Below are 56,044 nucleotides of genomic sequence, written 5' to 3' on the forward strand. Positions count from 1 at the left end.
AGTGGGGGAAGACCGAGGGCGAGGCGCTCGACGTCGAATTCGCCAGCATCTCCCGGGCCGGTGCGGAAGCCATGCACGGGGCGAGCCGATTTGCGGCCGGTGCGGGCCGTCACGGCGCGCCGGATCCACCCGGGATCAGCCCCTGTTGATGGTGTTGCCCGAGCCGAGGTTGTCGATCTTCGGCGCGCCGGCCTTGTAGGTGACGGTGTTGTTGATCCCGGTGACCGTCAGCTGCTTGTCGATTTTGTCAAGGGTGATCTTGTTGTCCATCCCGGCGATGGTCACCGACGAGCAGGTGCCCTTGACCGTGAGGGTGTTATTACCGCCGCCCACATTCAGCGATTTGCCGTCGGCGCAATCCAGCTCGGCGGTCGTGCCCACCGAGCCGTAATTGAGCATGTTGCCCACCTCGAACTGGGCGACCGTGCTGGCCGTGGTGGTGCTCGAGGGAGCGGGGTGTTTGGTCTTGCCGCCGCAACCGGTCGGCCCGACGATGACCGCTACCACAGCAAGCGTCAAGATCAGCGCCCCGCTCACCCAACTCGGGGAGTCGCCGGCGGTGGGTGCCCGCATCCTTACCTCCATTCGTGGGGGTTCAACGGGGTTAGCGACCTGTTCGAGAGCCCTGTTCGAGCCTATGTGCAGTGGCGGGCCCACGGGCCGACTTCGGCCGTTCACCGCGCCGCCACGCGCCGGTCATCGACCCGGCACCGCGGCCCTGCGGCGGGCGGATACCGCCGTGATGTCCCCCTCGGTCGCTTTGACCTGCCCGACCAGTGGCGGGTATTGTGGTTGCTCGTGCCTGGCGGCCTAGGCGCTCGGTCAAGGCAGACGCGCCCGCCGGGTCAATTCGCATGTTCCTGCCGCATCGGGTGATTGCGGGCAAGCGCATGCGAGACGCCTGGCCGCGGGGCAGCGCAACTGGGTATAACTGCAGCACGAACACCGAAACCGTACGGACGCCACAAAGCAACAAAGCAACACAGCAACAAAGCAACACAGGAAGCCGGTAGATGCCAACCATTCAGCAGCTGGTCCGCAAGGGGCGCCGCGACAAGATCGGCAAGGTCAAGACCGCGGCCCTCAAGGGCAGCCCGCAGCGCCGTGGGGTATGCACCCGGGTGTACACCACCACGCCGAAGAAGCCGAACTCGGCGCTTCGCAAAGTCGCGCGCGTGAAGCTGACCAGCCAGGTTGAGGTCACCGCCTACATCCCCGGTGAGGGTCACAACCTGCAGGAGCATTCGATGGTGCTGGTGCGTGGCGGACGGGTGAAGGACTTGCCCGGCGTGCGGTACAAGATCATCCGCGGCTCGCTGGACACCCAGGGTGTCAAGAATCGCAAGCAGGCGCGTAGCCGCTACGGCGCCAAGAAGGAGAAGGGCTGATGCCGCGCAAGGGGCCGGCCCCCAAGCGGCCACTGGTCAACGATCCGGTTTACGGTTCCCAGCTGGTGACCCAGCTGGTGAACAAAGTTCTGCTCAGAGGGAAGAAATCGCTCGCCGAGCGCATTGTTTATGGTGCGCTCGAGCAGGCCCGCGATAAGACCGGCACCGATCCGGTCGTCACGCTAAAACGTGCGCTGGACAATGTCAGGCCCGCACTGGAGGTGCGCAGCCGGCGTGTCGGCGGCGCGACTTATCAGGTGCCCGTCGAGGTGCGCCCGGACCGCTCCACCACCCTGGCGTTGCGTTGGCTGGTCAACTATGCGCGCCAACGTCGGGAAAAGACCATGGTGGAGCGTCTGGCAAACGAAATCCTCGATGCCAGCAACGGCCTCGGGGCCTCCGTCAAGCGGCGTGAGGACACCCACAAGATGGCCGAGGCGAACCGCGCCTTTGCGCATTATCGCTGGTGAGAACCGCCAGCATCGAGCCGCTTGACGGCGATTGTTCGGCAGCGTGGCCGAAGTCGGAAGAAGAGCGAACGACAGTTAACCGGGTAAGCGAAAGAGTGGGAAGGCTTCTGTGGCACAGAAAGACGTGCTGACCGACCTGAGCAAGGTCCGCAACTTCGGCATCATGGCACACATCGATGCCGGTAAGACGACGACGACCGAACGGATCCTGTACTACACCGGCATCACCTACAAGATCGGCGAGGTGCACGACGGCGCCGCCACCATGGACTGGATGGAGCAGGAGCAGGAGCGCGGCATCACGATCACGTCCGCCGCGACCACCAGCTTCTGGAAAGACCACCAGATCAACCTGATCGACACCCCGGGTCACGTCGACTTCACCGTCGAGGTGGAGCGCAACCTGCGGGTGCTCGACGGCGCGGTCGCGGTCTTCGACGGCAAGGAAGGCGTCGAGCCACAGTCCGAGCAGGTCTGGCGGCAGGCCGACCGTTATCACGTGCCGCGGATCTGCTTCGTCAACAAGATGGACAAGATCGGGGCCGACTTCTACTTCTCGGTCAAGACGATGGAGGAGCGCCTCGGCGCCCGCGCCGTGCCGATTCAGCTGCCGATCGGTTCCGAGAGCGAGTTCGAAGGCGTCGTGGACCTGGTCGAGATGAACGCCAAGGTCTGGCGCGGTGAAACCAAACTCGGCGAGCGCTACGACGTCATCGACATTCCGGCCGAACTGGCCGAGACCGCCGAGGAATACCGCAACAAGCTGCTGGAAATCGTCGCCGAGTCCGATGAGCACCTGCTGGAGAAATACGTCGGTGGGGAAGAGATCACGGTCGAAGAGATCAAGGCCGCGATCCGCAGGCTCACGATCGCCATCGAGATCACCCCGGTGCTGTGCGGCAGCGCGTTCAAGAACAAAGGGGTGCAGCCGATGCTGGACGCCGTGGTCGACTACCTGCCCTCCCCGCTGGACCTGCCGCCCGCGATCGGGCATGCGCCCGGCCACGAAGACATCGAGGTGGTGCGCCACGCGACAGTCGAAGAGCCGTTCGCGGCGCTGGCGTTCAAGATCGCAACACACCCGTTTTTCGGGAAGCTGACCTATATCCGCGTCTACTCCGGCCGGGTGGACTCCGGCAGCCAGGTGATCAACGCGACCAAGGGCAAAAAGGAGCGGCTGGGCAAGCTGTTTCAGATGCACTCCAACAAGGAGAACCCGGTGGAGTACGCATCGGCGGGCCACATCTACGCGGTGATCGGTCTCAAGGACACCACCACCGGGGACACCCTCTGCGATCCGAACAATCAGATCGTGCTCGAGTCGATGACGTTCCCCGCCCCGGTGATCGAGGTGGCCATCGAGCCGAAGACCAAGAGCGACCAGGAGAAGCTCTCCGGCGCGATCCAGAAACTCGCCGAGGAAGACCCGACCTTCAAGGTGCACCAAGACCCCGAGACCGGCCAAACCGTGATCGGCGGCATGGGCGAACTGCACCTGGACATCCTGGTGGACCGCATGCGCCGCGAGTTCAAGGTCGAGGCCAACGTCGGCAAGCCACAGGTGGCGTACAAGGAGACCATCCGCCGCAAGGTCGAGCACGTGGAGTATGTCCACAAGAAGCAGACCGGCGGCTCGGGCCAGTATGCGAAGGTCATCATCACCGTCGAACCGTTCACCGGCGAAGACGGCGCGACCTACGAGTTTGAGAACAAGGTCACCGGTGGGCATATCCCACGCGAGTTCATCCCGGCGGTGGACGCCGGCGCGCAGGACGCGATGCAGTACGGTGTGCTGGCCGGCTACCCGCTGGTGAATCTGAAAGTCACCCTGGAAGACGGTGCGTACCACGAGGTCGACTCCTCCGAGATGGCTTTCAAGATCGCAGGCTCGCAGGCCCTGAAAAAGGCTGTGGCGCAAGCTCAGCCGGTTATCCTCGAGCCGATCATGGCCGTCGAGGTGATCACACCGGAGGAGTACATGGGCGATGTGATCGGCGACCTGAACTCCCGCCGTGGTCAGATCCAGGCCATGGAGGAGCGCGGGGGTGCGCGCGTGGTGAGGGCGCACGTGCCGCTGTCGGAGATGTTCGGCTACGTCGGCGACTTGCGGTCCAAGACCCAGGGCCGGGCGAACTACTCCATGTTGTTCGACTCCTACGCGGAAGTCCCGGCGCAGATTTCCAGGGAAATCATCGCGAAGGCGACGGGTGAGTGAGAGCCGGACAACGTCCCCGTGGCGCTGGAGAGTAGCCTTTCCCGGTTACTGTAGTGGCGCGGGCGCCGCCCAACGGAAAACATCAACACTGCTTTAACCAAGCACCAACAAGTCCAGGAGGACACCACAGTGGCGAAGGCGAAGTTTCAGCGCACGAAGCCGCACGTCAACATCGGGACCATCGGTCACATCGACCACGGCAAGACCACGCTGACCGCGGCCATCACCAAGGTTCTGCACGATAAGTTCCCCGATGTGAACGAGGTCAAGGCGTTCGAGCAGATCGACAATGCGCCCGAAGAGCGTCAGCGTGGCATCACCATCAACATCGCGCACGTGGAGTACCAGACCGAAAAGCGGCACTACGCGCACGTCGACGCCCCGGGCCACGCCGACTACATCAAAAACATGATCACCGGCGCCGCCCAGATGGACGGGGCGATCCTGGTGGTCGCGGCCAACGACGGCCCGATGCCGCAGACCCGCGAGCATGTGCTGCTGGCCCGTCAGGTCGGTGTCCCCTACATTCTGGTCGCGCTCAACAAGGCCGACATGGTCGAGGACGAGGAGCTGCTCGAGCTGGTCGAGATGGAGGTCCGGGAGCTGCTCGCCGCCCAGGAGTTCGACGAGGACGCTCCGGTGGTGCGGGTCTCAGCCCTCAAGGCGCTCGAGGGTGACCCGAAGTGGGTGGCCAGCATCGAGGAGCTGATGCAAGCGGTCGACGAGTCGATTCCCGACCCGGTCCGCGAGACCGACAAGCCCTTCCTGATGCCCGTCGAAGACGTATTTACCATCACCGGCCGGGGCACGGTGGTCACCGGCCGCATCGAGCGCGGCGTGATCAACGTCAACGAGGAGGTCGAGATCGTGGGCATCCGCCCGTCCACGATGAAGACCACCGTCACCGGGGTGGAGATGTTTCGCAAGCTGCTCGACCAGGGACAGGCCGGCGACAACGTCGGGCTGCTGCTGCGCGGCGTGAAGCGCGAGGAGGTCGAGCGCGGCCAGGTGGTCACCAAGCCCGGCACCACCACACCGCACACCGAGTTCGAGGGCCAGGTCTACATTCTCTCCAAGGACGAGGGTGGCCGGCATACACCGTTTTTCACCAACTACCGCCCGCAGTTTTACTTCCGCACCACCGACGTGACCGGTGTGGTGACGCTGCCGGAGGGCACCGAGATGGTGATGCCCGGCGACAACACCACCATCAAGGTCAAGCTGATCCAGCCCGTCGCGATGGAGGAGGGATTGCGCTTCGCGATCCGCGAGGGTGGCCGCACCGTGGGTGCGGGCCGGGTCACCAAGATCATCAAGTAGCCCGGCCGAAACGGCGCTCACCGGGTGGCTGGGCGCCGTTTCGCGTCCCGCCCGATTGGCCGGGCCCGACAGAGCCGCCGACGGGGTGCGGATCGCGTTGGCGTTCAGCGGCCCAGGTTGTCGATGCCGTCGCGAATGACGTCGAACGCGTCGCCGAGGGCGGTGAGCAGCGAGACCGACTCGTCCGCCAACCAATGCTCGTAGGCCGAGAGCGCGATGCCCAGCATCGTCCACGCGACGGTCTGCGGTATCAGCTCGGTGGCCCGCACACCCAGGCGGCGGGCGACGTATTCCGCGATCACCTCGCGCCATCCGGCGTACATCGTCATCGAATACGCCTGTAGTTCGGGGGTCTGCAGGATGATCCGCATGCGCTGTCGGTGCCGAAGGGTCTCCGAGTCGTCAAAAGTGTTGAACGCCAACAACGCTGTGCGCAGCGCCTCGCTCAGTGACATCTGCGGGTCGACGGGCTCGAATAGCTCCCGCAGGCGCTGCAGGTGAGCGTCGAAATCCCCCCACGGGATGGCGTATTTGGACGGGTAATAGCGAAATAGCGTGCGCCGCGCGATCTCGGCGGCCCGGGCGATATCGTCGACGCTGACCCGATCGAACCCGTGCGCGGCGAACAGCCCGATGGCGACATCGGCGATGTGATGCGGTGTCGTCGAGCGGCGCCGGCCCACCCGGGACTCAGGCGGCGTGACCCGCCCTTTCATTTCTGCACTCGATGCCATATCCTGACGACGATTCTGACCACGTCGACGCCACCTTGTCGACCTTTGAGGAGGGTATCCGCATGCAGCACCAGACCGACCCCGAAAACCAGACCGACGCCGACGCTCAGCTCGTCACCGAGACCCTAGTCGAAGAGGTGTCCATCGACGGGATGTGCGGGGTGTACTGACCGTGCACCAGCCCGCATCACCGCCGGGCGGGTTTAACCCCGATCGGGGATGGCGCTTGCATCCGCAGGTGGCGTTGCGCCCGGAGCCGTTCGGGGCCCTGCTTTATCACTTCGGTACTCGCAGGCTGTCGTTTCTGAAAGATCGCACCATCGTCGCTGTGGTGCAATCGCTGGCCGAGCACCCCGACGCCAGGTCCGCGTGCCGCGCCGCCGGCGTCGACGACCGCCGCCAGGGGCCGTACCTGCACGCGCTGGGCGTGCTGGCCGACTCGACGATGGTGATCCCAAGAGACCCCGGGGACCAGCCGTGACATCAGCCGTGCCGCGCCTTGTCGAGCAGTTCGAGCGGGGGTTGGACGCGCCGATTTGCCTGACCTGGGAGCTGACCTACGCATGCAACCTGGCGTGCGTGCACTGCCTGTCGTCGTCGGGCAAACGCGATCCGCGTGAGCTGTCCACCGCACAATGCCGGGACGTCATCGATGAGCTGGAACGCATGCAGGTGTTTTACGTGAATATCGGTGGCGGGGAGCCCACTGTGCGACCGGACTTTTGGGAGCTGGTGGATTACGCGACCGAGCATCGCGTCGGGGTGAAGTTCTCCACCAACGGGGTGCGGATCACCCCCGGGGTGGCGGCGCGGTTGGCCGCCAGCGACTACGTGGACGTTCAGATCTCCCTCGACGGCGCGACCGCCGAGGTCAACGACGCGATCCGCGGGCCGGGATCGTTCGCCATGGCGACGCGCGCCCTGGAGAACCTCGCGGCCGCGGGTTTTGCCGACGCCAAGATCTCCGTCGTCGCGACCCGCCGCAACATCGATCAGCTCGACGACTTCGCGGCACTGGCGCGCCGTTACGGCGCGACGCTGCGCATCACCCGGCTGCGGCCGTCCGGACGCGGGGCAGACGTCTGGGACGAGTTGCACCCGACCGCCGAGCAGCAGGTTCGGCTCTACGATTGGCTGGTGGCCAACGGTGAGCGGGTGCTCACCGGCGATTCGTTCTTCCACCTCTCGGGGCTCGGTGCGCCGGGGGCGCTGGCCGGGCTGAACATGTGCGGAGCCGGGCGGGTGGTGTGCCTGATCGACCCGGTGGGCGACGTGTACGCCTGCCCGTTCGCCATCCACGAGCGGTTTCTCGCCGGAAACGTGCTGACCGACGGTGGCTTTGCCGACGTGTGGAAGAACGCTCCGCTGTTTCGTGAACTGCGTGAGCCGCAGTCTGCGGGCGCGTGCGCCAGCTGCGGGCATTACGACAGCTGCCGTGGCGGTTGTATGGCCGCGAAATTCTTCACCGGTTTGCCGCTCGACGGGCCGGATCCCGAATGCGTGCAGGGCCACGCCGCGGCGGCGCTGGCCCGTACACGCGTCACACCGCGCCCCGGCAGCGATCACTCCCGCACCGGGCGGGTCGGCGGGCCGGTGCCGCTGACGTTGTCGGCCCGCCCGCCCGCACGTCTTTGCAGCGAAAGCCCGGTATAGCCGAATCTCGGCGCCGCGACCCGCGACCCCACCCGCCGGTGACACGACCCGGTGAACCTGATACGCAGGTGGCGGATGTTGCGGTTGCGCCGCGGCGCTCGTCGAGGCGGAAAAAATCAGCCCGAAGATTCAACAACCGGTACACGCCAGCCCAATTCGGCTTACCATCGGCGGGTGACTGTCTCCGCGGACCTGGGGCGCGTGACGTGGAGTCAGCTGCGCGGCGGGTCTGCGGCGGTGGTGATCCCGGTGGGGGCGACCGAACAGCACGGTCCGCATCTGCCGCTGGACACCGACACCCGGATAGCCACGGCGGTCGCCCGCGCCGTGGCCGAGCGGCTTGCCGGCGTGCGGTTTCCCGGGGAGTCATCCCCCCGCTGGCTGGTGGCCCCGGCCATCGCCTACGGCGACAGCGGCGAGCACCAAAGCTTCGCCGGCACGATCTCGATCGGCACCGAGGCGCTGAGCATGCTGCTGATCGAGTTCGCCCGGTCGGCGAGCAGCTGGGCGCGGCGGCTGGTGTTCATCAACGGCCACGGGGGTAACGTCACGGCATTGGGCCGCGCGGTGAGACGGCTGCGATCAGAAGGCCGCGACGCCGGGTGGTGCCCGTGCACCGCGGAGGGTGGCGACGCCCACGCCGGGCACACCGAGACGTCGGTGCTGCTGCATATCTCGCCCGCCGATGTGCTCACCGACCGGTGGTGCGCGGGCAACGGGGCACCGCTGTCCGACTTGTTGCCCTCGATGCGCCGCGGCGGAGTCGCCGCGGTGACCGAGGTGGGCGTCCTGGGGGATCCCACCACGGCGACGGCGCTTGCGGGGGAACGGATTTTTGCTGAGATGGTCGAGGGTGGGGTGCGCCGGATTTGCCGATGGCAGCCCGGGCCGGATGGGATGCTGACATGACCCGGAACCGACTGCCTAACGGGTTTGCCGTGCAAATCGACCGGCGCGTTCGGGTGTTCGGCTCCGGTTCCACGCTGCTCGGGGGTTCTCCCACCCGGGTGTTGCGGTTGGCCCCGCTTGCCCAAGGCATGCTCACCAATGGCCGGCTGAATGTGCGGGACGCGGTCAGCGCCGAGTTGGCCCGGACCTTGCTGGACGCGACGGTGGCCCATCCGCGGCCGGCAGGGGGGCCATCTTATCGTGACGTCACTGTCGTGATTCCGGTGCGCGACAATGCGTTTGGATTGTGGCGATTGGTAGCGGCGCTGCGGGGACTGCGGATCATCGTGGTAGACGACGGTTCCTCGAGGCCGGTCACACCCGCCGACTTCGCCGGCGCGAACTGCGAGATCCAGGTGCTGCATCATTCCCGCAGCAAAGGACGTGCCGCGGCACGTAATAGCGGATTAGCAGCGTGCACCACCGGTTTCGTCGCTTTTCTGGATTCCGACGTGGTGCCGCGCCGCGGATGGCTAGAAGCGTTGCTCGGACATTTTTGTGATCCCGCCGTCGCACTGGTGGCACCGCGCATCGTCAGCCTGAACCACAGTGATCATCTGGTTGCACGGTACGAGGCGGTGGGCTCGTCGCTGGATCTCGGCCGCCACGAAGCCCCGGTCATTCCCTACGGCTCGGTGTCGCATGTCCCCGGCGTGGCGATCATCGGGCGTACCTCGGCGCTGCGCGGCATCGGGGGTTTCGACGAGACTTTACGATCCGGCGAGGACATCGACCTGTGCTGGCGGCTTATCGACGCGGGTGCCCGGCTGCGCTATGAACCAATCGCGCTGGTAGCGCACGATCATCGCGCACGATTATCGGACTGGCTGACGCGCAAGGCGCGTTGTGGCGGTGCCGCGGCATCGTTATCGGCGCGCCATCCGGGCAAGTCGGCTCCGCTGGTGGTCTCCGGTTGGGCACTGACCGTCAGCTGGGTCGTGGTGGCCTTCGGCTCGAGTGTGGGCTATCTGGCTTCGCTGGCCGTTGCCGCCCTGACGGGTCGCCGAGTCGCGGCGGCCATGAGGGGTGTCGACACCAAGCTCTGTGATGTGGCTGCGGTCGCCGCCACCGGCTTATCGTCGGCGACACTGCACCTGGCGTCGGCGATGTGCCGGCACTACTGGCCGGTTGCGTTGCTCGCGGCGATAATGTCCCGTCGTTGCCGGCGAGCCGTCGTCATCGCGGCCATCGTTGACGGCGTGGCGGACTGGGCTAACCGCAGGGCGGCCGTCGCCGCAGAAACCCCATCGATCGGGTTGTTGTCCTATCTCTTGCTTAAACGCCTCGATGACCTGGCCTACGGTGCCGGTGAGTGGTGGGGTATCGCGCGGAATCGCAACCTCGGCCCACTGATACCACGGCTTCGGTCCTGATTGCTGCCTTGAGCACGCCCGTGCCCCACAGCGATGTGTTGATCATCGGTGCCGGCAGCGCTGGATCTGTTGTCGCCGAGCGTCTTTCTGCCGACTCCAGCTGCAGGGTCACGGTGCTAGAAACGGGGCCCGGTCTCACCGATCCGGAATTGCTGGCGAAGACTGTCAACGGGTTGCAACTGCCGATCGGCGCGGCCAGCCCGCTGGTCCGGCGCTATCTCACCCAACTCACCGTCCAGCCGCCCCATTACCTGCCGATCGTTCGCGGCGCAACGGTGGGCGGCTCCGGAGCGGTCAACGGTGGCTATTTCTGCCGCAGTCTGCCGGGTGACTTCGGCTGGGCTCCCGGGTGGGCGTGGCCGGATGTGCTGAACCACTTTCGGGCCATCGAAACAGACCTCGACTTCGACAGCGCCGCCCACGGCCGCGACGGTCCGATACCCGTTCAGCGCACCAACGAAATCGTAGGTAGCACAGCCGCTTTCATATCTGCTGCCGAAAAGGCCGGGTTCAACTGGATCGCCGACCTGAACGATGTGGGGCCGACGATGCCCGCCGGCGTGGGCGCCGTCCCGCTGAACATCGTCAACGGTGTACGAACCGGCGCAGGGGCAGCCTATCTGATGCCCGCGCTGACACGCCCGAATCTGACGCTGCTCACACAGACTCGGGCGGTGCGATTGCGTTTCTCGGGCAGCCGCGCCGTCGGTGTCGACGCTCTCAGCGATGACGGTCCGATAACTCTCACTGCGGATCGAATCGTGTTGTCCGCAGGCGCTATTGAGTCAGCACATCTGCTGATGCTTTCGGGCATCGGCGACGAGTCGATACTGCGTGCCGCCGGTGTGTCGGTGTTCGTGCCGCTGCCGGTGGGAATGGCCTGCAGCGACCACCCGGAATGGGTGTCGCCGACGAATTGGGCGGTTGCGGAGGGGAGACCGGTCCTGGAAGTCGTGTTGACCACCGCCGATGGTCTCGAGATCAGGCCGTACACCGGCGGTTTCGTCGTGATGACGGGCAATGGTACGGCGGGGCATCGAGATTGGCCGCATATCGGGGTGGCGCTCATGCAACCGCGGGCGCGGGGGCGCATCACGCTGGTCTCCCCTGACCCGGTGGTGCCGCCACGCATCGAGCATCGCTATGACAGCGAGCCCGAGGATGTGGCAGCGCTTCGCCGCGGAACCGAATTGGCCCGGGAATTAGCCGGTGCGGCAACGGTGATAGGGCCGCCGGTGTGGTCGACATCGCAGCATTTGTGCGGCAGCGCGCCTATCGGGACCGGACCCGAGCAGGGTGCCGTGGTCGACCAGCGCTGCCGGGTGCACGGTGTCGACGGCCTCTGGGTGATTGACGGCTCGATTCTGCCGAGGATCACCAGCCGCGGACCGCATGCCACGATCGTGATGCTCGGACATCGCGCGGCGGAGTTCGTCCGCTGAGTCAAAATCAGCGCACCGTGTCACCGCGGCCGGCATCGAGCGGACCCGCGGTCAAGGGATAGCCGTCGATCTTCCGAGTAAGCTGCGGGTGCGTGACCGGGGCGGCGAGCCCGCCGGCGCTCAGCGCAAGATTGTGCGTGACCGGGAACACCACGGCACCAGACACCGCCCTGCACGCGGCGCTGAGCAGGTCAGGCCGATGTCGGCGCGCCCGCATGGCGACCGCTGGTCTTTGAGGAAGACCGAGAGTTTTAGAGAGGTGGACAGATGACCACTCCACGACGTGCCGACCCGCGGCCGGCCATCTCGCGTGCCCGCTTAGTCGATGCCGCGGCGTCGTTGCTGCGATCGGGTGGCCCGGGCGCGGTGACCGTCGACGCGGTCACTCGCGCCGCCAACGTCGCCCGGGCCACGCTGTATCGCCATTTCCCCAGCGCCAAAGAGTTGCTGGCCGCGGCGTTCGGCAGCCTGCTGCCGCCGGCGCCGATGCCGCCGACGCACGGCTCGCTGCGCGACCGGCTCATCACACTGGTGCAGGCCCAAGCCGACTTGATCGCCGAGGCCCCCGGCATGCTGACCGCGATGTCGTGGCTGGCGCTGGGACCCAACCTGGAACAGATGCCGCCGGGTCGGCACGGTGCGGACGCGGACAGCACCGCCATCACCACGCTGCGGGAACGCATCGCCCAGCAGTATGCGGCGCCGTTCGATGCGATTTTCGACAGCCCGGAGGCGGCGGAGTTGGGTGAAATCGACCGTGCCCGCGCGATCGCTCTGCTGATCGGTCCGGTGGTGGTGGGCCGGCTTTCCACCCTGCCCGATTTCGACTATCGGGAGTGCGCACGCGCGGCGGTCGACGGGTTTTTATACGTGCAGCGCCTGCAGGGCAGGACGGTCGGCGCGACCGGCACCGAAGCGGCGGGTGCCTGAGCTCAGGAGCAACCGCGATTCGGACAGTTTGAGCTTTCCTTCGGGTCCGAGCGACGCGGGTGGGGCGCTGGCCCGCCGCCACAGCGGTGACTCGGTGTTGGCGCTCCGCTTCGGCGCGGTTGCCCCTAGGCTCAGGTCTCATGCAGGTCGGATCGGCTGCGCGTCGGGGTCGCCGGGGGCGGTGCGCCGCCGCGCTGATGGCGGCGGCGGTGTTGGCCGTGGGTTGCGGGGGCGGTGTCGGTGCGCTACCGCACACTCCCCGGCCGGCGGATGCCACCCCGGCGGATGCCGGGGTGGTGCGCGTCTCCTCGGGCGTGCTGCGCGGTCTGGTCGCCGCCGACTACCGGCTATTTCAGGGCATTCCCTATGCGGCGCCGCCGGTGGGGGCGCTGCGCTGGCAGCCGCCGCGGCCGGCGGCGCCGTGGTCAGGGATGCGCGACGCCAGCAAACCGGGCCCCCAGTGCATCCAGGGAAACACCCGCGAGCCCAGCTCCCGGCCGACTAGTGAGGACTGCCTTACCCTCAACGTGTGGACACCGGCGAGCGGGGCCGGCAAGCACCCGGTGATGGTGTGGATTCACGGCGGGGGCTTCGTCAACGGCAGCGGGGACCTCTATAACGCGCGGTGGTTGGCGGCCCGCGGCCACATCGTCGTGGTGACCATCAACTACCGGCTGGGCGCCCTGGGGTTTCTGGCGCACCCCGCGCTCGGACCGGCGGGCGAATTGGGCAACTACGGACTGGCCGACCAGCAGGCCGCACTGCGCTGGGTCCGCGACAACATCGCCAGTTTTGGGGGTGATCCGGCGCAGGTCACCATCGCCGGGGAATCCGCCGGGGCGATGTCGGTGTGTGACCATTTGGTGGCACCCGGGTCGGCGGGGCTGTTTCGCGCCGCGATCATCCAGAGCGGCCCGTGTCAGACCCAGGCAGACCTGGCCACCGCGCAGCGCCTCAGCATCGACTACGCCGCCGCGGTGGGCTGCCCGGACGTCGCCCTGGCGGCTCGGTGTTTGCGGGCACTGCCGGCCGGGGCGCTGACCCGACCGCCGTGGTACACCCACATCGGGGACTCCGACGCCCTGGTGACACCGGTGACCGGCACGCCCGCGTTGCCGGTCGACCCGGTCGGGGAGCTCGCCGCAGGCCGCGGGGCCCGGGTCCCGGTGTTGATCGGCATCAACCACGACGAATTCACCATGTTCGCGGCGCTGCGGTATCTGCGGCTGGACCGGCCGGTGACCGCCGCTGAGTATCCCCGGGTGCTGACGGACATCTTCGGCGCCGGCGCCCCGGCCGTGCTCGCACACTATCCGCCGGAGCGCTACGGCGGCGATGCCTCCCTGGCATACTCTGCGGCGGTTACCGACGGCATCTTCGCCTGCGTGGCCGATCGAATGGCGGAGGGGCTGCGCCGTGGCGCGCCGGTCTACGGCTACGAGTTCGACGATCGCAACGCTCCCGCTCCCAAGCCCCTGCGCCAGGTGCCGTTTCCGGTCGGCGCCAGCCACTCACTGGAGCTGCGCTACCTGTTCAATGTCGGCGGCGCCCCGCCGCTGGATGCCGCACAGCGCACATTGTCCGACCAGATGATCGGCTATTGGAGCCGGTTCGTGACCACCGGCGCTCCGAACATGCCCGGCGAACCGGTGTGGCTCCCGGTCGGCGGCGATCCGAACCACCGTGCGTGGATGTTGTTGCGTCCCGACGGCAGCCATGTCGTCACCGACTTCGGGCAATCACACCAGTGCTCGTTTTGGGCCACCCTGAAACGGAACCGGTGATGCCGGCCACGCGCCCGCGGGAAGTCGGCCACCAAAGGTCCACCAAAGGTATCGTGCCGACGCATCTGGGGTGAGGCCGGCCCCATGAGGCCCCATGGGGAGGTCGCGATGTCGGCGACGCTGCTGGGCTCAACGGGCCAGGATTTGGCCGCTACCATGTTCTAGGGCATACTATTCAGGTTGCCGTGCGCCGGGTTCGCGCCTGGCCAGGCATCCGAGTCGCGTCCGTGCGGGCGCGTGCGGTCCCCTCCTCGGAGTGCGACACTTTCAGCCGCTCATCAGGCTGCCTGCGGGTGACGCGACCGACCACGGGACCGGTGCACCAGGACAGGTAAACAGCGGCATAACGTCTAACGCGCTGGATCGATCGGATCGACCGGCGCCGAGTGGAACACCGGAGCCGAAACCGATAAGCGGCCCCGAGCGGGAGTGAGGTAATACAGCGTGGCGGGACAGAAGATCCGCATCAGGCTTAAGGCCTACGACCACGAGGCGATCGACGCTTCAGCGCGCAAGATCGTGGAGACCGTCATTCGCACGGGCGCCAGCGTGGTGGGCCCGGTGCCGTTGCCGACCGAGAAGAACGTGTACTGCGTCATCCGTTCGCCGCATAAGTACAAGGACTCGCGGGAGCACTTCGAGATGCGCACCCACAAGCGGCTGATCGACATCCTCGATCCGACGCCCAAGACCGTGGACGCCCTGATGCGCATCGATCTGCCGGCCAGCGTCGACGTCAACATCCAGTAGGAGAGCTAGACCGTGGCACGAAAAGGCATCTTGGGTACCAAACTGGGCATGACGCAGGTGTTCGACGAGAACAACCGGGTGGTGCCGGTGACGGTGGTGCGGGCCGGCCCCAATGTGGTCACCCGAATCCGCACGCCGGAACGCGACGGCTACAGCGCGGTTCAGCTGGCTTACGGGGAGATCAGCCCCCGGAAGGTCAACAAGCCGCTGGCCGGTCAGTATGCGGCGGCCGGTGTCAATCCGCGCCGGTATCTTGCCGAACTGCGTCTCGATGACCCGGAGGCGGCGGCCGAATACCAGGTCGGCCAGGAGCTGACGGCCGAGATCTTCACCGACGGCAGCTACGTCGACGTAACCGGCACCTCCAAGGGCAAGGGCTTCGCCGGCACCATGAAGCGTCACGGTTTCCGCGGGCAAGGCGCCAGCCATGGCGCCCAGGCCGTGCACCGCCGCCCGGGTTCCATCGGCGGGTGCGCTACCCCGGCCCGGGTGTTCAAGGGCACCCGGATGGCCGGCCGCATGGGCAACGAGCGGGTGACCGTGCAGAACCTGGTGGTGCACAAAGTCGATGCCGAAAACGGTGTGCTGCTGATCAAGGGTGCGGTGCCCGGCCGCAGGGGTGGGCTAGTGATGATCCGCAGTGCGATCAAACGAGGTGATAACTAGTGGCTGCCCAGGGGGAGAAGGCGTTAACGCTCGAGGTCAAGACACCGGACGGCAAAGTCGAGGGCACCGTCGAGTTGCCGGCCGAGCTGTTCGACGCCCCCGCGAACATTCCACTGATGCATCAGGTGGTCACCGCTCAGCTGGCGGCGGCCCGCCAGGGCACGCATTCCACCAAGACGCGCGGCGAGGTTCGCGGCGGCGGTCGCAAGCCCTACCGACAGAAGGGCACCGGCCGGGCCCGGCAGGGGTCGACGCGGGCCCCGCAGTTCACCGGCGGCGGGGTGGTGCACGGCCCCAAGCCGCGGGATTACCGCCAACGAACCCCGAAGAAGATGATCGCCGCCGCGCTGCGTGGCGCCTTGTCGGACCGGGCGCGCAACGGCCGCATCCACGCGGTCACCGAGGTGGTGGCGGGTCAGATCCCGTCGACCAAGAGCGCCAAGGCGTTTCTTAGCACCCTGACCCAGGGTAAGCGGGTGCTGGTCGTCATCGGGCGCAGCGACGTCACCGGGGCGAAGAGCGTACGCAACCTGCCGGGCGTGCACGTGCTGGCACCGGACCAGCTCAACACCTATGACGTGTTGCGCTCCGACGACGTGGTGTTTTCCCTCGAGGCGCTCAACGCCTACATCAGCGCGAACACCAAGCAGCGGCAGGAGGTTCCGGCCTGATGGCGACCCTCAGCGACCCGCGGGACATCATCTTGGCCCCGGTCATCTCGGAAAAGTCCTACGGGCTGATCGACGACAACGTCTACACCTTCCTGGTGCATCCCGATTCCAACAAGACGCAGATCAAGATCGCCGTCGAGAAGATTTTCTCGGTCAAGGTCGCGTCGGTGAACACCGCGAACCGGCCCGGTAAACGCAAGCGCACCAGGACTGGATACGGCAAGCGCAAGAACACCAAACGCGCCATCGTTACCCTTGCTCCGGGCAGCAAGCAGATCGACCTGTTCGGAACGCCGGCCTAGCCGAACGCAAGAGCACGAAAGAGACTTAACCGATATGGCAATTCGCAAGTACAAGCCGACGAGTCCGGGCCGTCGCGGCGGAAGCGTCTCCGATTTCGCCGAGATCACCCGCTCGGCGCCGGAGAAGTCGCTGGTGCGCCCGCTGCACGGCCACGGCGGACGCAACGCGCACGGCCGGATCACCACCCGCCACCGGGGTGGCGGGCACAAGCGCGCCTACCGGGTGATCGACTTCCGTCGCAACGACAAGGACGGTGTCAACGCCAAGGTCGCGCACATCGAGTACGACCCGAACCGCACCGCCAATATCGCGCTGCTGCACTACTTCGACGGGGAGAAGCGTTACATCATTGCACCCCAGGGAGTCTCGCAGGGCGATGTGCTGGAGTCGGGGCCCAACGCCGACATCAAACCGGGTAACAACCTGCCGTTGCGCAATATCCCGGCCGGCACCGTGATCCACGCCGTTGAGCTGCGGCCGGGTGGTGGTGCCAAACTGGCCCGCTCGGCCGGGTCGAGCATCCAGTTACTCGGCAAGGAGGGCAGCTACGCGTCCCTGCGGATGCCCAGCGGGGAGATCCGTCGCGTCGACGTGCGCTGCCGCGCGACGGTTGGCGAGGTGGGCAACGCCGAGCAGGCGAACATCAACTGGGGCAAGGCGGGCCGGATGAGGTGGAAGGGCAGGCGCCCGTCGGTCCGCGGTGTCGTCATGAACCCGGTGGATCACCCGCACGGCGGCGGGGAGGGGAAAAGCTCCGGTGGTCGCCATCCGTGCAGTCCGTGGGGCAAGCCCGAGGGGCGCACCCGTAAACGCCACAAACTCAGTGACAAATTGATCGTTCGACGCCGGCGCACCGGCAAGAAGCACTCGCGCTAGCAGTCGAGCCAGAAGTCGAGCGTAGCCAGGAGTCCGGAAAATGCCACGCAGCCTCAAGAAAGGCCCGTTCGTCGACGACCATCTGCTCAAAAAGGTGGACGCGCAGAACGAGAAGAACACCAAGCAGGTCATCAAGACCTGGTCTCGGCGGTCGACCATTACCCCCGACTTCGTCGGCCACACCTTCGCCGTGCACGACGGGCGCAAGCACGTCCCGGTGTTCGTCACCGAGGCGATGGTGGGCCACAAACTGGGTGAATTCGCGCCGACGCGGACCTTCAAGGGCCACATCAAGGAAGACCGGAAGAGCAAACGCCGATGACAACCACCGTGACCGAATTTCCGTCGGCGATCGCCAAAGCGCGCTATGTCCGAGTGTCGGCGAGCAAGGCCCGCCGCGTGATCAACCTGGTGCGTGGCAAGCCGGTGTCGGAGGCGCTCGACATCCTGCGCTGGGCACCGCAAGCGGCCAGCAAACCGGTGGCCAAAGTGATTGCGAGCGCTGCGGCTAACGCCACCAACAACAAGGGGCTGAATCCGGAGACCCTGGTGGTCGCGACGGTCTACGCCGACGAGGGCCCGACCGCCAAGCGGATCCGCCCGCGCGCGCAGGGCCGCGCCTTCCGGATCCGGCGGCGTACCAGCCATATCACCGTTGTGGTGGAAAGTCGTCCGGTCAAAGATCGGCGAGCGTCGCAGTCGGTTCGGTCCCGTCGTGCCCAAGCCAGTAAGGCCGCCGCCAAGGCACCGGCGGAAAAGGCGCCGCCGGCGACAAAGCCGCCAACCGCGCCGTCCACGGAAACCTCGAGGGCGCCCGCGAAGACTTCCGACGCGAAGGGAGGCTCGCAGTAGTGGGCCAGAAGATCAATCCGCACGGCTTTCGGCTCGGCATTACCACCGACTGGAAATCGCGGTGGTACGCCGACAAGCAGTACGCCGAATACATCAAAGAAGACGTCGCGATCCGCCGGCTGCTGCGCAATGGGCTGGAGCGCGCGGGAATCGCCGATGTGGAGATCGAGCGCACCCGTGACCGGGTTCGGGTGGACATCCACACCGCCCGCCCCGGCATCGTCATCGGCCGTCGCGGTACGGAGGCCGACCGCATCCGCGCCGATCTGGAAAAGCTGACCGGCAAGCAGGTTCAGCTCAACATCCTGGAAGTGAAAAACCCCGAGTCGCAGGCCCAGCTGGTGGCTCAGGGGGTTGCCGAGCAGCTGAGCAACCGGGTGGCCTTCCGCCGGGCGATGCGCAAGGCGATCCAGTCGGCGTTGCGCCAGCCCAACGTCAAGGGCATCCGGGTGCAGTGCTCGGGGCGCCTCGGCGGCGCCGAGATGAGCCGCTCGGAGTTCTACCGGGAGGGCCGGGTTCCGCTGCACACGCTGCGCGCCGACATCGACTACGGGCTGCACGAGGCGAAGACCACGTTCGGCCGGATCGGTGTGAAAGTGTGGATTTACAAGGGCGACATCGTTGGGGGCAAGCGCGAGGCGGTGGCTGCCCCGGCGGGGGCCGAACGTCCCCGCCGTGAGCGGCCGTCGGGAACGCGTCCACGCCGCAGCGGCGCCGGCGGCACCACGGCGACGGGCGTCGAGGCCGGACGGGCAGGAGCCGAGGAAGCCGATGGGGCCGGCGAGCCGGTACAAGCGCAAAGCACGGAGAGCTGAACCATGCTAATTCCCCGTAAAGTCAAGCACCGCAAGCAGCACCACCCCCGTCAGCGTGGTATCGCCAGCGGTGGGACCACGGTGAGCTTCGGCGACTACGGCATCCAGGCCCTGGAGCACGCCTACATCACCAACCGCCAAATCGAGTCCGCCCGCATCGCCATCAACCGGCACATCAAGCGCGGTGGCAAGGTGTGGATCAACATCTTCCCGGACCGCCCGCTGACGAAGAAGCCCGCCGAGACCCGGATGGGTTCGGGCAAGGGCTCACCGGAATGGTGGGTGGCCAACGTCAAGCCGGGGCGGGTGCTATTCGAGCTCAGCTATCCCAATGAAACGATCGCCCGGGCGGCACTTACCAGAGCAATTCACAAGTTGCCGATCAAGGCACGCATCGTTACCCGAGAGGAACAGTTCTGATGGCAGTTGGAGTTTCTGCTGGCGAACTGCGTGAGCTCACCGACGAGGAGCTGGCCGAACGCCTGCGCGAATCCAAGGAGGAGCTGTTCAATCTGCGCTTCCAGCTGGCGACCGGGCAGCTCAATCACAATCGCCGAGTTCGCACGGTACGCCGGCAAATCGCACGCATCCATACCGTGCTGCGTGAACGTGAGCTGGGTCTGGCCTCGGGGCCCGAAGGTGAGGAGTCGTGATGGCAGAGCAGCCGACGGGCCCGGGTGGCGACGGCGCGCCCAAAGACGCCCCGAGAGAAAAGGGTCCCAAGCATACTCCGCGCACACCCAAGCCCCGCGGTCGGCGCAAAACCCGAATCGGCTATGTGGTGAGCGACAAGATGCAGAAGACCATCGTGGTCGAACTGGAAGACCGGATGAAGCATCCGCTCTACGGCAAGGTCATCCGGACCACCAAGAAGGTCAAGGCCCACGACGAGAACGGCATCGCCGGTGTCGGCGACCGGGTGGCGCTGATGGAGACGCGGCCGCTGTCGGCGACCAAGCGCTGGCGCCTCGTCGAGATCCTCGAGAAAGCCAAGTAGTTATCGGCTTCCCGGGCGCCGGTGCCGCGACTGGTCCTCCTCGGTGTCGGGGCGATGCACTCGCCACGCTATCGTCCCGCCGGGCTGCTGGTGGCCTGGGGTGCCCACCGCATCATGCTGGACGGCGGCGGCTGCGCGGATCCCGGCCCGCCGCTGGATGCTTGGCTGGTCTGCGACGAGCACGCGGAGTTGGCACCGCAGATCCGGCGCCGCGCCGCTGAGTTGGGGGTGCGCCCCGCTGTGGGCCCGTTCCAGGCCGACAACACCCGGCTGCGCCCGCTGCCGGTGCGGCACACCTCGCATCCCACCTTCGGCTACCTGATCGAGACGGGCCGCAAGCGGGCGGTGTGGGCGCCGGAGTTCTGGGAATTCCCGGACTGGGCGGCGGGCTCGGATCTCATGTTCGCTGACGCCGCCGGATGGAATCGCCCGATCCGATTCGCCCACGGCGTCGGCGGGCACGCGTGCGTGCGGGACGTGGCCGAGGCGGCTCGCCGCGTGGCCGTGCGCCGGCTGGTCTTTGCCCACATCGGCCGGCCGAGCATCCGGGCGATCGGGCGGGGTGAGCTGCCGCCCTTCGGGGAATGGGGTTACGACGGCGCCGTGTTCTGGCTGCACTGAGCGCCGCGTGGTCGTGCGCCGGTTTGACACCATTTCGGCTATTCCACACCCCGCGGGTATAGGCTCGCCACACCGACGGTCATGCAGAACGGAGCCGGTGATGGCAGCGAAGTTTCGGGGCAGGATCGAGCTGGATATTCGCGATTCGCAGCCCGACTGGGGCCCGTACGCGGCCCCCACCGCGCCGGCGAACGCCCCCAACGTTCTCTATCTCGTCTGGGACGACGTCGGTATCGCGACGTGGGACTGTTTCGGCGGGTTGGTCGACATGCCGGCCATGAGCCGCATCGCCCACCGTGGGGTGCGGCTCTCGCAGTTTCACACCACCGCATTGTGCTCGCCGACGCGGGCGTCATTGCTGACCGGGCGTAACGCCAGCACCGTGGGCATGGCAACCATCGAGGAGTTCACCGACGGTTTCCCGAACTGCCACGGGCGCATACCCGTCGAGACCGCGCTGATCTCGGAGGTGCTCGTCGAGCGGGGCTATAACACCTACTGCACCGGCAAATGGCATCTGACACCATTGGAGGAATCCAACCTGGCCGCGACGAAACGCAACTGGCCGCTTTCGCGGGGCTTTGAACGCTTCTACGGATTCCTCGGCGGCGAGACCGACCAATGGTACCCCGACCTGGTGTACGACAATCACCCGATAACTCCGCCGGCGACGCCCGAGGAGGGTTATCACCTGTCGAAGGACATCGCCGACAAGACGATCGAATTCATCCGCGACGCCAAGGTGATCGCGCCCGCAAAACCGTGGTTCGCCTACGTGTGCCCGGGTGCCGGCCACGCCCCCCACCACGTCTTCAAAGAGTGGGCGGACAACTACGCCGGACGCTTCGATATGGGATACGAACGCTACCGCGAAATCGTGCTGGAGCGCCAGACCGCGATGGGAATCGTGCCGGCCGGCACCGAGTTATCACCGATGAACCCCTACCTTGACGTGAAAGGCCCGGCCGGACAGCCGTGGCCGCTGCAAGACACGGTGCGGCCATGGGCGACCCTGAACGCCGAGGAGAAGAAGCTGTTTTGCCGCATGGCCGAGGTGTTCGCGGGTTTCCTCAGCTACACCGATGCCCAGATCGGGCGGATCCTGGACTATCTCGAGGAATCCGGTCAGCTGGACAACACGTTGATCGTGGTGATCTCCGATAACGGCGCCAGCGGTGAAGGCGGGCCCAACGGATCGGTGAATGAGGCGAAGTTCTTCAACGGCTACATCGACACCGTCGAGGAGAGCCTGAAGTTTCTCGACCGCCTGGGCAGCCCGCAGACCTACAACCATTACCCGATCGGGTGGGCGATGGCCTTCAACACCCCCTATAAGTTGTTCAAACGCTACGCCTCCCATGAGGGTGGCATCGCCGATGCGGCGATCATCAGCTGGCCCAACGGGATCTCCGCGCACGGCGAGGTCCGTGACAACTACGTCCATGTCTGTGATATCACCCCGACCGTCTACGACCTGCTGGGAATCACCGCCCCGCAGGCGGTGAAAGGAATCCCGCAGAAACCGCTGGACGGGGTGAGCTTCAAAGCGGCGCTTTCTCATCCAAACGCCGACACCGGCAAGGACACCCAGTTTTACACCATGCTGGGCACCCGGGGGATCTGGCACAACGGCTGGTTCGCCAACACCGTGCACGCCGCCATCCCGGCGGGCTGGTCGCATTTCGACGCCGACCGCTGGGAGCTCTTTCACATCGCCGCCGATCGCAGTCAGTGTCATGATCTGGCCGCGCAGCGGCCCGACAAGCTCGAGGAACTCAAGGCGTTGTGGTTTTCCGAAGCCGCCAAGTACAACGGGCTACCGCTGGCGGATTTGACGCTGCTGGAAACGATGTCGCGATGGCGGCCCTATCTGGGAGGCGAACGGTCCAGCTACACCTACTACCCCGACACCGCCGGCGTGGGCATGGGCGCCGGCGCCGAGATACGCGGCCGCTCGTTTTCGGTGCTGGCCGACGTGACCATCGACACCGCCGACGCTGGCGGTGTGCTGTTTAAGCAGGGCGGCCGTCACGGCGGCCACGTGCTGTTCATCCAGGACGGGCGGCTGCACTACGTCTACAACTTCCTCGGCGAGCAGGAGCAGCTGATCTCCTCCCCCGCTGCGGTGCCGCCGGGTAGGCACCTCCTCGGAGTCCGCTACACCCGGACCGGCACGGTGGAAAACAGCCACACCCCGCTGGGTGAAGCCACCCTCTACATCGACCACACCCCGGTTGCCACGTTGCCGGACATGAAGACCCAGCCGGGCACCTTCGGGTTGGCCGGCGTCACCACCACCGTCGGGCGCGACAGCGGTTCGGGCGTGTCCGGCCGCTATCAAGCGCCGTTCACGTTCACCGGCGGCGCTATCACACAGGTCATCGTCGACCTCTCGGGCACACCTTATGTGGATCTGGAAAGGCAGCTGGAGCTTGTTTTTTCGCGCGACTGAAACGCCGCTGAGGCCGCTATATGCCGTGCCCGTCGCGGCATGTGCGACGGCGTTTCTCCTGGGTGCGTGCGAGAAGATCAGCGCAGGCACCGCTGTTCGGGCGGGTGGAACCTCGCTCCCGGCCACGACGACAACGCCCACAACGCAGACTGCGGTACCCGGGGTCGAGACGACATTGCCGGAGCACATTCCGCCGAATGCGTTCGCATGCTTTCCGCAGCCAAGCGGCATCGGCACCACCACCGTCGCTACGGTTTCCGATCCCGCCGCGCCGCGGATCACCGTGGCGGTGCCGGACGGCTGGACCTCATCACCAGGGGACGGCGACGTGGCGCTGACCCTGAGTGGGCCCGACGACATGACCGGGAAGGTCACCATCGCCGCGACGACCCTCGATCCGGCCGCGGCGTTCTCCGACTACGCCGCCTCGCTGCGCGGAGCGCATCCGCACGCCCAGGTCGACGTTGCTGCGGCCCAATTTTGCGGATACAGCAGCCAGAAGCTGACCGGAACATTCCCCGGGCCGAGCGGTGACATTGCTTTCGCCGACCGGATCACCGACATCTGGACCAACACCAAGACGTATTTGGTCACCATTCACCTGGAAGGGCCGGCCGGTGCGCCCGGATTCGACGCAGCCAAAGCCGCGTTGATGCAAGAGTTCGCCATCGTCATACCCTGAAGCGATGCTCACCGAGTTGGTCGACCTGCCGGGTGGATCGTTTCGCATGGGCTCGACCGGTTTCTACCCGGAAGAGGCGCCGATCCACACCGTGACCGTGGGCGCGTTCGCGGTGGAGCGCCATCCGGTGACCAACGCGCAGTTCGCCGAATTCGTCGCCGCGACAGGCTATGTGACGGTCGCTGAGCAACCGATCGATCCCGCGCTCTACCCGGAGGCGGACCTTGCGGACCTACGGCCGGGCGCGATGGTGTTCCGCCCGACGCCCGGCCCGGTGGATCTGTGCGACTGGCGCCAGTGGTGGCACTGGGCACCGGGTGCATCGTGGCGGCACCCGTTCGGGCCTGACAGCGATATCGCCGGCAAGGCCGATCACCCCGTCGTGCAGGTCGCCTACCCGGATGCCGCGGCATATGCGCGCTGGGCCGGGCGACGGCTGCCCACCGAGGCCGAGTGGGAGTATGCGGCCCGCGGCGGAACCATCACGACCTACGCCTGGGGCGACGAGGAGAAGCCGGGCGGGCGGTTGATGGCCAATACCTGGCAGGGCAGGTTCCCGTACCGCAACGACGGGGCTCTCGGTTGGGTGGGCACCTCTCCGGTGGGCACGTTTCCACCCAACGGTTTCGACCTGCTGGACATGATCGGCAATGTCTGGGAGTGGACGACCACCGAGTTTTCCGCGCATCACCGGCTCACTCAGCCGCCCAAGCCGTGCTGTGCACCGTCGGGTCCCGCCGACCCCACGATCAGCCAGACGCTCAAAGGGGGTTCGCACCTGTGCGCGCCCGAGTACTGCCACCGCTATCGGCCGGCGGCGCGTTCACCACAGTCCCAAGACACCGCCACCACCCACATCGGTTTTCGGTGCGTGGTGGATCGCTAGCGCCACGCAAGCACCGAAGCGATGGCCGGGCTAGGCGATCAGTTCGATCTCTGCCTCATGGCCGGGGGATTGAGCAAGTCGCCCGTCGCACGTTATTAGCGGCGCAGCGAGACCCTCGGCGAGGGCGACGTACACACCATCGGCGACGGTATGGGTGCTTCGCAGTTGGAAGGCGCGCCGGATGAAAGCCTTCGTCGGCCAACGACGGAGCGATAGGAGCTGGAAGTCGGCAACCGCGACGAGCCCTTCGTGATCACTGATCAGCTGGCGCATTACCGCTCGACGGATAGCACCGATCACCTCGACGTCGAAGTGGGCGGGGGTATGCACCGTCTCACCCCGCAATCGCCGGGCCACCGCCGCCCCAGGCCGCGTCGCGAGGAGCAGCTCGACAGCCGCCGAGGCGTCCAGCACGATCACTCGGACCGAGCTTCGTCAACCAGTTCAGCTGCGGCCACGCCGAGGTCCCGGCGCGGCAACGCCGCGAGGCGGTCAAGAACGTCGTCGAGGGCCGGCTCTGCAGCGATTTCCTCCAGTCGGGCAAGCAGGAAATCGCTCAGGCTCATCCGGCGCGCCGCTGCCCGGGCCTTCAACTCGCGAACCAGTTCGTCGGGCACGTTTCGGATCTGCACCATTGTCGGCATGCTGTAAACATAGCGGACATGTTCTCAACATGTAAAGTACTCAGTCGTCATCAGTCAAGTGCCGGATGAGGCGGTCGAGGGATTTGGCTGCGGGCGGGTCGTCACCTAGACTCTAGGGGTTGCCGTGGGCAGACCTTGGCCGACGCTGTTGGCGGCCCTGCGTGCCCTTCGGCAGCAAAGACCACGCACGCCAGGTCTCTGGCGGGAGTTCCCCGCCGGGACGGCACGCATGGGCGTGCACACGTTCAACCCGGTCGCCCGACGGGCAGGTTGCGCCGAGCCGCCGGGACAGCCGGGACAGGATTGAGGAGATCTGGTGATTCAGCAGGAATCGCGGCTGAAGGTGGCCGATAACACCGGCGCCAAGGAGATCCTGTGCATCCGTGTGCTGGGCGGGTCGGGGCGCCGCTACGCCGGCATCGGCGACGTCATCGTGGCGACGGTCAAGGACGCGATCCCCGGCGGCAGCGTCAAGCGTGGCGACGTGGTGAAGGCCGTGGTGGTGCGCACGGCCAAGGAACGGCGCCGCCCCGACGGCAGCTACATCAAGTTCGACGAGAACGCGGCGGTGATCATCAAACCGGACAACGATCCGCGCGGGACCCGGATCTTCGGGCCGGTCGGTCGCGAACTGCGGGACAAGCGCTTCATGAAGATCATCTCGCTGGCCCCGGAGGTGTTGTAGATGAAGGTTCACAAGGGTGACACCGTGCTGGTCATCTCGGGGAAGGACAAGGGCGCCAAAGGCAAGGTGCTGCAAGCCTATCCGGCCCGCAACAAGGTGCTCGTCGAGGGCGTCAACCGGATCAAGAAGCACACGCCGGTCTCGGCCACCCAGCGTGGTGCTCGAACCGGTGGGATCGTCACCCAGGAAGCCCCGATCCACGTCTCCAACGTGATGGTGGTCGACTCCGACGGAAAACCCACCCGAGTCGGCTATCGCATCGATGAGGAGACCGGCAAGAAGGTCCGTGTCTCCAAGCGCAACGGCAAGGACATTTAAGCGATGACCACCACTGACACACCGGCCAAGGTTCAGCCGCGGCTGAAGGTGCGCTACCGCGAGGAAATCCGAGGCTTGCTGCAGAAGCAATTCGGCTACGCCAACGTCATGCAAATCCCGACCGTGGTGAAGGTCGTCGTCAACATGGGTGTCGGCGAGGCGGCCCGCGACGCCAAACTGATCAACGCGGCGGTCAACGATGTCGCGATGATCACCGGCCAGCGTCCAGAAATCCGCCGGGCCCGCAAGTCGATCGCCCAGTTCAAGTTGCGCCAGGGCATGCCGATCGGCGTCCGGGCGACGCTGCGGGGCGACCGAATGTGGGAATTCCTCGACCGGCTCACCTCGATCGCGCTGCCGCGTATTCGTGACTTTCGCGGGCTTTCGCCCAAGCAGTTCGATGGGGCCGGTAACTACACGCTGGGGCTGGCCGAGCAGTCGGTGTTCCATGAAATCGACGTGGACAAGATCGACCGGCCGCGCGGCATGAACATCAGCGTGGTCACCTCGGCGACAACAGACGACGAAGGACGGGCGCTGTTGCGGGCTCTCGGTTTCCCGTTTAAGGAGAATTGAGCAGATGGCGAAAAAGGCACTGATAATCAAAGCCCGGCGCAAGCCGAGGTTCTCCGTGCGCGCCTACACTCGCTGCAGCAAGTGTGGCCGACCCCGTGCGGTCTACCGCAAGTTTGGGTTGTGCCGGATCTGCCTGCGCGAGATGGCGCACGCCGGTGAGCTGCCCGGGGTGCGAAAGAGCAGTTGGTGAGCGAAAGGAAGGTGAACCGGCGCTTACGACCCGCGCCGATGACGATGCAGAGCGCAGCGATGAGGAGGAGCGGCGCCGATTATGACGATGACTGACCCGATCGCAGACTTCCTGACCCGTCTGCGCAACGCCAATTCGGCATACCACGACGAAGTCCGGCTGCCACACTCCAAGCTCAAGGTCAATATCGCCGAGATCCTCAAGAACGAGGGCTATATCAGCGGTTACCGCGTCGAGGACGCCCGGGTGGGAAAGACGTTGGTCATCCAGCTCAAATACGGTCCGAACCGGGAACGCAGCCTGGCCGGACTGCGCCGGGTATCCAAGCCGGGCTTGCGGGTATACGCGAAGTCCAGCAAGCTGCCGCGGGTGCTCGGTGGTCTGGGGGTGGCGATCATCTCAACGTCGTCGGGTCTGCTGACCGACCGGCAGGCGGCCCGGCAGGGTGTGGGCGGCGAAGTAATCGCGTACGTGTGGTGAGGGGACCGAGGGATGTCACGTATTGGTAAGCAACCGATTCCGGTTCCCGCCGGAGTCGATGTGACGATTAACGGTCGGCACGTGTCGGTGAAAGGTCCCAAGGGCGCGCTGGAACTGAGGGTCGCCGAGCCGATCACGGTGTCCCGGAACGACGAGGGCGCTATCGTGGTGAGCCGCCCCGATGATGAGCGGCGCAGCCGCTCACTGCACGGGTTGTCGCGCACCCTGGTGTCCAACCTGGTCACCGGGGTCACGCAGGGCTACACCACCAAGATGGAGATCTTCGGTGTCGGTTACCGGGTACAACTCAAGGGCTCCAATCTGGAGTTTGCGCTGGGCTATAGCCATCCGGTGGTCGTCGAAGCGCCCGAAGGCATCACGTTCGCGGTCGAGTCGCCCACGAAGTTCTCGATCTCCGGAATCGACAAGCAGAAGGTGGGCCAGGTCGCGGCGAACATCCGTCGGCTGCGCCGTCCCGACCCGTATAAGGGCAAGGGTGTGCGCTACGAGGGTGAGCAGGTTCGCCGCAAGGTTGGAAAGACAGGTAAGTAGGTAAGTAGTGATGGCCGCAGCACAATCGGATATCGCATCGCGTAAACCGGCCGGGCAGAGCATTTCCGCGGTGCGCAGGGCCGCACGGCTGCGCAGGCACGCCCGGATCCGCAAAAAGATCTCGGGCACGCCGGAGCGTCCCCGGCTGGTGGTGCACCGCTCGGCACGGCACATCCACGTGCAATTGGTCAACGATGTCAACGGCACTACCCTGGCCGCTGCCTCCTCGATCGAAGCCGACGTGCGGGCGGTACAGGGCGACAAGAAGGCCCGCAGCGTGCGGGTGGGGCAGTTGATCGCCGAGCGGGCCAAGGCCGCGGGAATCGACACCGTGGTGTTCGACCGCGGCGGGTATACCTACGGGGGGCGGATCGCGGCACTTGCCGACGCCGCACGGGCCAGCGGGTTGAAGTTCTGATGACGGGCGCGCTCATCGAGCTGTCGAATACGACGGGAAGGACCGCATAATGGCGGAGCAACCGGCCGGGGCGGCCGTAGGCGTTGCTGACAGCCGCGCCGAGGGCCGGGACACGCGGGAAAGCCGAAGCCGTCGGGAGGGCAGCCGGACCCGCGACGGCGAGAAGACCAACTACCTGGAGCGTGTCGTCGCGATCAACCGCGTATCCAAGGTGGTCAAGGGTGGTCGGCGGTTCAGCTTCACCGCTCTGGTCATCGTGGGTGACGGCAACGGCCTGGTCGGGGTCGGCTACGGCAAGGCCAAAGAGGTTCCGGCCGCGATCGCCAAAGGGGTCGAGGAGGCACGCAAAAACTTCTTCCGGGTGCCGCTGCTGGGCGGCACCATCACCCATCCGGTGCAGGGTGAGGCGGCCGCTGGAGTGGTGCTGTTGCGCCCGGCCAGCCCCGGCACCGGCGTGATCGCCGGGGGCGCCGCCCGCGCTGTGCTGGAATGCGCCGGGGTGCGAGACATTTTGGCTAAATCGCTGGGCAGTGACAACGCAATCAACGTCGTGCACGCCACGGTGGCCGCGCTCCATCAGCTGCAGCGCCCCGAGGAGGTGGCGGCGCGGCGGGGGTTGCCGATCGAGGATGTCGCTCCGGCGGCGATGCTCAAGGCGCGCCGGGAAAGTGGGGTGCTGGCGACGACCGCTGCGCGTGAGGGAGCGGGATATCATGGCTGAGCTGAAGATCACCCAGGTGCGCAGCACGATCGGGGCCCGCTGGAAGCAGCGTGAGAGCCTGCGCACGCTGGGCCTGCGGCGGATTCGCCATTCGGTGATTCGTGAGGACAACGCCCAGACCCGTGGGCTGATCGCGGTCGTGCGTCATCTGGTCCGGGTGGAACCCGTCGACACGCCCAGCGGAGGTGAAAAGTGACGATCAAGCTCCACGATCTTCGCCCGGCGCGCGGCTCGAAAACCAAACGCACCCGTGTGGGTCGCGGTGAGGGCTCCAAGGGCAAGACCGCCGGTCGGGGCACCAAAGGGACCAAAGCCCGCAAGAAGGTGCCGGTGACTTTCGAGGGCGGTCAGATGCCCATCCATATGCGGCTGCCCAAATTGAAGGGGTTTCGCAACCGGTTTCGCATCGAATACGAGATCGTCAACGTCGGTGACATCAACCGATTGTTTCCTGCCGGCGGGTCGATCGGTGTCGACGACCTGGTGGCCAAGGGTTTGGTGCGCAAGAATTCGTTGGTCAAGGTGCTCGGCGACGGCAAGCTGACCGCCAAAATCGACGTGACCGCGCACAAGTTCAGCGGCAGCGCTCGGGAGAAGATCACCGCCGCCGGCGGATCGGCCACCGAACTATAAGCGGCAATCCGCGCTACCGCGGCGGCGATCGGGGCCACACGCTCACCCGGCAACAACCCGCAGCGCCGGTAGGCTCGACGCATGTTCGCCTTGCCGCCTGATCTTCCCGGCATCGGCGAGATGCGGGCCCTGGCTCGCCGCGTCGATGCCGCCCGCCATCACGGTGTGCCCAACGGCAGCGTGCTGGAACTGGATTTGCGGTCTGCGCCGCCGGAGACCGCCGGCTTCGACCCGGTTGCGATCATCACCGGTGGTGGCCGGCCGTTGGTGCTCCGCGACACCGTGGCCGCGATCCACCGCGCCGCCGAGGATCGGCGCGTCGCCGGGTTGATCGCGCGCGTGCAGCTTGCGGCGGAGCGGGTGGGGCCCGTTCAGGAGCTGCGCGACGCGATCACCGCGTTTACCGCAGTGAAGCCGTCGCTGGCCTGGGCCGAAACCTACCCGGGAACGCTGTCGTACTACCTGGCGTCGGCGTTCGGCGAGATTTGGATGCAGCCGTCGGGAACCGTTGGCCTGGTCGGTTTTGCCACCCACGCCGTGTTTTTGCGTAACGCACTCAGCAAAGCGGGCATCGAAGCCCAGCTCGTCATGCGAGGCGAGTACAAGTCGGCGGCAAACCGATTCACCCAGGATCGCTACACCGACGCGCACCGCGAAGCCGACACGAGGTTGCTGGAAAGCCTGCACGCCCAGGTATGGCAGGCGATCTCCGAATCCCGCAAGATCGCGCCCGACGTGATCGACCGGCTCGCCGACCGGGCACCGCTGCTGCGTGACGAGGCCGTGGCTTCCGGCTTGGTCGACCGGATCGGATTCCGCGACCAAGCGTATGCCCGAATAGCAGAACTTGTTGGCGCGAAGGGCATTTCACCAGAGACCGGAGATGCCGACATGGACCGGAACGCGCCGCCGCGGCTGTATCTGACGCGCTACGCCCGGGCGAGCGGGTCGAGACCCCCGGTACCGCTGGCGCGGGTACCGGGGCGCAAACCCAAACCGAAGATCGCCGTGGTCACCGTGGCCGGGCTGATCGTCAATGGACGCGGCGGCTCGACGATGCTGCCGTTCGGTCCCGCCACCGCCGGCGGTGACACGATCGCGGCGGCGCTGCGCGACGCGGCCGCAGACGACTCGGTGTCGGCGATCGTGCTGCGCGTCGACAGCCGCGGCGGCACCCTCACCGCCTCGGAAACCATCTGGCGGGCGGTGAGAAAGGCCCGTGATCGCGGCAAGCCGGTCGTGGCGTCGATGGGTGGCGTCGCGGCCTCGGGCGGCTACTACGTCGCGATGGGCGCCGACGCTATCGTCGCCAACCCGGGCACCATCACCGGTTCGATCGGTGCGATGGCCGGCAAGCTGGTGGCGCGGGAACTCAAAGACCGGCTGGGCATCGGGTCCGACGGGATACGCACCAACGCCAACGCGGATGCCTGGTCGATCAACGCGCCCTTCACGCCCGAACAGCAGGCCCGGGTCGAGGCCGAAATCGATCTGTGCTACCACGACTTCGTGCAGCGGGTCGCGGAGGGTCGCCACCTGAGCATCGAGGAGGTGGAAGCAGTTGCGCAGGGCCGGATCTGGACCGGCGCAGATGCTTTCGAGCGGGGTCTGGTCGACGAGTTGGGCGGATTGCAAACGGCGGTGCGGCGCGCCAAGATTCTTGCCGGCCTGGACGAAGACGCCGAGGTCCGCATCGTCAGCTACCCGAGTCCCTCGCTGTGGGAGTTCATCCGGCAACGCCCGTCTTCACGGCCGGCTACGGTGTCACTGCCCGATGCGGCCGGTGCGCTGGTCCGGGTGCTCGCCGGGATCATCGGTTACGTCGAGCAGGCGCTGAGCGGGACCGGTGTGCTGTGGCTGGGAGAGTCACGCTTCCGGTAGTTTTGCGGTGACGTAGCTCATTTCGCCGAAGACGCTCATCGTTTCGTCGTCAGGGAACTGAAAACCGTTGCGTGCATACAGCTCTCTGGCAGAGTGCGCGGTCACCTGCCAGCCCAGGGTGACAAGGTAGTCGATGACGCTGCGGCGTTCACCGCGATAGACGAGCTCTGCCATATCCAGGTCCAGGCCCAGGCGACGCCATCGCTCGGTGAGTCGCGGCGCTCGCTGCTCGAAGAAGGCATCGGGATTCGGCAGATATTCGGTGGCTACCCAGCTGCCCGGCGCGCTGAGCGCAGTGATGTTGTCGAACAGCCGATCCTGGGCGTCGGGCGGCAGGTACGGCAGCAGCCCCTCGGCGCTCCACGCCGTCGGCCGGTGCGCATCGAAACCGTGCCGCCGCAACATGGCCGGCCAGTCGTTGCGCAGATCGACACCGATCGCACGCCGATCCGCGGCCGGGCTAGCACCCAGGCCGTCCAGGGTGCGCGTCTTAAAGTCGATGACCTGCGGCTGGTCGATCTCGTAGACCACGGTGCCCGCCGGCCACCGCAGCCGGTAGGCCCGGGTGTCCAGACCCGAAGCCAGGATCACGGCCTGGCGCACCCCCGCGTCGGTGGCTGTGGTGAAAAACTCGTCGAAATACCTGGTGCGGACGGTGATCCGCTCCTTCATCGTCTGCGGACGCAGGAATACGTCGTCCTCGATCACGATCTCGCCGTCGATCATCCGCACGAAGGGCTCCAGCCCCACCGCTCGCACCAGCGGGTCGGCCAGCGGATCATCGAGCAGCGGCTCGGGTCCCTGCGAGGCCAGCGCCCGCGAGACCGCGACCATCGTGGCGGTCGTGCCGACGCTGGTCGCCAGATCCCAGCTGTCGCCCTCGGATCGTCCCGTTGTTCCCGTGCCGGTGCGCGCCATAGAGCCATCCCTTCACCCCACGCTCTTACTTAGCCAGTATAACGAGCTTTCGCCGCCGAGCGCTTCTCGGCGTCTCCCCGCACGCGGCGTGGCTGCCACCGACCCGCAGCGGTCGGTGGCGAGACCTGCCGCGACCCGTCCCGGCCGGGCGTGGTTGCGGTGGTGATGGTGTCATACCCGTTGGCGGGGTGGGCTCTACCGGCAAGAGGAACAGGACGGCAGCTCACTGATGTTTGACGGTTCGATTTGCGGCGCGTTGTTCTTATCGTGGCGGAAGCCGCTGGACGCCGGATACACCTTGGCCTTCAGGCGGTTGATTGACCCGAGGGGGCGGTGTGCCTCCAGGGTGCGCCATGAGTTGAAGGACAACAGGTCGTCGGCGTACACCCGACGGCAGTAGCAGTCGGAGTTCTGTCGACGGAAGATGAGTTTTGCAACTCGTTGCGGTGGAGGCGATGTCGACCACTCCCGGGTGGCGTCCTCGATCGCGTCAGCGTCCGTGCACAGTTGGGCACACACCTCATACTCTGCGTCGTGGCTGCGGAAAAAATCGGCGATCAGGATTCGATGGGCGTCATCTCCGGAGCCGGGGGGTATGCGTTTTCCTTGCAATCGGGTGACCGACTCCGACAGCGGCCGGACGCTGATCTTGGCGACGTAGGTTCCGTATCGCAGCGCCGAGGCCGTATTGAACGTGAGACCCAGGACGTGGTAGTTGGGTGTGGTGAACAGCTTCACGAGTTTGACCGCTTTGCCGAAGTACGGGATCGGGACGAGGCGGGACGGCACCGGAGACACCGCTTCCGTCACGCCTACCAGTGTGGCCAGGGCTTCGGTGAGGAGCTTCAGCGCCCAGTCGGGCATTCGCGTCAGCACATAGGCGATCGGCATCCCCACCCAGAGGTAATCACGGGCGTTGGCGAACGGGAACTCCGGGCTGTCGACCATCACGAAGTCCTGCGTGGTGAAGCCGTCATCCTGGGCCCGGGGCCCGGGCACACCGAGGACCTTGATCGCGATGGCTCGAACACCGCGGATCTGGTCGCTGTGCAGCGTGGGCTGCGTGCTGGAGATCCGCGCAATGACCGGGTATGTCGCGGGCGTCGCGAACAGCCCTTGACGCAGGTGCGCCGGGAGGCCGGGCTCGACCACCAGTTCTCCCTCCAGGACCGCGTGGCTTTTGGCGTGCGCGTCCCGCATCCCGTGTTTGAACTTTTTGAAGGTCCACTCGTTGTTGCGGTGCAGAATCTCGATGATCTTTTGGATGGTTTCCTCTTCGTGTGCGCCGGGCCGCTCCAGTTTCGGGCTGTATCGGACGTAGGCGGGGCTCGGTTGCCGGCCCGAGTCGGTCATCTGTGGCTTGTCCTTCCGCTTGTGCTGCCGATCCCGATCACGGCAAGGGCGGGTTCAAGTGCCGCCGATGCCAATCCCCGCAACTCGCGGCATGCGGACCGCAGAAACCCGCAACGCCACGGGCACCCGACGGGCCGATGCGGGGCCGACGCGATTTCGTCGAGCACCCGGATGTTCTCGGCGATGTCGCGCTGCTCTCCCTTGGCGACAGCGTCGAAAATCGCTGCCATGGGAATTCCCGGGTGATAGATCATTTCGCCGACCATCGCCATCTCGAGGTCGTGCTCGCGGACTATGTCGGCGTCGTCAGAGGCATCCGAGAGGTCCGCTGCGAACTGCCACGCGCGGTCACGCAAAATTTTCAGCGAGCCGTCGATCAAGTCGATTTCCTGCTGCTTTAGCACGGCGTGCACGTCAGCCAGCACCGGCGACACCGTGTCGATGCTGTCGATCACGGTGCTGGTCTCGCTGGCAAGGACGTCGTTGATCTTATTGAAGTCCTCATGCAGCCCGGCGAGGTTTCCCGCCGCGATCTCGTGTGCGGTGATTCCCAGATCCACGGCGATGTGCGCGTTGCACGCGCCGAGCAGGTGTTGCACGATTATCGGCTTCCCGTCGCTTGCCTGCCGCAACGAGAGCTGCCACGTCTTCGTGGGCGGGCCCAGCTGTGGGTGGAAATGCCCGTTGAGCGCATCGAAGTAGCGGTTGGCGAATCTGAAGTCGAACTCTGCCATCCGCGCGCAGTCCTGGAACTCGTTGTCGGCAATTGCCTTCCGCACGGCTAGGGTGATCCGCTTGTACAGCGCGGCGAAATAACCCACCCGGCTGGAATTGGCTATCGACCAGGAAATAATCGTGTCGATCGAATTGATGACCTCGTCGACCGAGTGGGCGTGGGTCAGCGGAGCCAGCGTGGGCTGTTTCGGCACCCCGATATTATGGCGCGCGGTGCCGCGTCGGCATCGGTATTCGCCGGCGACTCCGCGAGGCAACTCGCTAACCATTCAACCCCGCGAGTCCGCCGCCGAACCTGCGCGCCGGGGTTCGATTCGCATCTCCTTCCACCTGCGTCGCCGAGCGGTGGTGAGCGCAAAAACAGGTAGCGCGCTACGCGTGCCGGTCGGCGCTCGTCGAGCCTACGGTGCTTGCACTACGGCCGGTTCGACCGGTCGACGAGCCCGATCACAGCGGGACGCCATCCCGAGAGGAGACGAATGACATGTTGGATTCCGCAGCGCCACCTGCCTCCACAGCCGCTACCGTCGATAAGACCGCGCTCCCACCCCCGGGCGCATCCCTGGGTGGGGTGTCGTCCACCGAGGTCCTTCTCAGCGAACAGCAGGTGGTTTTCAGCACCGCAGCCGCGTCGGGGGTGCACCGCGAGAACGTCGTTCGCCGGTTGGTCGCCATCGCGCGGCGACGGTTCGCCCCCTCAACGGATGGCTCGCGCGCCCGTCCACGGTACTACCCCGGGCGTGGCGAATTTTACGAGGACGCCCGCATGGCACGCGAAATGGACAGACTATGACCCTCCTGATTGCCCTCGGCTGGGCCGTGCTGTTGGTGATGGTCATCGCGGGAATTCACAACCTGCAGTCGTGGCTTGAGCGGTGCGACTATGAGCGCCATTTCGAGGATTGACTTTCTCGCGTCGTGGGCCCACACCGCGCGGCGCGTTTAACCGTTGAAGCCGGTGCCGCTAACGGTTGCCTCGGGGGCATCACCTGATCCGTCGGCAAACGCGTCAGCCGATGTTCGCGGGCCGATCCACCCGGATGACAACGCTTCGATGGGCTTGTTAAAGCCATTTAAAGCCATTGGGAAGCCACTCGGTACGCCGGGAGAAGCCGCACGCCAGGGTAGCTAAACAGCCGTCGTCGACGGCGGCTCCCGGTTACACTCCCGCTATGGTGCGTCGGTGGCAGTTAATTGACCGCACGGCGGAATTCGACGCGATTCGATCCGCATGCATCGGACCGGACAGCGGCGGCGCGGTCTTGGTCGGGGCCGCCGGAGTCGGTAAGACCACCCTGGCCCGAACCGTCACCGCCTCGCTGCGTTCGCAGGTGCGCTGGATGGCGTGCACCGAGTCCTCGCGCACCATCCCGCTGGGAGCCATGGCCCACTTAGTGAGCCTGTCACCGTCGCGCGACCCGATCGCGCTGCTGGCCGCGGCGCGGAAATGCCTTGTCGACCGGCCGGACACCGTCATCGGCGTCGACGATGCGCAGTTGCTGGACCCATTGTCGGCGACATTGCTGCACCAGATCGCCATCGATCGGGCCGGCCGCATCCTCGCGATCATCCGCAGTGGCGAACCGGTGCCCGACGCCGTCACCGCACTATGGAAGGACGGCCACCTGCGGCGGTTGGATTTGCGGCCGTTCACGAAAGAGCAGACCATCGCACTGGTCGAATCGGTGCTCGGTGGGACGCTTGAGGGCCTAAGCGCCGACATCATGTGGGAGTCATCGGGCGGGAATCCGCTGTTTCTGCGCCATCTTGTCGAGGGCTCGCTCGACGCCGGGACATTAACCCGGGTGGACGAGGTATGGCAGCTCCGCGGACAGGCGGTCGTCCCGTCCGGCTTGGCGGCTTTGCTGCAAAGCCGTCTCGACGATGCCGGCAGTGACGTGGTGAACGCATTGAAGCTGCTGGCGCTGTGCGAGCCGCTCGCTATCGACGCGCTGGTCGAATTGGGCGGTGAGGACGCCGTGGACGCGGCGGAGGCGCGGGGCTTGATCCGGATCACCAGCGACGGCCCCCAGATCAACGTCCGATTCGGCCATCCGCTGGTTGGCGAGGTGGTCCGGCGCAGTGTTGGCACGGCGTCGGCGCGAAAGCTCAGAGGACGTATCGTCCGGGTTCTACGTAACCGCGAGCCGGACTCGGTTGCCAGCCGGATCCGAATCGCCGAGTTACTTATCGATAGCGACGAATCCGCCGACGCCGATCTGCTCGTCGCCGCGGCCAAGGACGCGATGTTTCTGTCGAATCTTCCGCTGGGGGAACGGATCGCGCGTGCGGCGTTCGAGCGTGGCGGTGGTGTGCGCGAAGCCGAGCTGCTCTCGCGCGCGCTGTTGTGGCAGGGCCATCCGGTGCAGGCGGACGAGATCCTCGCGCGGTTTGACCCCGAGACGCTCGACGAGCTGCAGTTGGTCCAGTGGGGCATTCCCCACCTTTCGATCCTGTTCTGGGCGATGGGCGACGTCGAACGCGCCCATCAGGTCTTGGCATTGTTGCGCCGACGTGTGCAGCACCCGAGCCTGAAGCTTATCGTCGACGCCACCGGATCCTCGATCGCCGTGCACGAGAACAGGATTGCCGAGGGAATCGCCGAAGCCGAGCGCGTGTTGGCCGACCCGCATGCCCCGAAACAGGCCATTGATTGGGCCGCGTTTGCGGCGGGCCTGGGCATGCCCGTTGCCGGCCGGGGCGGCGATTTCGAACCGATCGCCGCCAGGTGCCGTGTTGGGCGCAAGGCCACCGACGGCATGATCCGGGTCATGGTGCGCTATTGCGACGTGCTTGCGCTCACCGCCATCGGCGAACTGGATCTGGCCGATCGCCGCGCGGCCGACTACGCCGAGTTCTCCTCGATGGGCCAGCGGCTGGCGTGGGCTATCGCCAAGACCATGGCCGGGCTCATCGCGGTCTGCCGTGGCAGGCTCCCAGAGGCCGTCTCGGCTCTGGAGCAGGCGGTTGCGGCGCAGGCTGCCGAGGTCGCCATGCCATGGCGGCTGCCGGCACGTGCACTGCTGGCGAAGGCCTATGCGGCGCTGGGCCGCTCCGATGAGGCGCAGCGGGTGCTCGCCGACGCCGAGGAGCACAGCGGGCGACAGCACATGGCGATTCACGACCCGCAGCTGATGATCGCTAAATCGTGGCACGCCGCGGCAACCGGGCTGGAGCGGCGCGCGGACGAATTAGCCTTGGCTGCAGCTGACCTCGCACACCAGGCGGGTCAGTACGCCGTGGAAGCCGAGGCGCTGCACCATGCGGCGCGGTTCGGCGACCGCGATGTCGCGGGCCGGCTGACCGCACTTGCCGAGCGGGTTGAGGGATCGATGGTGACGCTCTACGCCCGCCACGCCGTCGCCGTCGCCGCCGCCGACGGCCCGGCTCTCGATGCCGTGAGCGCGCAATTCGAAGACGCGGGCGCGCTCCTTTCGGCCGCAGACTCGGCCGCGCAGGCCGCATCGCTGCACGATCGCGCGGGTCGGCGACGCGAAAGCCTGGCGTCGGCGGCCCGCGCACGGCGCCTGGCGGCTGCGTGCGGTGGAGCGGCGACGCCGGCGATCAAAGTCGCGGCCCATCCGTTGCCGGTCACCTCCCGCGAGCGCGAGATCGCCACGCTGGTGGCCGCGGGTCTATCGAACCGGGAAATCGCCGAGCGCCTGAGGTTGTCGATCCGCACGGTCGAGGGCCATGTCTACCGCGCATGTTCCAAACTGGATGTCGCCGACCGGGACCAGCTCGCGCGGCTGATGCGGGAAGAGTTCGCGAAATAGCACACCGACGATCGCGGGCGACCCGGTGGTGGCCATCGTCGTCAGGGAAAGCTCGCCTTCGTGAGCGCGGTGATGTGGCCCATACCGCCGGCTCGGTGTCGGTGATCGGCGGTGGCGGCACGTCAGCGAACCGTACGCCTGGTGCCGCGACCGACCCGCTGTTGGCGCTGTTAGTCTCATAGACTGTTCTACGCGTGCCCGGACCCTTCCCAGCTGCGGGTGCTTGGCGCGTGACCAGGATTGTGTAATGCCGGCCGGCCCGGTTGGCAATCCGCGGCCGGGTTCGGCCGCGCAGGAGGAAGAGTGCTTTCGGCTTTCATCTCATCGCTGCGGACAGTCGACCTGAGGCGAAAGATTCTGTTCACGCTGGGTGTCGTCATCGTCTACCGGATTGGGGCCTCACTGCCGTCCCCGGGCGTGAATTACCCGAATGTCCAGAAGTGCATCGCGCAGGTCAGCGGCGGCGAAGCCGGGCAGATCTACTCGTTGATTAACCTGTTCTCCGGCGGCGCGCTGCTGAAGCTGACGGTGTTCGCGGTCGGGGTGATGCCCTACATCACCGCCAGCATCATCGTGCAACTGCTCACGGTGGTCATCCCGCGGTTTGAGGAGCTGCGCAAGGAAGGCCAGTCCGGTCAGGCCAAGATGACCCAGTACACCCGCTACCTAGCGATCGCGCTGGCCATCTTGCAGGCCACCAGCATTGTCGCGCTGGCGGCTAACGGCGGGCTGCTGCAGGGTTGCAGCCTGGACATCATCGCCGACCAGAGCATTTTCACCCTGGTCGTCATCGTGCTGGTGATGACCGCCGGCGCGGCGCTGGTGATGTGGATGGGCGAGATGATCACCGAGCGCGGCATCGGCAACGGCATGTCGTTGCTGATCTTCGTCGGCATTGCCGCCCGCATTCCGGTGGAGGGCAAATCCATCCTGGACAGCCGGGGTGGGGTGGTATTTGCCGCGGTGTGCGTGGCCGCATTGATCATCATCGTCGGTGTGGTGTTCGTGGAGCAGGGCCAGCGCCGCATCCCGGTGCAGTACGCCAAGCGCATGGTCGGCCGGCGCATGTACGGCGGCACCTCGACGTACCTGCCGCTGAAGGTCAACCAGGCCGGTGTTATCCCGGTGATCTTCGCGTCCTCGCTGATCTACATCCCGCAACTGATCACCCAGCTGGTCCGCAGTGGCAGAGCCGGTATGGGCAACAGCTGGTGGGACAAATTCGTCGCCAATTATCTATCCAACCCCGGTAACTCGGTCTACATCGCTATCTACTTCGGGCTCATCATCTTCTTCACCTACTTTTACGTCTCGGTCACGTTCAACCCCGACGAGCGTGCCGACGAGATGAAAAAGTTCGGTGGCTTTATTCCCGGCATTCGGCCGGGCCGTCCGACCGCCGACTATCTGCGTTTCGTGCTGAGCCGGATAACGCTGCCGGGCTCGATCTATCTCGGGGTGATCTCGGTGCTGCCCAACCTGTTCCTGCAGATCGGCAACACCGGGACGGTGCAGAATCTGCCATTCGGCGGTACCGCGGTTCTGATCATGATCGGTGTCGGCTTGGACACGGTGAAACAGATCGAAAGCCAACTCATGCAACGCAACTACGAAGGATTTTTGAAGTGAGAGTCATTCTGCTGGGGCCGCCCGGGGCGGGAAAGGGCACACAGGCCGAGAGATTGGCCGAGAAACTCCGGGTGCCGCACATCTCTACCGGGGAGCTATTCCGGCACAACATCCGTGCCGGAACCGAGCTGGGTTTGCGGGCCAAGCGGTACCTGGATGCCGGTGATCTGGTGCCCTCCGAGCTGACCAACGCGCTGGTCGAGGACCGCCTCGACCAGCCCGACGCCGCGGCCGGCTTCGTCCTGGATGGCTACCCGCGTTCCCTGGAGCAGGCCCAGGCGTTGCATGACATGCTGCAGCGTCGAGGCGCGGAGATCGATGCGGTGCTGGAGTTGCGGGTCTCACAAGAGGAGTTGCTCAAGCGGCTCAACGGGCGGGGGCGTCCCGACGACACCGAGGACGTCATCGAGAACCGGATGAAGGTCTACCGTGAGGAAACCGCGCCGTTGTTGGAGTACTACTGCGGCCAGCTGAAGACCGTCGACGGTGTCGGCGCCGTCGACGAGGTATCCGCCCGGGCGCTGCGAGCGTTAGGGAAATAGCGGTGATCACCCTGGCGGGACTGCGCCAGCGCAAGGTGGTTCCGCAGCGCAGCGCGGGCGAACTGGACGCGATGGCCGCCGCCGGTGCGGTGGTCGCCGCCGCGCTGCGTGCGGTGCAGGGCGCCGCAATCGTCGGGACGTCAACCCTGAGCCTGGATGAGATCGCCGAATCGGTGATCCGCGACGCCGGCGCCACGCCGTCATTTCTGGGGTACCACGGCTACCCGGCGTCGATCTGCGTGTCGGTCAACGATCGGGTGGTGCACGGCATCCCCTCCGCCGCGGAGATCCTGGCACCCGGTGACCTGGTGTCCGTCGACTGCGGCGCAATCCTGGACGGCTGGCATGGTGACGCCGCCGTCACCTTCGGTGTGGAGACGCTCAGCGCGGACGACGATGCGCTGTCCCGGGCGACCCGGGAATCATTGGAGGCCGGGATCGCCGCGATGACCCCCGGCAATCGGCTGAGCGACGTGTCGCACGCCATCGAAATGGGGACGCACGCCGCCGAGGCCCGCTATCAGCGCAGGTTCGGCATCGTTGAGGGTTACGGGGGCCATGGCATCGGACGACGCATGCACATGGAGCCGTTCGTGCCCAATGAGGGAGCCCCGGGGCGCGGTCCGCTGCTGGCCCCGGGTTCGGTCCTGGCGATCGAACCCATGCTGACGCTGGGATCCGGCAAAACCGTCGTGCTCGACGACCGGTGGACGGTCATTACCGTCGACGGGTCGCGTGCCGCCCACTGGGAACACACCGTCGCAGCAACCGAGGACGGACCCCGCATCTTGACCATCGGCTAGCTCACACTAGCGGGGGTTCACACACCGGCGGGGTCGAGCGAAGCTGTCGACGCCGGCGCAAGAGGTCCGCGTTCACCGCAAATTCTCAGCTTGTGTCAGGCGGGTGATTATAGACTGAAGGGGCCAATCTCGAGTGCTGCCTCGGCACGCGTGGCGACGCAGTTTCTCGGGAAGAAAAGAGGCATCATGACCGGAGCGCTGGGCCTTACCAAGGCCGCCGATCGTGCCCAGACGCAGCAGCTCGAGTTCGCGGTGGAGGGCATGACCTGCGGATCGTGCGCGGCCCGCGTGCAAAAGACGTTGGCCAAGCAGCCCGGGGTGGCCGATGCCGAGGTGAACTTCGCCACCGGCATCGCGCACGTCGATTACCGGCCCGGTGAGGCCGATATCACCCGGCTGGCCGAGGCGCTGGATCGTCTCGGCTATCACCTCGAGCCGGTCACCGAGAGCCCACCGTCGCCGGGCGAGGAGAGTCGGCGCAAACAGCGGACCTGGTTATGGCGGGTGTGGCTGGCCTGGCCCCTGGGGCTGCTGGTGTTCGTCTTGACCATGTTTTGCTGCGATTACTCGTGGGCGCCGTGGTCGGCGTTCGCCGCGACGGTGCCGGTGCAATTCGTGGCCGGCTGGCCGTTTCTCAAGGGGGCCGCGCAGCGGGCGCGGGCGCTGACCGCAAATATGGATACGCTGATCGCGCTGGCCACGCTCACCACGTTCACCTACTCCACCTATGAGCTCTTCGTTGGCGGGCCGCTGTTTTTCGACACCGCGGCGTTGATCATCGCGTTCGTGGCGCTGGGCCGCTACTTCGAGGCCCGGGCCCACAGCAAGGCGTCAGAAGCGATCAGCAAGCTGCTGGAGATGGGCGCCAAGGAGGCCCGGCTGCTCGTCGACGGCCAGGAGCGCCTGGTGCCCGTCGAGCGGGTCCGGGTGGGGGACGTGGTGGTGGTACGCCCGGGGGAGAAGATCCCCGTCGACGGCGAGGTCATCGACGGGCACGCCGCCGTGGACGAGTCGATGCTGACCGGCGAGTCGGTGCCGGTGGATAAAGCGGTGGGGGATCACGTTGCCGGGGCGACGGTCAACACCGATGGGCTGCTGACCGTGCGCGCCACCGCCGTCGGATCCGACACCGCGCTGGCGCAGATCGTGCGCCTGGTCGAGCAGGCCCAGGCCGGCAAGGCCCCGGTGCAGCGGCTGGCCGACCGGGTCTCGGCGGTGTTCGTGCCGGCCGTCGGGGCCGTCGCGGCGTTGACGTTCGCCGAGTGGGCGCTGGTCGCCGCCAACCCGGTGGGTGGGATGAGTGCGGCGATCGCGGTGCTGATCATCGCCTGCCCGTGCGCGCTGGGTTTGGCCACCCCCACGGCGATCATGGTGGGCACCGGCCGGGGAGCGGACCTGGGCATCCTGATCAAGGGCGCCGAGGTGCTGGAGGGGTCGAAGAAGATCGACACCGTGGTGTTCGACAAGACCGGTACCCTCACCCGCGGGCGGATGCGGCTCACCGATGTGATCGCCGATGACCGGCACCAGGCGGATCGGGTGCTGCGGCTGGCCGCGGCGGTGGAGTCGGGCTCGGAGCATCCCATCGGCGCGGCGATCGTCGCGGCCGCCCGCGAGCGGGGGCTGCAGATCCCGGCCGCCACGGGGTTCGCCAACCGCGCGGGGCTGGGGATGCGCGCCGAGGTCGACGGGCGGCCGGTGTGTGTCGGGCGGCGCCCCCTGGTCGAGGAGCACGGTTGCCTGCTGCCCGAGCATCTGGCCGCGGCGGCCGAGGAGCTCGAAGAGCAGGAGCGCACCGCGGTGTTCGTCGGGGCTGACGGGCGGGTTGTGGGGGTGCTCGCGGTGGCCGACACGATCAAAGACGAGGCCGCCGAGGTGGTGCGCCGGCTGCACGCCCTGGGGCTGCAGGTCGCCATGATCACCGGGGATAACGCCCGCACGGCGGCCGCGATCGCCGGGCAGGTCGGCATCGAGCGGGTGCTGGCCGAGGTGTTGCCGGCCGACAAGGTGCGCGAGATTCGCCGGCTGCAAGACGAGGGCCGCAGGGTGGCGATGGTCGGCGACGGCGTCAACGACGCCCCCGCACTAGTGCAGGCCGATCTGGGGATCGCCATCGGCACCGGCACCGATGTGGCCATCGAGGCCTCCGACATCACGCTGATGTCCGGCCGGCTCGACGGTGTGGTGCGCGCGATCGAGCTCTCCCGGCGCACCCTGCGCACCATCCATCAAAACCTCGGGTGGGCGTTCGGCTACAACGCCGCCGCCATCCCCCTGGCCGCACTGGGGTTGCTCAACCCGATCATCGCCAGCGCGGCGATGGGATTCTCCTCGGTCAGCGTGGTGAGCAACTCGCTGCGGCTGCGCCGCTTCGGCCGAGGACGGACCGTTGCAGGAGCTTAACCATCGATTCCCCTGACTTTTCACCGATCGGAGCGGCTGAGCCACATGATCCATGACCTGTTGCTTCGTTGGATGGTCACCGGATTATTCGCGGTGAGCGCCGTTGAATCCGCCCGGTTAGCCATCCGCGAACGCCGACCGTGGACCACGTCGCTGACCCACGGGTTGCATTTCGCGATGGCGGTGGCGATGGCGGTGATGGCCTGGCCGTGGATCGTGCGGTTCCCGGAGGCGGGACCGGTGGCGTTTTTCTCGCTGGCGACCGTCTGGTTTGTGGCGCTGGCGATCTTTGCCGCTCGAACGACAACCTTGCGGGAATTGTATGGTTATCACGGATTTATGATGCTGGCGTGTGCCTGGATGTTTGCCAGTACGAACCGGGCGATGTCGGCGCCATCGATGCCGGGCATGGCTCTGGCGATGACCGCGATGGACATGCCGACCGGCGGTGGCCCGCCGGTGTGGTTCAGCGCCGTGAACTGGCTCGGTGCCTTCAGCTTCGCGGCCGCGGCGGTTTTCTGGACATCCAGATACGTCAAGGAGCACCGGCACCGGGTGGTCGGGCTCAGGCCGGTGCACGACCTGAAGCAGGCGATGATGGCTACCGGTATGGCGATCGAGTTCCTCGCCATGGTTTTCCCGATCTGATCCGATGAACTAAATCGGCGCTACACTCGTGTCACCACCGAAAGGCTGGTGATGGACAGGCCGGAAACCGGCGCAATGCGGATGTTGCACAGCAAGCACGCCGCGGCTTTGTTGCGCTACGTGTACCGGCTGACCGGGGATACGACGCAGGCCCACGATGTGGTGCAGCAAACGCTGGTGCGGGCGTACCAGCACCCGGAGGTCGTCGACGGCAATGAGCGGTCGGCACGCGCCTGGCTGTTCCACGTGGCCCGCGGCCTGATCTTCGACAACGCGCCCGGTGCCCGCTTGGGCACGGAGATGATCTCGTCCAACGGTTTTGGAGCGCCGCCGGGGGCCGTTCGGGATGAAGTTGACGCGGCGCTGGACCGCACGCTGGTCGCCGACGCGATAGCGCAGCTTCCCGCCGGGGATCGGGCCGTTGTTCGACGCGCGTACTATTACGGCTGGACCACCGCACAAATCGGTGCCGATCTGGGGATCGCAGATGACATGGTGAAATCACGCCTGCATTACGCGCTGCGAACCCTGCGGCAGCGGCTGCTGGAGATGGGGGTGGCACAATGACCGCGTTCCCGCAGCAGGGAACGCCCGCCCCCGAACCGCGGGGTCAAGGCGATCACCGCTACGCGTTGTGGGACGCCGCCTACGTGCTGGGGTCACTGTCGGATGTCGACCGGCGCGAATTCGAGGCGCACCTGGGAGAATGCGCATCCTGCCGGGACGCGGTGACCGAACTTTCTGGCATGCCTGCGCTGCTGTCGTTACTCGACCGCGAGGAGATAACCGACGAAGATGAGGTGGCGGCCGTTCGGTCGGCGAGGCCGCGGCCCGTGATGCTCGAAACGGCAGCCGCGCCGGACCGGGTTGACGTGCAGGCTTCGCTAGCTCCGCCGGCGGCGGTGGGTTACGCGCCGGAGACCGTCTTCCCGATCTTCCGCACCGGCAACTACGCCCCGGTGCCCGACGAGCTGACCGCCTTCGACTTGCCCGTCGAGGGGGCCATCCCCGCCGAGTTGAACGGGTGGTATCTGCGCAACGGGCCCAACCCGCGGGAGGCCGCCGGCCACTGGTGCACCGGCGACGGCATGATCCACGGGGTCCGGCTGGAGAACGGCCGGGCGGCCTGGTATCGCAACCGCTGGGTGCGCACCGAGAGCTTCGAGCGGGCATTTCCGGTTTACAACCCCGACGGCAGCCGCAACCTGCACTCCAGCATCGCCAACACCCACGTCGTCCGCCACGCCGGCAAAACACTGGCGCTGATGGAGTTCGCGTTGCCCTACGAAATCACCAACGACCTGAAAACGTTGGGCGCCTATGACTTCGGTGGCAAGTTGAGGGATTCGATGACCGCACACCCGAAGATCTGCCCAATTACGGGCGAGTTGCATTTTTTCGGCTGCGGCAACATCTTCGAGCCTCATGTGACCTATCATCGCGCCAACGCCGACGGTGAGCTGATCGTCAACCGGCCTCTTGACGTTCCGGGTTTGACGCTGATGCACGATTTCGCGTTGACCGCCGAACATGTCGTTTTCATGGATCTGCCGCTGGTGTTCAACCTCCGGCTTGCGCTGGCGCAGCAGGACGAGCGCAGCGACCTGCCCTACCGCTGGGACGATCACTACGGGGCCCGCCTCGGCGTGCTGCGCCGCGACGACCCCTATGGTCCGGTGCGCTGGTTCGATATCGACCCGTGCTATGTCTTCCACATTGCCAATGCCTACGATGCGAGATCGGCCGGCGGAGGGTCAATTGTGCTGGAAGTAGTCCGCTATCCCGAAATGTGGCGCAACAGCAGTGAATTCCAGGTCGACGCCGCGCTGTGGCGCTGGACGATCGACCTGGACGCCGGTGACGTCGCAGAAACTCAGCTCGACGAGCGTGCTGTGGAATTCCCGCGCGTCGACGACCGACTGGTCGGCACGGCCGCTCGCTACTCGGTGGCTGTGAGCAGCGGCACCCTGGTCCGCTACGACCTTGAGCGCGATACCGCATCCGAGCACCGTTTCGGCCACGCCGGTTTGCCCGGCGCCCCGGGCGAGGCGGTGTTCGCCCCGTCGCCCGGGCTGTCGGACGAATCATCCGGCTGGTATTTGACCTACGTCTACGATCCGGCGCGCGACGGCAGCGACCTGGTGATCATCGACGCGTCGGACTTCGAGGGCGCGCCGGTCGCCCGGGTCCGGCTCCCGCGGCGGGTGCCGCATGGATTCCACGGAAACTGGATCCCGGATTGAGCACGGGTGCGGGAACGGCGCTGAACTGAGCAGGCACTCGACTCGTGTCCATGACAGGAGGTGATCGAGTGCCTCGAGTCACCAGCACGCTGGACTACGAAGCCGCGTTGATGAAGGTGCTCTACGACGAGCATGCGGCGGTTTTGTGGCGGTATGCGCTGCGGTTGACCGGCGACGCGAGCCGTGCCGAAGACGTCGTCCAGGAGACGCTGCTGCGGGCGTGGCAGCATCCGGAAGTGATCGGTGACACCGAACGGTCGGCGCGGGCGTGGCTGTTCACCGTGGCCCGCAACATGATCATCGACGAGCGGCGCAGCCCACGATTCCGCAATCAGGTCGGTTCCCTGGACGACTCGAGCGCGCCCGAGCGGCTCACACCGGACGCGGTGGACGCGGCGCTGGACCGGCTGCTGATCGCCGACGCGATGGCCCAATTGTCGGCCGAGCATCGGGCGGTGATCGACCGGTCCTACTATCGGGGATGGACCACCGCTCAAGTCGCCGCCGACCTTCAGATCCCCGAGGGAACGGTGAAATCGCGACTACACTATGCGCTTCGGGCGTTGCGGCTCACGCTGCAAGAGATGGGGGTGACACGATGACGACGCCACGGGGACTCGGTCCTCCCGGCGACAGCGTGTCGAAGGACGACGATCACCGCTACGCGACGTGGGACGCCGCGTACGTGCTGGGCGCATTGTCCGCCGCCGACCGGCGCGAATTTGAGGCGCACCTGACCACGTGCCCGGCGTGCCGGGAGGCAGTCAGCGAGCTGAGTGGAATGCCGGCCCTGCTGTCACAGCTCGACCGGGACGAAGTGGCCGCGATCGGTGACGCCGGCCGGGCATCGCCGGAGGTTTCTCCGCAGCTGCTGTCGTCGTTGCTGGCCACCGTGCGGCGGCGCCGCCGCCGTAGCCGCATGCTGGCCTGGACAGGCTCGGCGGCCGCCGCGGTCGTGCTGGCGATCGGTGTGTTCGTCGGCGTTGCCGGCCATGCGGTGACGCCTCCGGCACCGCAGACGAGCGTGGCGGCGCTGCCGATGGCGCAGGTCGGCACCACCACACTGGCCTCGACGGTGTCGGTCAGCGGCCAACGCTGGGGCACCTTCATCCTCATGAGGTGTGTCTGCCTGGCCCCGGTGTATGCCCATCACGACAGGCTGGCGATGGTGGTGGTCGGTCGCGACGGCAGCCGGACTCGGCTGGCAACCTGGGTGGCCGAACCCGGACACACTGCGACACCCGCGGCCAGCATCTCGACGCCGGTTGACCAGATTGCCGCGGTGCAAGTGGTTTCGGCCGACAACGGCACGGTGCTGCTGGAGCGCGGGCTGTAACCTTCCGACCGGTATCGGCGGTATCCCCGGCCGGTCGGCGGGGTCGGGCTCACACTCCGGGTTTGGGGTCCGCCACCCGGACGGGGCATGCTTGCTGCATGCATCTGATTACCGGAGTGCGTGACCCGGCGGCAGGTTTTCCACTCAGTACCGCCGTGGACGATGCGGGCGAGCGTCGGCAGGCCAACCGCGCGGTGGCAGTGAGTGCCGTCGGCCTGGCGCTGACCGGGCTCATCGAATTGGCGATCGCACTGGTGTCCGGCTCGGTGGCGCTGTTAGGTGACGCCCTGCACAACTTGTCGGACGTCTCGACCAGCGTCGTGGTGTTCGTCGGGTTTCGGGCATCACGCCGGATCGCCACCGCGCGATATCCCTATGGCTACGAACGCGCCGAGGACCTCGCAGGGATGGGTGTGGCACTGGTGATTTGGGGCAGCGCTCTGGTCGCCGGCATGGAAAGTGTCAGCAAGCTGCTCCGTCACGGTGGCACCACGCACCTGGGGTGGGGGATCGCCGCGGCGGTGGCCGGCATCGTGGGCAATCAGCTTGTGGCCCGCTACAAGCTGGTGGTGGGACGGCGGATCAGCTCGGCAACCATGGTGGCCGATGCCAAGCATTCGTGGCTCGACGCGCTGTCCTCGGCCGGGGCAATGGCGGGGCTGATCGGCGTGGCACTCGGCTGGACTTGGGCCGACGCGATTGCCGGGATCATGGTCACCGGCTTCATCTGCCATGTCGGCTGGGAGGTGACCTCTGATATCACGCATCGGCTGCTCGACGGGGTCGATCCCGAAATCATCACGATCGCCGAAACCGTCGCCACCACGGTGCGCGGTGTCACCCATGCGCATGCCCGAGCCCGCTGGACGGGGCGGACCCTACGCGTTGAGATCGAAGGCTTCCTGGACCCTGACACCGCACTCGCCGCAGCCGATCGGATCGGCCGCAGCGTAGCCGACGCGCTGGCGCCACAACTTCCCGAAATGCGCAGCTTCACCTGGACGGCGCGAGCCGCCTGAGCTGAACGGCATTCAACGACGCATCCAGCTATGGAATCGACCGTGCGGGTCATAGGCCGATCGCACTTCGTCCAGGCGCGCCATGTTCGCGTCGGTGATGAACTTTGCCGGCCGCCGAGCGAGGTTCTCGTCGGCGAGCGCGATGCCGGTGGCGAGGTGCGACATCGCCGCCATGTTGGAACCGGCCCAGTTGCGGTAGCGTTCGTCGTCGGCAGGATGCTGCCAGACGGTGTAGAGCGCCAGGTAGATCTCGTCCTCCAATCCGTACACCGCGTCCGCTCGGTCCGGGGAGGGCTTCCATCCGGCGAAAAGGAAATGCGAGGGGTGCGGCGGCATCGTTTCGATGATTTTGCGGATGCCGGGCAGTAGTTCTTCGGCGGAAGCCGAGGTGAACATGTTGTCGGCGATATACCGGTAGCCCTGCGGATAGTTGCCCGAGGTTGCCGTATACCAACCGGCCAAGGTTGTCGGCGCGTAGGGAAGACTGATGATCGCCTGATCGGCGACCGGGCAGGTGCCCAGCAGCGCAAGGGCTTTCGCCGCCTGCTCTTCGGACTCGGCGAAGACCGGCGACGCGACGGCGACGCCGGGCTGGTCGAGCCCGGCCGCCGGAAAGCTGCGTGACGCAAGGATTTGCAGTTCGACCCGGTCGTCGACCTCGGGACTGATGGAGCGTCCCCAGGCATACACCTCCTCGGCGACGTCGATCGGGTACAGGTACAGACAGGTGCCCCAGACCGCCGGGCGCCGGTGCAGCCGCAGGGTGAACGAGGTGACCACCCCGAAGAAGCCCGGCCCCGCGCCGCGGGCGGCCCAATACAGATCGGGATGGTTGTCGGCGTCGCAGTAGATCGTCTCGCCGTCGGCGGTGATGACCTGCAGCCCGAGTACGCTCTCGCACGCCGGCCCGACCACCTTGCTGTTCCAGCCATAGCCGCCCTGCAAAAGGTAGCCGCCGAGACAGATGCCTGAGCAATGGCCGGCAGGAAAGAACAGGCCTTGGGCGTCCAATTCGGCCGCAAAGACGCTGGCGACCTTTCCGGGCCCGACGCGCGCGGTCATCCGGTCTGTGTCGACGGCGCAGTGATCGAGGCGGCTGACATCGAGCAACATGCCGCCGTCGCGCAGGTGGCTGGCCGTCCAGCTGTGTCCACCGGAACGCACGCCGACTTGCAGGCCGTGCGCGCAGGCATAGCGGATCGCGGCGACAACGTCCCCGACATCACCCGCTTGCACAATCACATCGGGGAAGCGTTCGGGTAGCAGACCGTTCCACACCGTCTGGCGGCGAGCGGCTTCGTATCCGTGCGCGCCTCGAAAGAAGGTTTGTTCGCCAGGAAGTGAAACCACTGAGCTCCTTTGACTTTCGTACGGCGGTACCGGTTAAGGCGATGCCGTTACCGACCGCTCGGATGGGGCGGGAAGGGCGGATGCCAGGTAGGTTGCGATTTCGCGGGCTAAGGGTGTGGCGTGGCGGCGGATCGCTCGCAGTGGTCCATTGGGCGGGATGCCGTATCCAATCGCGAACATCCCGTCGCCGAGATGCGAGGCGAAGCCGCCGCGCGGGTTGCCGTTCTCGTCGAGGACGCCGAGATGCCCGACCAGGCCGTCGAGATCGGTGCGAAAGCCGGTGGCGGCGATGATCACCTGCGGCGCGACCGATGTGCCGCCGGCGAGGACGACGCGCCCGGATTCGACCGCCGCCACCGCAGCGACCACCTCGATGCGCCCGGCCCGTACCAGGGGCACCAGCTCGTCGGCCAGGGTGGGGATGCGGCCTTTCTGTTCCACTGTTGCTTTCAGTCCGAGTGGCGGCTGCTGAAAGCCGCAAGCCGACAGGTCACCCCACAACAGGCGGTTGAGGCGGGCGATGAGCGGATCGATCGTACCCGCCGGTACCCGCGCGAACAGCTCGAGGAAGATGTCCGACGGGAACGGCCCCATCGCGCGGCGCACCAGATGCGGCGGGGTGCGCACCGCGAGCCAGATCCGGCGTGCGCCGTCGTAAGCGAGCTGAACAGCGATGTCGGCGGCCGAATTGCCGGCGCCGACGACCAGGACGTCGCGGCCCCGGTAGGGCCAGGCGTTACGAAATTCGCCGGAGTGAACGAGCTCACCGTTAAAACACGCCAGGCCGGGCCAGGCAGGGATGATCGGTGTGTGGTACCTGCCGGTGGCGAGCACGACGACGCGTGCCCGGATTTCGCCCGAGGAGGTGTCCAGTAGCCAGGAGTTCGCCGCGCGCTCGATCCGGTTGACCTCGCACCCGAGCTGAACCGCGATGTCCTGCACTCGTACATAGCGGTCGAAATAGCGGACCATGTCCTCTTTGGTGGGCCAACGGCCGGCCGCGAGCGGGATTCGTTGTCCGGGAAGATGTGACAAGAATCCGCTGGTGTTGAGGCGAAAGTCGTCATAGCGGGTGCGCCACGACACCGCCGGCGTCGCAGCCCTCTCGATGACACGGGCCTTGATCCGGTGCCGATGCGCCAGCTGGCGTGCAACAGCCAGACCGGAAGGCCCCGCGCCGACGACAACGACGTCGGAGCGGCTTTGCCGGCCGCCTCGTGTCATCTCACCGTCGCCCAGCGTTTTACGCGTCCCCGCTTTCGGGTCGGGCCGGTCGGAGACGAGCGATTACTGAGCAAAGGCGGCATGAGTTCCTCTCCACGAATCCGCCGGTAACACGATCGAGGACCCCGCGTGGTTCATCGGGGCCTCGGGTGCCGCGGTGAACTTCTCGTCGACGTCTGCCGTGTCAGCACCTGGAGGTTGGAGATGAGTCCGTTGGTGGTGGTCATTTTTTCGGCTGCGGCGCCGTTCGCCGGATTTGGCCTGCTGAAGCTGCAAGCGCGACTTGAGCTATGGGCTTATGAACGGCACGCAGGAGACTAGGTGAGGTGCCGATTTGAGGCTTCGGATCCTGGTTGTCGGCGCCGGCGTGGGCGGCATTTCCGTTGCTCGGGGACTCCTGCGCGACGGGCATGACGTCACCGTCTTCGAACGGCGGCCGGATACGGCTCCGGGTGGCGGTGCCGTCACCATCTGGCCCAATGGCGCGACGGTTTTGGGTCAGCTGGGTGTGGATATGGACGGGGCGGGGCAACCGCTGTCCGGTGTTCGGGTCGTGACAGCCACCGGTCGCCCGATCACCACCGTGGACCTGGCCGCGCTCGGGGCCCGGCTGGGCGCGCCCGTTCGGATGGTCCCTCGTCGAATCCTGCTGGAACGGCTGTTGGAAGGCTTTCCGGGCGAGCGCATCCGGTGCAACTCTCGCGCGGTCGCGGCGGTCAATACGCGCAACGGGGTGCGAGTCGAGTTCCAGGACGGCCGCGCGGCGGAAGGAGACGTGTTGATCGGCGCGGACGGCCTGCACTCGATGGTTCGAGATCTCGTCGGCGCGCACCCTGCGAAGCCCACCGGCTGGTGCAGCTGGCAGGGACTGGCCACCCTTCCGGACGGCTGCGCCAAACACGTCGCCTTGATGGCTATCGGCCGGCACGGAAACCTCGGCCTGTGGCCGGCCGGCGGCCGCGAGCTGCAGTGGTGGTTCGACCTGCGATGGTCACCGGACTTCATCAGGCCGGCGCGTCCGATCGACATGATCCGGTCGCATTTCACCGGATGGTCCGACGCGGTGGATCGAGTGCTCGCGACATTGACCGACGGCGATCTGGCGCGGTCGCCGTTCCCGCATTTTCGGCATCCGATTCCGCGCACCGGCGCAGGCGCGATGACGTTGCTCGGCGACGCCGCGCACACGATGCCGCCCACCCTCGCGCAGGGGACCAATCAGGCGCTGCTCGACACGATGGTGTTGTGCAAGGCGCTGGCGGATTTCCGGAATGCAATGAACGCCGGCACCGCCGATCTGCCGGGCGCGTTGCGCTGGTACGAGAAGACGAGGCGGCGCCGGGTGCAGGCGGTGTCCTGGGTGACCACGCTGCAGGTATCCCGCCCGGAGTCGGTGCTCCGGCCCGCGGCGGTGATTCCGGACCGGGTCATGACCCTGGCGCTTGCGACGTTTCTGGGTTCGGTAAGTCACCGGCGGCTGTCCGCGGAGGTCAGCCGGGACCTCGCGGGCGCGACGGCCATCCCGGTCGGTCAGCCGCGATGACCACGTCGCGGGTGCCGCCGGCCACCCTGGCCCGCGTTGTCGAGTGGACGCGCCATCACCTGTATCGGCTTCATCAACGGCTGACACCCGCGCCGGCAGCGATGATGGAGATGATTACCGCCGCCTGGATGTCGCAGGCGATCACCGCGGCGGCCGAACTCGGTGTGGCCGATGCCCTCGCCGACGGGCCGCTGCCGATCGACGAGTTGGCGGCCCGGGTGGGGGCGGACGCCGACGCGCTGCGGCGGCTGCTGCGGGCGTTGATCGGCCGGGGCATCTTCCGTCATCGCCGAGACGGCCGTTATGAGCTGAATTCCCTCGGCGCAACGCTACGCTCAAACGCGCCGGTGTCGATGACGTCGGCGGCCCGATTTTACGGGTCGGCCGAGCAGCGGGAACGCTGGACCCTGTTTGCACATTCGGTCCGGACCGGGGATTCGGTTGTCCCGCAACTGCGCGGTAAGGAGAGCTTCGACTACTTCGCCGAGCAGCCCGAGCTTGCCGAACTGTTCAACCAGACCATGACCGCTATTTCGGAGCTGACGACGGCACCGGTGGTCGCCGGTTACAACTTCAGCGCCTACCCGACGATCGTCGACGTCGGCGGCGGGCAGGGCCAACTGCTGGCGGCCATCCTGGCCGCGGCGCCGGCTTCCCGGGGCGTGCTGTATGACCTGCCGCGGGTGGTCGGGCGCGCCCCGAGGCTGCTGCGCGAGCACGGTGTGGCTGACCGGGTGCGCATCGTCGGGGGGTCGTTTTTCGACAGCGTTCCCGGCGGCGGTGACGCCTACATCCTCAAGAACATCATGCACGACTGGCCCGACGAGAAGGCGGTGCAGATCCTGCGTAATGTTCGCGCGGGCGCCGGATCCCGGGCCACGGTGCTGCTGGTTGAGCTGGTCATCCCCGGGCACGACCGTGACTTCCCGGGGAAATGGGCGGATCTGGAGATGCTGCTGAATTTGGGCTCCCGGGAACGCACCGCCGTTGAATACCGAAACCTGCTCCTCCGGGCGGGATTCCGGATGACACGGGTGGTGGCCACGGCATCACCTCTTAGCGTGGTAGAGGCCAGGGCGCTCGTTGGGGAATTTCCCGCGCCGTGAACTCAAGTCGCCCGCGAGCCGTGTACAGGGCATGCTCAGAAAGCACCGGGTGGTCGACCACGTCGTCGGGCACCTCGCGGGAATCGGCATCGAATACATCTTCGGTGTCGACGGCGCCAACATCGAAGATCTGTACGACGCAGCATATTTCTGGCCTGATATCACCGCGGTGCTGGCCAAGCACGAGTTCTCCGCGGCCACGATGGCCGACGGCTACAGCCGCAGCGGCGCCGGCCTGGGTGTGGTGGCGGCGACCTCCGGCGGGGGCGCGCTGAACCTCGTTCCCGGTCTGGGGGAGTCGTTTGCCAGCCGGGTGCCGGTGTTGGCGCTGGTCGGCCAGCCCGCGACCACGATGGATGGCTGCGGCAGCTTTCAGGACACCAGCGGTCGCAACGGTTCGCTAAACGCCGAGGCACTGTTCTCCGCGGTGTCGGTATTCTGTCGGCGGGTGCTGATGCCCGCCGACATCGCCGCGTCAGTGTCGGCTGCCGTGGCGGCGGCGCGAACCGGCGGACCCGCGGTGTTACTGCTGCCGAAAGATATTCAACAGTCCGTCGTGGCGACCAACGGCTTCACCGCTGCTGGCGAGCGCCCGCGGGTTATCGGTGACCCGCATCCGATCGTGCAAGCGCTGCGCCGGGTGACCGGACCGGTAACGATCATCGCCGGCGAGCAAGTCGCCCGCGATGACGCGCGGGCCGAACTGGCATCGCTGCGGGCGGTGCTGCGTGCGCGGGTTGCGTGTGTCCCCGACGCCAAAGACGTCGCCGGTACACCGGGTTTGGGGCTATCGTCGGCACTCGGGGTCACCGGAGTCATGGGTCACCCCGGTGTGGCGGGGGCGGTGGCGGCCAGCGCGTTGTGCCTGCTGGTGGGCACCCGGTTGCCGGTGACCGCGCGCACCGGTCTCGACGACGCGCTGGCGGCGGTGCGCACGATCTCGATCGGATCCGCGCCGCCCTACATTCCGTGCACCCACGTGCACACCGACGATCTGCGGACATCGCTGCGGATGCTGACCGGCATGCTCACCGGGCCCGGGCGGCCAGCCGGGATTCGGGTGCCCGATATGGTGTCGAGCAGCGAGTTGAGTCCGCCGGTGTTCGATGGCGCCGGGGTGCGCTACCGCGACGCCATGGGCGTGCTCGATCGCGTCTTGCCCGACGGTGTCGACATTGTCGTCGACGCCGGCAACACCGGCGCGGCGGCCGTGCATTACCTGCCGGCGCGGCGCCGGGGCCGCTTCGTCGTCGCGCTGGGCATGGGCGGCATGGGCTACAGCTTCGGCGCCGGTATCGGGATGGCGTTCGCGCGCGCGAAACACCGGCCACCCGGCGGGCGCGTGGTGGTGATCGCGGGGGATGGCGCGTTTTTCATGCATGGCATGGAGGTGCACACCGCGGTGCAGTATCGGCTGCCGGTGACGTTCGTGTTGTTCAACAACAACGCCCACGCCATGTGCGTGACCCGCGAACAGCTGTTCTACGGCG

General features: G+C 66.6%; 63 protein-coding genes (2 of these 63 only partly in view). 54 read left to right on the plus strand and 9 right to left on the minus strand.

Going from position 1 to position 56,044, the window contains the following annotated elements; translation table 11 throughout:
- Positions 1-149, plus strand: the 3' portion of a protein-coding gene (locus QJR12_RS10185) for a crotonase/enoyl-CoA hydratase family protein (protein ID WP_300581538.1). The gene continues 640 nt to the left of window position 1, outside the view; 149 of the gene's 789 nt are visible here — the last part of the coding sequence; its start codon lies off the left edge, out of view; it ends in the stop codon at positions 147-149.
- Here QJR12_RS10185 and QJR12_RS10190 read toward each other — a convergent pair.
- Positions 136-573: a DUF3060 domain-containing protein gene (locus QJR12_RS10190; RefSeq protein WP_300581541.1), complete on the minus strand. Its 438-nt coding sequence runs from the start codon at positions 571-573 to the stop codon at positions 136-138. The two genes, QJR12_RS10185 and QJR12_RS10190, sit on opposite strands and share 14 nt — an antisense overlap.
- A gap of 440 nt (positions 574-1,013) precedes the next feature.
- Between QJR12_RS10190 and rpsL the strand changes: the two genes are divergently transcribed.
- From rpsL to tuf, 4 genes are all read left to right on the plus strand, one after another.
- Entirely contained in the window at positions 1,014-1,388 is a 375-nt protein-coding gene (gene rpsL / locus QJR12_RS10195; RefSeq protein ID WP_003923350.1) for a 30S ribosomal protein S12, read from the plus strand.
- The gene (gene rpsG / locus QJR12_RS10200) at positions 1,388-1,858 is read left to right on the plus strand and encodes a 30S ribosomal protein S7 (protein WP_300581549.1); all 471 of its coding nucleotides are present in this window, start codon (positions 1,388-1,390) and stop codon (positions 1,856-1,858) included. Before rpsL ends, rpsG begins: the two co-directional genes overlap by 1 nt.
- A 109-nt stretch (positions 1,859-1,967) precedes the next feature.
- Entirely contained in the window at positions 1,968-4,073 is a 2,106-nt protein-coding gene (fusA, locus tag QJR12_RS10205; RefSeq protein ID WP_300581552.1) for an elongation factor G, read from the plus strand.
- 129 nt (positions 4,074-4,202) lie between these two features.
- Positions 4,203-5,393 carry an elongation factor Tu gene (gene tuf / locus QJR12_RS10210; RefSeq protein ID WP_300581555.1) on the plus strand — a complete coding sequence of 397 codons (1,191 nt, stop codon included), beginning with the start codon at positions 4,203-4,205 and terminating at the stop codon, positions 5,391-5,393.
- A 104-nt stretch (positions 5,394-5,497) separates the two neighbouring features.
- On the opposite strand, the gene mftR is transcribed toward tuf, so the two are convergent.
- Positions 5,498-6,109: a mycofactocin system transcriptional regulator gene (gene mftR / locus QJR12_RS10215; RefSeq protein ID WP_300581557.1), complete on the minus strand. Its 612-nt coding sequence runs from the start codon at positions 6,107-6,109 to the stop codon at positions 5,498-5,500.
- An 80-nt stretch (positions 6,110-6,189) separates the two neighbouring features.
- Between mftR and mftA the strand changes: the two genes are divergently transcribed.
- The 23 genes from mftA (at position 6,190) to QJR12_RS10330 (ending at position 24,828) form a co-directional block, all read left to right on the plus strand.
- Entirely contained in the window at positions 6,190-6,297 is a 108-nt protein-coding gene (gene mftA, locus QJR12_RS10220) for a mycofactocin precursor MftA (protein WP_300582404.1), read from the plus strand.
- Positions 6,282-6,608, plus strand: a complete 327-nt coding sequence (gene mftB, locus QJR12_RS10225) for a mycofactocin biosynthesis chaperone MftB (RefSeq protein ID WP_300581560.1) — start codon at positions 6,282-6,284, stop codon at positions 6,606-6,608. Before mftA ends, mftB begins: the two co-directional genes overlap by 16 nt.
- The gene (mftC, locus tag QJR12_RS10230; RefSeq protein WP_300581562.1) at positions 6,605-7,780 is read left to right on the plus strand and encodes a mycofactocin radical SAM maturase; all 1,176 of its coding nucleotides are present in this window, start codon (positions 6,605-6,607) and stop codon (positions 7,778-7,780) included. Before mftB ends, mftC begins: the two co-directional genes overlap by 4 nt.
- A gap of 174 nt (positions 7,781-7,954) precedes the next feature.
- A complete protein-coding gene (gene mftE, locus QJR12_RS10235; RefSeq protein WP_300581566.1) occupies positions 7,955-8,689 on the plus strand; it encodes a mycofactocin biosynthesis peptidyl-dipeptidase MftE in 735 nt (244 codons plus the stop codon).
- Entirely contained in the window at positions 8,686-10,101 is a 1,416-nt protein-coding gene (mftF, locus tag QJR12_RS10240; RefSeq protein WP_300581569.1) for a mycofactocin biosynthesis glycosyltransferase MftF, read from the plus strand. The genes mftE and mftF overlap by 4 nt, the downstream gene beginning before the upstream one ends.
- An 8-nt stretch (positions 10,102-10,109) precedes the next feature.
- Positions 10,110-11,543 (plus strand): mycofactocin system GMC family oxidoreductase MftG, encoded by a 1,434-nt coding sequence (gene mftG, locus QJR12_RS10245; protein ID WP_300581572.1) that lies wholly within the window; start codon positions 10,110-10,112, stop codon positions 11,541-11,543.
- Between the two features lie 267 nt (positions 11,544-11,810).
- Complete coding sequence (locus tag QJR12_RS10250; protein ID WP_300581574.1) at positions 11,811-12,473, plus strand: TetR/AcrR family transcriptional regulator; 663 nt, start codon at positions 11,811-11,813, stop codon at positions 12,471-12,473.
- A 140-nt stretch (positions 12,474-12,613) separates the two neighbouring features.
- Positions 12,614-14,257, plus strand: a complete 1,644-nt coding sequence (locus tag QJR12_RS10255) for a carboxylesterase/lipase family protein (protein WP_300581577.1) — start codon at positions 12,614-12,616, stop codon at positions 14,255-14,257.
- 444 nt (positions 14,258-14,701) lie between these two features.
- On the plus strand, positions 14,702-15,007 hold the full coding sequence (gene rpsJ / locus QJR12_RS10260) for a 30S ribosomal protein S10 (RefSeq protein ID WP_300581579.1): 306 nt from the start codon (positions 14,702-14,704) through the stop codon (positions 15,005-15,007).
- A 12-nt stretch (positions 15,008-15,019) separates the two neighbouring features.
- Complete coding sequence (gene rplC / locus QJR12_RS10265; protein ID WP_300581582.1) at positions 15,020-15,673, plus strand: 50S ribosomal protein L3; 654 nt, start codon at positions 15,020-15,022, stop codon at positions 15,671-15,673.
- Positions 15,673-16,344, plus strand: coding sequence for a 50S ribosomal protein L4 (gene rplD, locus QJR12_RS10270; RefSeq protein ID WP_300581585.1), 672 nt, complete (start codon positions 15,673-15,675; stop codon positions 16,342-16,344). The genes rplC and rplD overlap by 1 nt, the downstream gene beginning before the upstream one ends.
- On the plus strand, positions 16,344-16,646 hold the full coding sequence (gene rplW, locus QJR12_RS10275; protein ID WP_300581587.1) for a 50S ribosomal protein L23: 303 nt from the start codon (positions 16,344-16,346) through the stop codon (positions 16,644-16,646). The genes rplD and rplW overlap by 1 nt, the downstream gene beginning before the upstream one ends.
- A 34-nt stretch (positions 16,647-16,680) precedes the next feature.
- Positions 16,681-17,523 (plus strand): 50S ribosomal protein L2, encoded by an 843-nt coding sequence (gene rplB / locus QJR12_RS10280; RefSeq protein WP_300581590.1) that lies wholly within the window; start codon positions 16,681-16,683, stop codon positions 17,521-17,523.
- A gap of 40 nt (positions 17,524-17,563) precedes the next feature.
- A complete protein-coding gene (gene rpsS / locus QJR12_RS10285) occupies positions 17,564-17,845 on the plus strand; it encodes a 30S ribosomal protein S19 (protein ID WP_213442068.1) in 282 nt (93 codons plus the stop codon).
- Complete coding sequence (rplV, locus tag QJR12_RS10290; protein WP_300581593.1) at positions 17,842-18,375, plus strand: 50S ribosomal protein L22; 534 nt, start codon at positions 17,842-17,844, stop codon at positions 18,373-18,375. The genes rpsS and rplV overlap by 4 nt, the downstream gene beginning before the upstream one ends.
- Positions 18,375-19,190 carry a 30S ribosomal protein S3 gene (rpsC, locus tag QJR12_RS10295; RefSeq protein WP_300581596.1) on the plus strand — a complete coding sequence of 272 codons (816 nt, stop codon included), beginning with the start codon at positions 18,375-18,377 and terminating at the stop codon, positions 19,188-19,190. Before rplV ends, rpsC begins: the two co-directional genes overlap by 1 nt.
- Before the next feature lie 3 nt (positions 19,191-19,193).
- Positions 19,194-19,610, plus strand: coding sequence for a 50S ribosomal protein L16 (gene rplP / locus QJR12_RS10300; RefSeq protein WP_300581599.1), 417 nt, complete (start codon positions 19,194-19,196; stop codon positions 19,608-19,610).
- The gene (rpmC, locus tag QJR12_RS10305) at positions 19,610-19,843 is read left to right on the plus strand and encodes a 50S ribosomal protein L29 (protein WP_300581602.1); all 234 of its coding nucleotides are present in this window, start codon (positions 19,610-19,612) and stop codon (positions 19,841-19,843) included. The genes rplP and rpmC overlap by 1 nt, the downstream gene beginning before the upstream one ends.
- The gene (gene rpsQ / locus QJR12_RS10310) at positions 19,843-20,187 is read left to right on the plus strand and encodes a 30S ribosomal protein S17 (protein WP_300581605.1); all 345 of its coding nucleotides are present in this window, start codon (positions 19,843-19,845) and stop codon (positions 20,185-20,187) included. The genes rpmC and rpsQ overlap by 1 nt, the downstream gene beginning before the upstream one ends.
- A gap of 54 nt (positions 20,188-20,241) precedes the next feature.
- Positions 20,242-20,808 carry an MBL fold metallo-hydrolase gene (locus QJR12_RS10315; protein WP_300581608.1) on the plus strand — a complete coding sequence of 189 codons (567 nt, stop codon included), beginning with the start codon at positions 20,242-20,244 and terminating at the stop codon, positions 20,806-20,808.
- A 100-nt stretch (positions 20,809-20,908) separates the two neighbouring features.
- Positions 20,909-23,260, plus strand: coding sequence for an arylsulfatase (locus QJR12_RS10320; protein ID WP_300581610.1), 2,352 nt, complete (start codon positions 20,909-20,911; stop codon positions 23,258-23,260).
- A 25-nt stretch (positions 23,261-23,285) separates the two neighbouring features.
- Positions 23,286-23,942, plus strand: a complete 657-nt coding sequence (locus QJR12_RS10325) for a hypothetical protein (RefSeq protein WP_300581613.1) — start codon at positions 23,286-23,288, stop codon at positions 23,940-23,942.
- 4 nt (positions 23,943-23,946) lie between these two features.
- Positions 23,947-24,828 carry a formylglycine-generating enzyme family protein gene (locus QJR12_RS10330; protein ID WP_300581615.1) on the plus strand — a complete coding sequence of 294 codons (882 nt, stop codon included), beginning with the start codon at positions 23,947-23,949 and terminating at the stop codon, positions 24,826-24,828.
- A gap of 30 nt (positions 24,829-24,858) precedes the next feature.
- On the opposite strand, the gene QJR12_RS10335 is transcribed toward QJR12_RS10330, so the two are convergent.
- The gene (locus tag QJR12_RS10335) at positions 24,859-25,248 is read right to left on the minus strand and encodes a type II toxin-antitoxin system VapC family toxin (RefSeq protein ID WP_300581618.1); all 390 of its coding nucleotides are present in this window, start codon (positions 25,246-25,248) and stop codon (positions 24,859-24,861) included.
- Complete coding sequence (locus QJR12_RS10340; protein WP_300581620.1) at positions 25,245-25,472, minus strand: antitoxin; 228 nt, start codon at positions 25,470-25,472, stop codon at positions 25,245-25,247. The genes QJR12_RS10335 and QJR12_RS10340 overlap by 4 nt, the downstream gene beginning before the upstream one ends.
- Positions 25,473-25,788: 316 nt before the next feature.
- On the opposite strand from QJR12_RS10340, the gene rplN reads away from it, so the two are divergent.
- The 11 genes from rplN (at position 25,789) to sppA (ending at position 31,926) form a co-directional block, all read left to right on the plus strand.
- Positions 25,789-26,157 carry a 50S ribosomal protein L14 gene (gene rplN, locus QJR12_RS10345; RefSeq protein WP_300581623.1) on the plus strand — a complete coding sequence of 123 codons (369 nt, stop codon included), beginning with the start codon at positions 25,789-25,791 and terminating at the stop codon, positions 26,155-26,157.
- Complete coding sequence (gene rplX, locus QJR12_RS10350; RefSeq protein WP_300581625.1) at positions 26,158-26,475, plus strand: 50S ribosomal protein L24; 318 nt, start codon at positions 26,158-26,160, stop codon at positions 26,473-26,475.
- A gap of 3 nt (positions 26,476-26,478) precedes the next feature.
- Positions 26,479-27,051 (plus strand): 50S ribosomal protein L5, encoded by a 573-nt coding sequence (gene rplE / locus QJR12_RS10355; protein ID WP_300581628.1) that lies wholly within the window; start codon positions 26,479-26,481, stop codon positions 27,049-27,051.
- 4 nt (positions 27,052-27,055) lie between these two features.
- Positions 27,056-27,241, plus strand: coding sequence for a type Z 30S ribosomal protein S14 (locus QJR12_RS10360; RefSeq protein ID WP_300581631.1), 186 nt, complete (start codon positions 27,056-27,058; stop codon positions 27,239-27,241).
- 81 nt (positions 27,242-27,322) lie between these two features.
- Positions 27,323-27,721: a 30S ribosomal protein S8 gene (rpsH, locus tag QJR12_RS10365; protein ID WP_300581632.1), complete on the plus strand. Its 399-nt coding sequence runs from the start codon at positions 27,323-27,325 to the stop codon at positions 27,719-27,721.
- 12 nt (positions 27,722-27,733) lie between these two features.
- Positions 27,734-28,273 carry a 50S ribosomal protein L6 gene (gene rplF / locus QJR12_RS10370; RefSeq protein WP_300581634.1) on the plus strand — a complete coding sequence of 180 codons (540 nt, stop codon included), beginning with the start codon at positions 27,734-27,736 and terminating at the stop codon, positions 28,271-28,273.
- 10 nt (positions 28,274-28,283) lie between these two features.
- Positions 28,284-28,691 (plus strand): 50S ribosomal protein L18, encoded by a 408-nt coding sequence (gene rplR / locus QJR12_RS10375; RefSeq protein ID WP_300581636.1) that lies wholly within the window; start codon positions 28,284-28,286, stop codon positions 28,689-28,691.
- A 49-nt stretch (positions 28,692-28,740) separates the two neighbouring features.
- Positions 28,741-29,412 carry a 30S ribosomal protein S5 gene (rpsE, locus tag QJR12_RS10380; RefSeq protein WP_300581639.1) on the plus strand — a complete coding sequence of 224 codons (672 nt, stop codon included), beginning with the start codon at positions 28,741-28,743 and terminating at the stop codon, positions 29,410-29,412.
- A complete protein-coding gene (gene rpmD / locus QJR12_RS10385) occupies positions 29,405-29,608 on the plus strand; it encodes a 50S ribosomal protein L30 (protein WP_300581643.1) in 204 nt (67 codons plus the stop codon). The genes rpsE and rpmD overlap by 8 nt, the downstream gene beginning before the upstream one ends.
- Complete coding sequence (rplO, locus tag QJR12_RS10390) at positions 29,605-30,045, plus strand: 50S ribosomal protein L15 (RefSeq protein ID WP_300581646.1); 441 nt, start codon at positions 29,605-29,607, stop codon at positions 30,043-30,045. Before rpmD ends, rplO begins: the two co-directional genes overlap by 4 nt.
- 81 nt (positions 30,046-30,126) lie before the next feature.
- Entirely contained in the window at positions 30,127-31,926 is a 1,800-nt protein-coding gene (gene sppA, locus QJR12_RS10395) for a signal peptide peptidase SppA (protein WP_300581648.1), read from the plus strand.
- Here sppA and QJR12_RS10400 read toward each other — a convergent pair.
- The 3 genes from QJR12_RS10400 to QJR12_RS10410 form a co-directional block, all read right to left on the minus strand.
- Positions 31,912-32,844, minus strand: coding sequence for a class I SAM-dependent methyltransferase (locus QJR12_RS10400; RefSeq protein ID WP_300581650.1), 933 nt, complete (start codon positions 32,842-32,844; stop codon positions 31,912-31,914). The genes sppA and QJR12_RS10400 overlap by 15 nt on opposite strands.
- 195 nt (positions 32,845-33,039) lie before the next feature.
- A complete protein-coding gene (locus QJR12_RS10405; protein WP_300581652.1) occupies positions 33,040-34,197 on the minus strand; it encodes a catalase family protein in 1,158 nt (385 codons plus the stop codon).
- A complete protein-coding gene (locus tag QJR12_RS10410; protein ID WP_300581654.1) occupies positions 34,194-35,126 on the minus strand; it encodes a DUF5995 family protein in 933 nt (310 codons plus the stop codon). The genes QJR12_RS10405 and QJR12_RS10410 overlap by 4 nt, the downstream gene beginning before the upstream one ends.
- A 290-nt stretch (positions 35,127-35,416) precedes the next feature.
- Between QJR12_RS10410 and QJR12_RS10415 the strand changes: the two genes are divergently transcribed.
- The 12 genes from QJR12_RS10415 (at position 35,417) to QJR12_RS10470 (ending at position 49,331) form a co-directional block, all read left to right on the plus strand.
- The gene (locus tag QJR12_RS10415; RefSeq protein ID WP_300581656.1) at positions 35,417-35,725 is read left to right on the plus strand and encodes a hypothetical protein; all 309 of its coding nucleotides are present in this window, start codon (positions 35,417-35,419) and stop codon (positions 35,723-35,725) included.
- Between the two features lie 379 nt (positions 35,726-36,104).
- A complete protein-coding gene (locus tag QJR12_RS10420; RefSeq protein ID WP_300581658.1) occupies positions 36,105-38,708 on the plus strand; it encodes a LuxR family transcriptional regulator in 2,604 nt (867 codons plus the stop codon).
- 303 nt (positions 38,709-39,011) lie between these two features.
- Positions 39,012-40,337, plus strand: coding sequence for a preprotein translocase subunit SecY (gene secY, locus QJR12_RS10425; RefSeq protein ID WP_300581660.1), 1,326 nt, complete (start codon positions 39,012-39,014; stop codon positions 40,335-40,337).
- Positions 40,334-40,879 carry an adenylate kinase gene (locus tag QJR12_RS10430; protein WP_300581662.1) on the plus strand — a complete coding sequence of 182 codons (546 nt, stop codon included), beginning with the start codon at positions 40,334-40,336 and terminating at the stop codon, positions 40,877-40,879. The genes secY and QJR12_RS10430 overlap by 4 nt, the downstream gene beginning before the upstream one ends.
- A 2-nt stretch (positions 40,880-40,881) precedes the next feature.
- On the plus strand, positions 40,882-41,682 hold the full coding sequence (map, locus tag QJR12_RS10435; RefSeq protein WP_300581664.1) for a type I methionyl aminopeptidase: 801 nt from the start codon (positions 40,882-40,884) through the stop codon (positions 41,680-41,682).
- Between the two features lie 186 nt (positions 41,683-41,868).
- Positions 41,869-44,085, plus strand: coding sequence for a heavy metal translocating P-type ATPase (locus QJR12_RS10440; RefSeq protein WP_300581666.1), 2,217 nt, complete (start codon positions 41,869-41,871; stop codon positions 44,083-44,085).
- 45 nt (positions 44,086-44,130) lie between these two features.
- Complete coding sequence (locus QJR12_RS10445) at positions 44,131-44,733, plus strand: DUF5134 domain-containing protein (RefSeq protein WP_300581668.1); 603 nt, start codon at positions 44,131-44,133, stop codon at positions 44,731-44,733.
- 51 nt (positions 44,734-44,784) lie between these two features.
- A complete protein-coding gene (locus QJR12_RS10450; RefSeq protein WP_300581670.1) occupies positions 44,785-45,300 on the plus strand; it encodes a sigma-70 family RNA polymerase sigma factor in 516 nt (171 codons plus the stop codon).
- Positions 45,297-46,976, plus strand: a complete 1,680-nt coding sequence (locus tag QJR12_RS10455; protein ID WP_300581672.1) for a carotenoid oxygenase family protein — start codon at positions 45,297-45,299, stop codon at positions 46,974-46,976. The genes QJR12_RS10450 and QJR12_RS10455 overlap by 4 nt, the downstream gene beginning before the upstream one ends.
- Positions 46,977-47,086: 110 nt before the next feature.
- The gene (locus QJR12_RS10460) at positions 47,087-47,578 is read left to right on the plus strand and encodes a sigma-70 family RNA polymerase sigma factor (RefSeq protein ID WP_300582406.1); all 492 of its coding nucleotides are present in this window, start codon (positions 47,087-47,089) and stop codon (positions 47,576-47,578) included.
- Positions 47,575-48,312, plus strand: a complete 738-nt coding sequence (locus tag QJR12_RS10465) for a zf-HC2 domain-containing protein (protein WP_300581674.1) — start codon at positions 47,575-47,577, stop codon at positions 48,310-48,312. The genes QJR12_RS10460 and QJR12_RS10465 overlap by 4 nt, the downstream gene beginning before the upstream one ends.
- A gap of 98 nt (positions 48,313-48,410) precedes the next feature.
- Positions 48,411-49,331 (plus strand): cation diffusion facilitator family transporter, encoded by a 921-nt coding sequence (locus tag QJR12_RS10470; RefSeq protein WP_300581676.1) that lies wholly within the window; start codon positions 48,411-48,413, stop codon positions 49,329-49,331.
- Positions 49,332-49,343: 12 nt separating this feature from the next.
- On the opposite strand, the gene QJR12_RS10475 is transcribed toward QJR12_RS10470, so the two are convergent.
- Together QJR12_RS10475 and QJR12_RS10480 are read right to left on the minus strand one after the other, a co-directional pair.
- A complete protein-coding gene (locus QJR12_RS10475) occupies positions 49,344-50,681 on the minus strand; it encodes an FAD-binding oxidoreductase (RefSeq protein WP_300581678.1) in 1,338 nt (445 codons plus the stop codon).
- A 33-nt stretch (positions 50,682-50,714) separates the two neighbouring features.
- On the minus strand, positions 50,715-51,905 hold the full coding sequence (locus QJR12_RS10480; RefSeq protein ID WP_300581680.1) for an NAD(P)/FAD-dependent oxidoreductase: 1,191 nt from the start codon (positions 51,903-51,905) through the stop codon (positions 50,715-50,717).
- A gap of 334 nt (positions 51,906-52,239) precedes the next feature.
- On the opposite strand from QJR12_RS10480, the gene QJR12_RS10485 reads away from it, so the two are divergent.
- The 3 genes in view from QJR12_RS10485 to QJR12_RS10495 are tightly spaced (at most 31 nt apart) and all read left to right on the plus strand, a layout consistent with a single transcriptional unit that may run on beyond the window.
- The gene (locus tag QJR12_RS10485; protein WP_300581682.1) at positions 52,240-53,448 is read left to right on the plus strand and encodes an NAD(P)/FAD-dependent oxidoreductase; all 1,209 of its coding nucleotides are present in this window, start codon (positions 52,240-52,242) and stop codon (positions 53,446-53,448) included.
- Positions 53,445-54,554: a methyltransferase gene (locus QJR12_RS10490; protein WP_300581684.1), complete on the plus strand. Its 1,110-nt coding sequence runs from the start codon at positions 53,445-53,447 to the stop codon at positions 54,552-54,554. Before QJR12_RS10485 ends, QJR12_RS10490 begins: the two co-directional genes overlap by 4 nt.
- Positions 54,555-54,585: 31 nt before the next feature.
- On the plus strand, positions 54,586-56,044 hold the 5' portion of the coding sequence (locus QJR12_RS10495; protein ID WP_300581686.1) for a thiamine pyrophosphate-dependent enzyme. The gene runs 284 nt beyond the window's last position; only the first 1,459 of its 1,743 coding nucleotides appear in the window; the start codon lies at positions 54,586-54,588; its stop codon lies beyond the right edge, outside the window.

It is taken from the genome of Mycobacterium sp. (genome assembly GCF_029961025.1).
Lineage (GTDB): Bacteria > Actinomycetota > Actinomycetes > Mycobacteriales > Mycobacteriaceae > Mycobacterium.

Bases quoted from the DNA above. Each gene is read 5' to 3' on its own strand.
- QJR12_RS10190 (WP_300581541.1), bottom strand. From the start codon at position 573: ATGCGGGCACCCACCGCCGGCGACTCCCCGAGTTGGGTGAGCGGGGCG.
- rpsL (WP_003923350.1), top strand. From the start codon at position 1,014: ATGCCAACCATTCAGCAGCTGGTCCGCAAGGGGCGCCGCGACAAGATC.
- rpsG (WP_300581549.1), top strand. From the start codon at position 1,388: ATGCCGCGCAAGGGGCCGGCCCCCAAGCGGCCACTGGTCAACGATCCG.
- mftR (WP_300581557.1), bottom strand. From the start codon at position 6,109: ATGAAAGGGCGGGTCACGCCGCCTGAGTCCCGGGTGGGCCGGCGCCGC.
- mftA (WP_300582404.1), top strand. From the start codon at position 6,190: ATGCAGCACCAGACCGACCCCGAAAACCAGACCGACGCCGACGCTCAG.
- mftF (WP_300581569.1), top strand. From the start codon at position 8,686: ATGACCCGGAACCGACTGCCTAACGGGTTTGCCGTGCAAATCGACCGG.
- QJR12_RS10250 (WP_300581574.1), top strand. From the start codon at position 11,811: ATGACCACTCCACGACGTGCCGACCCGCGGCCGGCCATCTCGCGTGCC.
- QJR12_RS10255 (WP_300581577.1), top strand. From the start codon at position 12,614: ATGCAGGTCGGATCGGCTGCGCGTCGGGGTCGCCGGGGGCGGTGCGCC.
- rplW (WP_300581587.1), top strand. From the start codon at position 16,344: ATGGCGACCCTCAGCGACCCGCGGGACATCATCTTGGCCCCGGTCATC.
- rplB (WP_300581590.1), top strand. From the start codon at position 16,681: ATGGCAATTCGCAAGTACAAGCCGACGAGTCCGGGCCGTCGCGGCGGA.
- rpsS (WP_213442068.1), top strand. From the start codon at position 17,564: ATGCCACGCAGCCTCAAGAAAGGCCCGTTCGTCGACGACCATCTGCTC.
- rplV (WP_300581593.1), top strand. From the start codon at position 17,842: ATGACAACCACCGTGACCGAATTTCCGTCGGCGATCGCCAAAGCGCGC.
- rplP (WP_300581599.1), top strand. From the start codon at position 19,194: ATGCTAATTCCCCGTAAAGTCAAGCACCGCAAGCAGCACCACCCCCGT.
- rpmC (WP_300581602.1), top strand. From the start codon at position 19,610: ATGGCAGTTGGAGTTTCTGCTGGCGAACTGCGTGAGCTCACCGACGAG.
- rpsQ (WP_300581605.1), top strand. From the start codon at position 19,843: ATGGCAGAGCAGCCGACGGGCCCGGGTGGCGACGGCGCGCCCAAAGAC.
- QJR12_RS10315 (WP_300581608.1), top strand. From the start codon at position 20,242: ATGCACTCGCCACGCTATCGTCCCGCCGGGCTGCTGGTGGCCTGGGGT.
- QJR12_RS10320 (WP_300581610.1), top strand. From the start codon at position 20,909: ATGGCAGCGAAGTTTCGGGGCAGGATCGAGCTGGATATTCGCGATTCG.
- QJR12_RS10330 (WP_300581615.1), top strand. From the start codon at position 23,947: ATGCTCACCGAGTTGGTCGACCTGCCGGGTGGATCGTTTCGCATGGGC.
- QJR12_RS10340 (WP_300581620.1), bottom strand. From the start codon at position 25,472: ATGCCGACAATGGTGCAGATCCGAAACGTGCCCGACGAACTGGTTCGC.
- rplX (WP_300581625.1), top strand. From the start codon at position 26,158: ATGAAGGTTCACAAGGGTGACACCGTGCTGGTCATCTCGGGGAAGGAC.
- rplE (WP_300581628.1), top strand. From the start codon at position 26,479: ATGACCACCACTGACACACCGGCCAAGGTTCAGCCGCGGCTGAAGGTG.
- QJR12_RS10360 (WP_300581631.1), top strand. From the start codon at position 27,056: ATGGCGAAAAAGGCACTGATAATCAAAGCCCGGCGCAAGCCGAGGTTC.
- rpsH (WP_300581632.1), top strand. From the start codon at position 27,323: ATGACGATGACTGACCCGATCGCAGACTTCCTGACCCGTCTGCGCAAC.
- rplF (WP_300581634.1), top strand. From the start codon at position 27,734: ATGTCACGTATTGGTAAGCAACCGATTCCGGTTCCCGCCGGAGTCGAT.
- rplR (WP_300581636.1), top strand. From the start codon at position 28,284: ATGGCCGCAGCACAATCGGATATCGCATCGCGTAAACCGGCCGGGCAG.
- rpsE (WP_300581639.1), top strand. From the start codon at position 28,741: ATGGCGGAGCAACCGGCCGGGGCGGCCGTAGGCGTTGCTGACAGCCGC.
- rpmD (WP_300581643.1), top strand. From the start codon at position 29,405: ATGGCTGAGCTGAAGATCACCCAGGTGCGCAGCACGATCGGGGCCCGC.
- sppA (WP_300581648.1), top strand. From the start codon at position 30,127: ATGTTCGCCTTGCCGCCTGATCTTCCCGGCATCGGCGAGATGCGGGCC.
- QJR12_RS10400 (WP_300581650.1), bottom strand. From the start codon at position 32,844: ATGGCGCGCACCGGCACGGGAACAACGGGACGATCCGAGGGCGACAGC.
- QJR12_RS10405 (WP_300581652.1), bottom strand. From the start codon at position 34,197: ATGACCGACTCGGGCCGGCAACCGAGCCCCGCCTACGTCCGATACAGC.
- QJR12_RS10415 (WP_300581656.1), top strand. From the start codon at position 35,417: ATGTTGGATTCCGCAGCGCCACCTGCCTCCACAGCCGCTACCGTCGAT.
- QJR12_RS10420 (WP_300581658.1), top strand. From the start codon at position 36,105: ATGGTGCGTCGGTGGCAGTTAATTGACCGCACGGCGGAATTCGACGCG.
- QJR12_RS10440 (WP_300581666.1), top strand. From the start codon at position 41,869: ATGACCGGAGCGCTGGGCCTTACCAAGGCCGCCGATCGTGCCCAGACG.
- QJR12_RS10445 (WP_300581668.1), top strand. From the start codon at position 44,131: ATGATCCATGACCTGTTGCTTCGTTGGATGGTCACCGGATTATTCGCG.
- QJR12_RS10450 (WP_300581670.1), top strand. From the start codon at position 44,785: ATGGACAGGCCGGAAACCGGCGCAATGCGGATGTTGCACAGCAAGCAC.
- QJR12_RS10455 (WP_300581672.1), top strand. From the start codon at position 45,297: ATGACCGCGTTCCCGCAGCAGGGAACGCCCGCCCCCGAACCGCGGGGT.
- QJR12_RS10460 (WP_300582406.1), top strand. From the start codon at position 47,087: ATGAAGGTGCTCTACGACGAGCATGCGGCGGTTTTGTGGCGGTATGCG.
- QJR12_RS10465 (WP_300581674.1), top strand. From the start codon at position 47,575: ATGACGACGCCACGGGGACTCGGTCCTCCCGGCGACAGCGTGTCGAAG.
- QJR12_RS10470 (WP_300581676.1), top strand. From the start codon at position 48,411: ATGCATCTGATTACCGGAGTGCGTGACCCGGCGGCAGGTTTTCCACTC.
- QJR12_RS10480 (WP_300581680.1), bottom strand. From the start codon at position 51,905: ATGACACGAGGCGGCCGGCAAAGCCGCTCCGACGTCGTTGTCGTCGGC.
- QJR12_RS10490 (WP_300581684.1), top strand. From the start codon at position 53,445: ATGACCACGTCGCGGGTGCCGCCGGCCACCCTGGCCCGCGTTGTCGAG.